The sequence below is a fragment of the Pseudomonas sp. TH43 genome, from assembly GCF_016650635.1.
Classification (GTDB): Bacteria; Pseudomonadota; Gammaproteobacteria; order Pseudomonadales; family Pseudomonadaceae; genus Aquipseudomonas.
This window is the reverse complement of the sequence record NZ_JAEKFI010000003.1, coordinates 1,312,566-1,370,236: the sequence shown is the minus strand read 5'-3', so window position 1 is coordinate 1,370,236 and position 57,671 is coordinate 1,312,566. Positions and strand designations below refer to the sequence as shown.

Below are 57,671 nucleotides of genomic sequence, written 5' to 3'. Positions count from 1 at the left end.
AGCTCGCGATCCTGTTCCTTGACCTTGTTCTTCAGGTCATCAATTTCCTTGCCACTGGAGTTTGAACTGGAACCGCTACTGCGTTTGAGGTCTTCGATCTGGCGCGTCTGCTCACTGATCGTGTCACGCATCTTTTTCAGCTCATCGATACTGATGTCGCTTCTGATCACCACCTCTTTGCCGTAATCGTTGTGAATCAGCGGAACCTTGTCGCCGTAGGACGGACTACTGGAGCTCAGCTCCACAGCCATCGCGCTGGCAGGAAGCACCAGAACCGTGATCAGAGCGGTGGCGGACACAACGGCGGAGATCTTCGAAAAGCTGCGCATCACTGGTTTTCCTTGTGAACAGCGGAGATGAGTGCCGAAGTGGCACATCGCTATGACTCGAAAAGCGTATTTATGTTCCGCAGGTCAACTTTTTGTGAGAGAGATGTAAAGAGCCGTGTAATTCGTCATGCAAACGTCCTATATTCGGAGCCTGCATGAGCATCGCCCAGCAGTTTTCACATGATCCCGAATGGTTCCGAAGGCCGGACAATCCGCGTCAGAGAGATCCTTGATGATCCAGATCCATCCTCCATTCTTATGATCAGCGAGAACGCCATGACTGTTAAAGAACTGACCCAAGAAGAAAGACACGCAGAAGCACTCAAAAAGTACCTCCTCGAGTCGACCCAGTTGGCTGACGAGATCAAGGACTTGCCCGCCGACGATCAGAAAGATCAGATCCAGTGGGCCTTCGAAGACGAAGCCGAAGCCCAAGGCTTGCAGCCGTGGGAACTGACACTCAAGTACACCACCAGCACTCCTGAAGAATTCGAGGCACAACGCCTCGTATTGCACAAAGAGGCGGCCGAAGTATTGGGCGTCGAATGGGACGAGTACTGCGAGATGAACAATCTGGTGGTCTGAAACAAAAACGCCAGCCTCAATCGGGCTGGCGTTTTTTATTGCGTGCAGTCTTCAGAGACTCAGTCGCATCGACAGATCCACCGCTTTGACATCCTTGGTCATCGCACCGATCGAGATGTAATCCACGCCAGTCTCGGCGATCGGCAACAGCGTGCTTTCGTTGATCCCGCCGCTGGCCTCCAGTTTCGCTTTGCCACCGTTCAGGCGCACGGCTTCGCGCATGTCATCCAAGCTCAACTCATCAAGCATGATGATGTCTGCGCCGGCCGCTAATGCTTCCTTCAGCTCATCCAGACTTTCGACTTCGATTTCCACCGGTTTGCCCGGGGCGATCTTGTGCGCGGCGGCAATAGCCTGCGCGATGCCACCGCTGGCAGCGATGTGGTTTTCCTTGATCAGGAACGCGTCGTACAGGCCGATGCGGTGGTTATGGCAGCCGCCGCAGGTTACGGCGTATTTCTGCGCCAGGCGCAGGCCCGGCAGAGTCTTGCGGGTGTCGAGCAACTTCACCTGAGTTTCGCTGACGAAATCGGCCAGGTATTGCGCGCGCGTTGCCACGCCCGAGAGCAATTGCAGGAAGTTCAGCGCACTGCGTTCACCCGTCAGCAGCGAACGTGCCGGGCCTTCCAGATGAAACAGCGGCTGATTGGGTTTTACCCGCTCGCCATCGACGACTTGCCAATGCACTGCCACCCGCGGATCGAGCTGACGAAATACCGCATCGACCCAAGCCGTGCCGCAAACAACGGCTGCGTCGCGAGTAATGATGGTGGCTTTGGCCAGGCGTTCGGCCGGGATCAGTTGCGCGGTGATGTCGCCGCTGCCGATGTCTTCGAGCAACGCACGGCGCACGTTGGCTTCGATTTCGGCGGTCAAATCGGCGAGACGTAGATTCGGCATAACGGGCTCCACAAACAAAGTGGTTCGATTATAGGGGCATGGCGCGAGCCAACCCAAGGCGAGAACTCGCGCGCTTGACTGCATCCGGTCGAATTTCTTTGAGCAAACCCCGTCCGGTGTTGGTCTGTGCAAGTGTGCGGATATAGGGGAAACCCTGACGGCTATAGCGCCGGGGACAACTTTTGCAAGATAATCCGCCTTGCATTTGACGTCATGGCTTTGACGATTTTGAAGATGCCGCTTTTAAAACTGTGGGAGCGCGCCTGCTCGCGAAGAGGGCATGTCAGCGGCATTTTTTTCTGACCCACCGCTTTCGCGAACAGGCTCGCTCCCACAGGGGGCTTGCGCAGAAAGTGACTGACGAATCACCGTTCCAGGAGGCTTGGATGCACAACGACGGGAAAGTAGTGCCTTTGCACAAGGCCGCTACCGATCAGGCGAATCACTCGCCGCTCGCCCGCCTGCCTGTGATTCTGCTTCAGGTGCGCGACAAGGCTGCGCAGCAACTGCGCCTCGGTTTGCAGGAGCTGTTCGATAACGCCGACGACACGCTGTTTGAAATGGCCGATCGCGCGCGCAACGACGTCGAGCAGAACATCTTTTTTGAAGCCATGCGCGACCTGCGCCTCAAGCGTAAAAACATCGAGCGCGGCTTTCTCGAGCAATTTTTCGAGGCCTTCGTCGGCCTCACTCAATACCACGCCACGCACAACACCTTGCCTCACACGCTGGTGTACGAAGAGTCGGCGCCGCGCACCGATGACATGGAGCGCAGCGTGGCGGTCGAGACCATGGTCGGTCGCGTACTCAAGCGTGACGGCTTCGCTCTCGATCAATTGACCACGCGGCTCAACGCCTTGCTGGGCAATACTCTCGACGATCAACACAATCCGCTCGGCCCGGCGATGCTGTGCGAGTACTTCTTGCAGGCCGGACGCAATCTGGGCGTGGAGATCAAGGTCAAGCTGATCCTGCTCAAACTGTTCGAGCGTTATGTGCTGGCCGACACCGAGCAGCTTTACGCCGAAGCCAATCAACTGCTGCTCGCCACTGGTGTGCTGCCAGGGTTGCAACCAGCGCCCGCGCGCCGCGCAATTGATCGCGTCGCGGCCAGCGTCTACAGCGAAGAAAGTCATAACCCCGCACCGGCTGACGAAGGCGTGCAGGAGGTCTTCGCCGCGTTGCAGGAGTTGCTGTTGCATGTGCGCGGTAGCGTCGCACCGGCGCTGGAGCCCAGCGGCACCAGCCAGCCGATTACCACCCGCGACCTGTTGCGCCTGCTCTCGCATTTGCAACAGTACGTGCCGGCGCTGGCGGCGCAGGACGACTTCGATCTGCGCAATCAGCTCGAACAACTGCTGACTCGGGTCAGCGTCAGAAGTGGCAAATCACGGATTGTCGGCGGCGCAGACGAAGACGTGATCAATCTGATTGCCATGGTCTTCGACTGCATCCTCGAAGACCGCAATGTGCCGGACTCGCTCAAAGCGTTGATCGCTCGCCTGCAGATTCCGATGCTAAAGGTCGCGGTGCTCGACAAGAGCTTCTTCAGCCGCAGCAGTCATCCGGCGCGGCGTCTGCTCAACGAAATTGCCGACGCCGCCATGGGCTGGGGTGATTGCGACGGTGAGGCGCGCGACAGTCTGTACTTGCGCATCGAACAAGTGGTGCAACGCCTGCTGAGCGACTTTGTCGATGACCCGGCGATTTTTTCCGAGCTGCTGGCTGACTTCCTTGCGTTCACCAGTGACGAGCGCCGTCGCAGCGAGCTGCTGGAACAGCGATTGCGCGATGCCGAAGAGGGGCGCGCTAAAACCGAAATGGCTCGGCGTCGGGTCGAGCAGGCGCTGAATCAAGCGGTTTTGGGCAAAGTCCTGCCGCCTTCGGTGGTGACCTTCGTACAGGACGCCTGGAGCAAAGTGCTGCTGCTGACGTGCCTCAAGCATGGCGATCAGTCCGCCGAGTGGCAGGCCGATGTGCAGACCATGGAGCAATTGATCTGGAGCGTGCAGCGCCACGACGACGCAGAATCCAGTCTGCGCTTGCTGGCACTGGTGCCAGGTTTGCTCAAGTCGTTGCGTGATGGCTTGACCAGTTCGGCGTTCGATCCGTTCGCGACCAGCGAATTTTTCAGTGAGCTTGAGGCTCTGCATGTGCGCGTGCTGGAGCGCTCCGCCGAGACGGATCAAGCCGCGACGATGATCGAGGTGTCGCAGCAGATTGTTTTGCCTGACGCCGACGACGGCACGCTGGAGCTAACCTCGGTGCGCTTGCCCCACGACGATGCCGGTTTGCGTCAGGTCGACCAGTTGCGTCTGGGCAGTTGGGTTGCGTTTGAGGAAGACGAACACAGCTTGCGCTGCAAGCTGGCCGCCATCATCGAGGCCACGGGCAAATACGTATTTGTCGATCGTACCGGGATGAAAGTCCGCGAGCGCAGTCGCACCGGGCTCGCCCTGGAATTCCGTCGCGGCGCAGTGCGTGCGTTGGACGACACCTTGCTGTTTGACCGGGCGCTGGAGTCGGTGCTGGGTAATCTGCGGCGACTCAATCGCGGCAAGTGATCGCGCGCCGGGGGCCGATCACGGCATACTGGGCGCCAACACAGTCGGCGTTGAAGGAATCGGTATGCAGTTGGATCCCGCTAGCGGGTGGTGTCAGGGGGTGCAGGTGTGCCCATCGCCCAACTTCAATGAACGCCCCGCGGGCGAAATTTCCCTGTTGGTGATCCATAACATCAGCTTGCCACCCGCGCAGTTCGCCACCGGCAAGGTGCAGGAGTTTTTCCAGAATCGTCTGGATGTCACTGAGCATCCCTACTTTGCAGGGATTGCCGACTTGCGCGTCTCCGCGCACTTTCTTATTGAACGTGACGGCAAGGTCACCCAGTTTGTCTCCTGTCTTGAACGGGCATGGCACGCGGGGGTGTCGATTTTCGACGGACGCGAAACCTGTAACGATTTCTCCGTGGGCATCGAGCTCGAAGGTACGGATGATCTGCCGTTCACTGATGCGCAGTATCAGGCGTTGACGGCGCTGACCCGCCAGTTGCAAAAAGTATTTCCGGCCATCACCGGCGCCCGCATTTGCGGGCACAGCGATATAGCACCCGGGCGTAAGACCGATCCTGGCCCGGCATTCGACTGGGCGCGTTACCGCGCTGCCCTGGCACAAGAGGAAGGACAATGAGTTTTCTGGTGTTACTGCTGGCGGTCTGGATCGAGAAATTCTCGGCCCTGCGCCATCGGCTTCAACGCGATGGCGGATGGATCCGCGAACTGCACAAACTCGAAAGCAACGAGCGTTTGGCCAAACAGCCATGGCTGGTGCTGACCATTCTGGTATTGCTGCCGGTGGCGTTGCTCGCCTTGTTGTTGCTGGTGCTGGAGCCTGTGGCTTACGGCCTGCTGGCCTTGCCGGTGCATTTGCTGGTGGTGATTTACAGCCTGGGGCGCGGCGATTTGCTCGGCGGTCTCGGGCCGTTCCGCGATGCCTGGCGTCGTGAGGATCTGCAAGCCGCGGCCCACGTGGCCAAGCGTGATCTGGACATCTGCGCCGACAGTGGCGAGCAATTGCTCGATCAGGTGCAGGGGCACTTGTTGTGGCAGGCCTATCAAAGCTTCTTCGCGGTGATCTTCTGGTATTTCCTGCTCGGCCCTGTGGCAGCGCTGGCCTATCGTTTGTTGGCACTGGCCGAAGAAAACGGCAAGAACCCGGCGCTGGTCGAGCGTGCTGCGCAACTGCGTCATGCCTTCGATTGGGTGCCGGTGCGTTTGCTGGCGGCCAGTCTGGCGCTGGTTGGCAACTTTGTTGCGGTGAGCCGGGTGATGCTGCACGAGTTGCTTAACTGGAACATCAGCGCTGCGCAACTGATCAACAAAGTCGGGCTGGCAGCGGGCGAGATTCCGCCGCCTGCGGTCGGCCCGGAAGGCATCAACACCCTCGATTGCCTGTGGGACCTGCTGCTGCGCGCGGCGGTGCTGTGGTATGCCGGGTTTGCCTTGTGGACGGTTCTGGTTCACTGATTTCAAAGAAGGATCAAAAGATCGCAGCCTGCGGCATTTCCTACAGAGGGATGTGTTTCGCAGGCTGTCGTTAACCTTAAGTTACAAAACCTCCCTTCGATTTGAGCTATACAGAGATGGCGCTCGATAGTGGCTATCTGCTGTCGCCTCGCGCCTGCCAATAAAAACAAGAAAAACCAAGGGAGACTTCCAGTGAAGAGCTTGCTCTATCCCGCCGTCTCGCTGATGAACCGTCTGAGCTTCGGCATGAAGTTCAGCCTGATCAGCGTGCTGTTCCTGGTGCCGATGCTGGTGACCAATTTCTATCTGGTGCGCGACTCTTATCGCGAGTTTCAGGGGACTCAGGTGGAGTTGCAAAGCCTCGACCTGCTGGGCAGCAGCCTGACCCTGCGCCGGGATCTGGAGACCCTGAACAATCTGGTGCAGATCAACGTCACCCTCGGTCAGTCCGGCAAGGCCGGTAACATCGAGTCGCAGATCACCACGCTCGAACAAAGTCTGCTTGCCCGGCTGCAAGGCCTGAAAGCGATGACTGATGATTCCGGGCAGATCAAGGTGTTTGAAGGCAAACGCGATGAAATGATCACCGCGTTCAAGGCTCAGCAAGCGGAAAGCTCCCTGCAAAGTAAAAGCGCTTTGATCGGTAAACTGCTCGGCAATGCGCAGATTTTCAGCCAGATCATCGCCAGTCAGGCCGGTCTGAGCCGCGATAACCAAAGCGATATCCGCCAACTCAGCGAACTGGTCATCAACCTCACCCCGACGGTCAGCCAAACCCTTGGTGAAGGCCGGGCCATGGGTTCGTATTCGTTGGGACAGGGGTTTCTCAACAGTTCGTCGAGCACGCGTTTTGATGAGCTGCTGGCGCAGATCGAAAAGCTTCAGGCCGAATACACCTTGAAACTGCAGGATGCCCTCGGCTCAAGCCAGGCTGCGCGCGAAACCCTGACGCTGCAAGCCGACAGCAGCAAGGCCTCGTTGAAACAGGCCAGCGAGTTGTTCGAACAGCAAGTCGTGATGGCCGAAACCCTCGATGCACCGTGGCAGGCGTTCTACGACCAGGTCACCGGGTTGATGGACAAGACCTACCAGCTCAACGAAGCGACGTTGAAGTTTCTCGACCGGCAATTGCAGCAGCGCCTAGCGCAAAACCGCACGCACATGGTCTTGCAGGCCGTGGCGTTGTCGGTGGTGTTTGTGCTGATTTTCTATCTCTACGGCGGTTTTTACGCCTCCACACGTACAACGCTGAAACGCCTTGGCGCGATGATGGACAAGGTTGCGGCCGGCGACATGACGGTCAACTTCGTGGCGCACAGCCGCGATGAGCTGGGCGAGTTGGGCGAAGTGTTCAACGGAACGGTGAAGAAAATTCATGACTTGATCGAGCGCGTCGGCCAAACCGTCGGCGAAGTCGAGCGGCAGGCCGGACAGGTGGAGAACGTCTCCGCGCAAAGCAATCAGGCCGTCGCCGGGCAGCGTACACAGATCGAGCAAGTGGCGACGGCAATGAACCAGATGTCGGCGACGTCTCTGGAAGTGGCGCGCAGTGCTGCTGCAGCGGTGAGCAGCGCCCACAGCGTGAATGACGAGACCATCAGTGGTCGTGGTCTGGTCGAGTCACAGCAGGGCAGCATTGCTGCGCTGGCCAGCGAGATCGATCAATCGGTGCTGGTGATCAACCAATTGGCCAGTGACAGCCAATCGATCAGCCGTGTGCTGGAAGTGATCAAGAGCATCGCCGAACAGACCAACCTGCTGGCGCTCAACGCCGCGATCGAAGCCGCACGCGCCGGGGAGCAGGGACGCGGTTTTGCGGTGGTCGCAGACGAGGTGCGCACGCTGGCCAAACGTACCCAGCAATCAACCGAAGAAATCGAAAAGATGATCGCCAAACTGCATGGCGGTGTCGGCGCGGCGGTGAAGGCCATGGGCGTCAGCCATCAAATGGCCAATGGCACGGTAGGACAGTCGGAAAAGGTTCAGCAGGCGTTGGAGAACATCCTCGGCGCGGTGGGCATGATCGTCGACCAGAACCAGCAGATCGCCGCGGCGGTTGAGCAGCAAACAGCGGTAGCCCATGACATCGACCAGAATATCGTCGAGATCAACCGCGCCGGCGAGCGCACGGCACACGGCGCACACCAGACCGAAGATGCCAGCCGCGCGCTGTCGGCGCAGGTCGTGGAACTCAAACAGCTGATCAGCGCCTTCCGCGTCTAACCACACCCCAGTAGGATCTGCGGCACGCTGCGATCTTTTGATGTTGTTTTTTAGATCAAAAGATCGCAGCGTGCCGCAGCTCTTACAGTTGCCAGTTGCCAGTTGCCAGTTGCCAGTTCGCAGGGACAAGGCTCGGGTTTATGTCTGAATTGCTTGTAGTACTTTTTGGCTGGCTTCTGTAGGTGAAATCCTGTTTTCCTCAGTCCGCTGGATTTTCGCCTTCAATCAACCAGAATCCCTGTCAGACCGTTTTGGAGGAGACCGCACATGTCTGTTGCAACCTTGGGAGTCCAGGGCCGCTGTGCCCATTGCCAGACCACTCTGGCCCTCAAACCCTGGCAGCTCAATGCTATCTCGATCAACGAGACGTTCAGTTGCGAGCGTTGTCAAAAAGCTCTGGAGCTACGCTGCCCGCAACAGATCAAGCGCTTCAAATCGCTCGATTCACTGGCGTTGTTGCGCTTCAGTGCCTCGGTGACAGTGTGTACCGCGCTGCTGGTGGCGTTGGTGATGGAGTGGGTGGGGCTGCTCAGCGTCACCGAACAACTGAATGCTTCACTGATCACGATCTTCGTGTACTTCGTGGTGGTGCGTTATGCGCGCCAACGTCAGCACCTGACTCTGCTTCTCGAAGCCGCCAAAGCCCACGCCGACTAAAATTTCCGACTGACCGTGACCTGATGATCATTGATGGCTAACTGTAGGAGCGGTAGGAGCTGTCGAGTGAAACGAGGCTGCGATCTTTTGATCTTGCTTCAAAAGCAGGATCAAAAGATCGCCGCGGGCCGCGGCTCCTGCAGGAGGATGCATTCGCTCGGTCGGTTACCAGCCAAATACTTCACAACTGTTGGCCGTGCTGGCGGCGGCAAGTTGTTGCGGGGAAAGACTCATCAGCTCGGCCAGCGCCGCGCAAATCGCCGGCAAGTGCGCCGGGCTGTTGCGTTGTCCGGGGAACATGACGGGCGCCATGTCTGGTGAATCGGTTTCCAGCACAATCGACTCCAGTGGCAACTCCGCCAGCACGCGATGCATGCGCAGGGCTTGCGGCCAGGTCGGTGCGCCGCCAAGCCCCAGTTTGAAACCGAGTTTGATGTATTCACGCGCTTCTTCGCGGCTGCCGGCGAAAGCGTGGATGATCCCTGCGCGTTTGAGCTTGAAGCGTTTAAGCGTGGCAATAACCGCTGCGTGGCTGCGTCGCACATGGATCAGCGCTGGCAATTCAAAGTCCGCTGCCAGTTGCAGTTGAGCCTCAAACAGTGCTTGTTGCCGCTCGCGGTCGAGTGTTTCGATAAAGTAATCCAGACCGATCTCGCCCACTGCACACAACTGCCGATGACCGTGCAGCCGAGTCAGCCAATCACCCAGTGTCGGCAAATCTTCGGGACGATGCTGATCGAGATACACCGGGTGCAGACCGAACGCCGCGTACAGATCGGGATCGCTCTGCACCAGATCCCACACCCGTTGCCAGTTGCCCTCATAGACCCCGAGCACCACCATCCGCCGCACTCCTAGAGCGCGGCTTTCGGCCAGCAACGCCGAGCGATCGGCGTCGAAGTCGGGGAAGTCGAGGTGGGTGTGGCTGTCGATCAGCTCCACGGCTCAGTCTCGGTGAATGCGCTGCTTGAAGGTACGCGCGATGGCCTGTACACCCGGTTTGTACTCCGACTGCTCAACGGCTGCGAGCGCCAGTTCCAGCGCCTTGTCGGCGATCAACTGGTGCTGCTGGGCCATGGCATTGACCGGCAGCGGCAGGAAGTCGAGCAGTTGCGTATCACCGAAGGTGCCAAGGCGCAGCGGTCGTGACTTGAGCGGGAAGTCATGCAGTGCATCAAACACACCCTGCAACAGCACGTAGGAAGTGGTGATCAGCGCGTCCGGCAAATGCCCCAGACGTTGCAGGAGTTCTTCCATAAGTTGCTGGCCGCATTCTCGGCTGAAGGATTCGGCGTGCTCGACCAGCACTTCGCCTTTGAAGTCGATCAGCGCTTGTTTGAAACCGGCGGCACGTTCCTGACTGATGCTCAACTCCGGGCGAGCACCCAGCAGCACGATTTGCTTGAGTTGTGCATCGAGCAGGCTCTGAGTCAGGTGCAGACTGGCCTCGCGGTCGTCGCTGATCACCGAGCAGAAATGCTCCGGTTCCATGACCCGGTCGATGGCGATGATCGGCAAGCCTTTGGCCTGCAACTGACGATAACTGTCGTCCCCGGCCGGCAGGCAACTGGCGACGATCAGGGCATCGCAGCGACGCGCGCGGAACAGTTGCAGCAATTGCCGTTCGCTTTCGGGTGCATCGTCGGAACTGGCGATCAGCAACTGATAGCCGCGCGCCCGCGCCCCTTGCTCCAGCAGTTTGGCGATCCGCGCGTAACTGGGGTTTTCCAGATCCGGCAGAATAAAACCCAACGTGCGGGTGTGGCGGCTGCGCAACCCGGCCGCTTGTGGGTTTGGCGTAAAGCCATGCAGGTCGACCACTGCGCGCACCCGCTCGACAGTGGCGGTGCTGATGCGTTGCTGTTCGGCCTTGCCGTTGATGACGTAGCTGGCGGTGGTCACGGACACTCCGGCCAACCGCGCGATATCACTGAGTTTCAACCCGGGATTTCCTTGTTTTTGCGAGCTTGCCGCAACATTTTCGCCAATCCTACCCGATTAGGGCAGGCGACTATTGTCGCAACGCATCCGACAAGTTGGACTTCAAGGATGGAACATTATCGAGTAACGTGCCGATCAATCTAGATTAAACGTTTCAGCAAGCGTATTTTCTACGTTTTAGACGCCTTTGGCCGGTTCTGCCGTGAAACCGCCAAAACTGCCGCTGAAAAGCGAAGCGTTAGAGCGCCTAAGCTGCAACCATTCAAAACAATACCTGGCGTCATCCGATGCCAAAAAGGAGATCGCATGCTCGAGCTCACTATAGAGCAGATATCCATGGGCCAATCGGCCGTGGATAAACCCGCCGCCCTGCAATTGCTGGCCAATCATCTGGTGGCCGATGGTCTGGTCGCCGACGGCTACCTTGCCGGATTGCAGGCCCGGGAAGCCCAGGGCTCGACCTTTCTCGGTCAAGGTATCGCCATTCCCCACGGCACCCCGGAAACCCGCGATCAGGTGTTCGCCACTGGCGTGCGCCTGATGCAGTTTCCCGAGGGCGTGGATTGGGGCGATGGCCAGATCGTTTATCTGGCCATCGGCATTGCCGCCAAATCCGACGAACACCTGCGTCTGCTGCAACTGCTGACCCGCGCCCTCGGCGAGACTGATCTGGGCCAGGCCCTGCGTCGCGCCAGTTCGCCCGAAGCGCTGCTGAAACTGCTGCAAGGTGCGCCGCAGGAACTGGCGCTGGACGCGCAGATGATCGGTCTCGGCGTGTCTGCCGACGATTTCGAAGAACTGGTCTGGCGTGGTGCGCGTCTGTTGCGTCAGGCCGATTGTGTGAGCAACGGCTTTTCTGCGGTGCTGCAACAAGTCGAGGCGCTGCCGTTGGGCGATGGCTTGTGGTGGCTGCACAGCGAGCAAACGGTGAAACGCCCCGGCCTGGCCTTCGTGACGCCGGACAAACCGATGCGCTACCTCGGTCAGCCGCTGAGCGGTCTGTTTTGCCTGGCCAGTCTCGGCGAAGCGCATCAGGCCTTGCTTGAGCGCTTGTGCGCGCTGCTCATTGAAGGTCGCGGCCACGAACTCGGTCGGGCCACCAGCAGCCGCAAAGTCCTCGAAGTGCTCGGCGGTGAACTGCCCGCTGACTGGCCGAGTGCACGCATTGCGCTGGCCAACGCCCACGGCTTGCACGCGCGCCCGGCGAAGATCCTCGCGCAATTGGCGAAGAGTTTTAATGGCGAAATCCGTGTGCGCATCGTCGATGGCCAGGACAGCGCCGTGTCGGTGAAGAGCCTGAGCAAACTGCTCAGCCTCGGCGCCCGTCGGGGTCAGGTGCTGGAGTTGATTGCCGAACCGAGCATCGCCGCCGATGCCTTGCCGGCACTGCTCGCCGCCATCGAAGAAGGCCTCGGTGAAGAAGTCGAGCCGCTGCCCGCCATCAGCCAACAGCGCGAAGTCATTGCCGACATCGCCGAAGTGCTGATCGCTCCGGCCTCCGGCAGCCTGCTGCAAGCGATCCCGGCAGCACCGGGCATCGCCATCGGCCCGGCGCACATTCAAGTGCAACAAAGCATCGATTACCCAATGCGTGGCGAGTCCGCCGCCATCGAGCGTGAGCGCCTCAAGCAAGCGCTGGCCGATGTGCGCAACGATATTCAAGGCCTGATCGAACGCAGCAAAGCCAAAGCGATCCGCGAGATCTTCATCACCCATCAGGAGATGCTCGACGACCCGGAACTCACCGACGAAGTCGACACGCGCCTCAAGCAGGGTGAAAGCGCCGAAGCGGCGTGGATGGCGGTGATCGAAGCGGCCGCCAAGCAGCAGGAATCGTTGCAGGATGCCTTGCTCGCCGAACGTGCGGCGGATCTGCGTGACATTGGCCGCCGCGTGCTGGCGCAACTGTGTGGCGTCGCAACCCCGAGCGAGCCTGAGCAACCGTACATTCTGGTGATGGACGAGGTCGGCCCGTCCGATGTGGCGCGGCTCGATCCGGCACGGGTGGCGGGGATACTGACCGCTCGCGGCGGTGCCACGGCGCACAGTGCAATCGTCGCCCGTGCTCTCGGCATTCCGGCACTGGTCGGTGCTGGCGCAGCGGTGTTGTTGCTGGCGCCGGGCACGGCGTTGCTGCTCGATGGCCAACGCGGTCGCCTGCACGTCGACGCCGATGCGGCGACCCTGCAACGCGCCGCCGAAGAACGCGACACCCGCGAGCAACGCCTGAAGATTGCCGCCGAACAACGCCACCAACCGGCACACACTACCGACGGTCACGCCGTCGAAGTGTTCGCCAACATCGGTGAAAGCGCCGGTGTGATCAGCGCGGTGGAGCAGGGCGCCGAAGGCATCGGTCTGCTGCGCACCGAGCTGATTTTCATGGCCCACCCGCAAGCGCCGGACGAAGCCACCCAGGAAGCTGAATACCGCCGCGTCCTCGACGGCCTCGCCGGTCGGCCGCTGGTGGTGCGCACGCTGGATGTTGGCGGCGACAAACCGCTGCCGTATTGGCCGATCGCCAAGGAAGAGAATCCGTTCCTCGGTGTGCGCGGTATTCGCCTGACCTTGCAGCGTCCGCAGATCATGGAAGCGCAATTGCGTGCCTTGCTGCGTTCGGCGGACAACCGTCCGCTGCGGATCATGTTCCCGATGGTCGGCAGCGTTGAAGAGTGGCGCCAGGCCCGTGACATGACCGAGCGTCTGCGTCTGGAAATCCCGGTCGCTGACCTGCAACTGGGGATCATGATCGAAGTGCCGTCCGCCGCATTGCTGGCGCCGGTGCTGGCCAGGGAAGTCGACTTCTTCAGCGTCGGCACCAACGACCTGACCCAATACACCTTGGCCATCGACCGTGGCCATCCAACGCTGTCGGCGCAGGCGGACGGCTTGCACCCGGCGGTACTGCAATTGATCGACATCACCGTGCGCGCGGCCCATGCCCATGGCAAATGGGTCGGCGTGTGCGGCGAACTGGCCGCAGATCCGTTGGCGGTGCCGGTGCTGGTCGGCCTCGGTGTCGATGAGCTGAGCGTGTCCGGCCGCAGCATTGCCGAAGTGAAAGCGCGCATCCGCGAACTCAGCCTGACCCAGGCGCAAACCCTTGCTCAACACGCCCTGGCCGTGGGCAGCGCCAACGAAGTGCGCGCATTAGTGGAGGCCCTGTAATGGCCAAGATTCTTACCCTGACCCTCAACCCGGCGCTGGATCTGACGGTGGAGTTGCCGGTACTGGCGGCCGGTCAGGTCAATCGCAGTGAAGAGATGCACACCCATGCCGCCGGCAAAGGTGTGAACGTCGCACAGGTGCTGGCCGATCTTGGTCATCAACTGACGGTCAGCGGCTTTCTCGGTGAAGACAATCTGCAAGCGTTCGAAACCCTGTTCGCCAAACGTGGTTTTGTCGACGCGTTTATTCGTGTGCCCGGTGAGACGCGCAGCAACATCAAGGTGGCTGAACAGAATGGTCGCATCACCGACATCAACGGCCCGGGGCCGGTGGTCGATGCCGCCGCGCAACAAGCGTTGCTCGAGCGTCTGGTGCAGATGGCGCCGGGGCATGATGCGGTGGTGGTCGCCGGCAGTTTGCCGCGCGGCGTCACTGCGCAATGGTTGCGTGAGTTGATCGAACGGCTCAACCAGCTCGGCCTGAAAGTCGCCCTCGACTCCAGCGGCGAAGCCCTGCGCGAGGCGCTGAAGGCTGGCCCGTGGCTGATCAAACCGAACACCGAAGAACTCGCTGATGCGCTGGGTTGCGAGGTGGTTTCCCACGCGGCCGAAGCCCAAGCAGCGGCGCGCTTGCATGCGCAAGGCATCGAGCACGTGGTGATTTCCCACGGCGCTGACGGCGTGAACTGGTTCAGCATCGGCTCGGCGCTGCATGCCACGCCGCCGAAAGTCAGTGTCGCCAGCACGGTTGGCGCTGGTGATTCGCTGTTGGCCGGCATGCTTCACGGTCTGCTCAGCGCCGACACGCCGGAGCAAACCCTGCGCACTGCCACGGCGATTGCAGCGATGGCGGTGACGCAGATCGGTTTTGGCATCAACGACGCCGCGCAACTGGCGCAGCTCGAACAGGGCGTGCGCGTGCGCCCCCTGACAGAACAATAAGAGGGTTTGTCATGAAGTTAGCCATTGTTACGGCGTGCCCGAACGGCATGGTCACCAGTGTGCTGTGCGCGCGGTTGCTCGATGCGGCGGCGCAACGTCAGGGCTGGAGCACCAGTGTTGAAGTGGTCGATGCGGCGCACCCGGAACGCGAGTTGTCGGCGGCAACGATCGAGGCGGCGGAGTGGGTTTTGTTGGTCGCGACAGGCGCGGTCGACATGACGCGTTTCGTCGGCAAACGCGTGTTCCAGATTGCTCCGGCACAGGCGCTGCAAGATGTTGACGCAGTGCTGCGTCGTGGGGCTGAAGAGGCTGAAGTCTACGTTGCCCGCGCGGCTGAACCGGTTGCTGATGCAGCGCGCGCGCCACGCATCGTCGCCATCACGGCGTGCCCGACCGGTGTTGCGCACACCTTCATGGCCGCCGAAGCCTTGCAGCAAACCGCCAAGCGTCTGGGCTATGAATTGCAAGTCGAAACCCAGGGCTCCGTGGGCGCGAAGACCCCGCTGAGCGCCGCGGCGATTGCCGAGGCTGACGTGGTGTTGCTGGCGGCGGATATCGAAGTTGCCACCGAGCGTTTCGCCGGCAAGAAAATCTACCGCTGCGGCACCGGCATCGCATTGAAGCAGTCTGAAGCCACGCTGAAAAAGGCCTTGGCCGAAGGTGTTGTGGAAAGCGCGGCGAGTGACGGAAAAGCACCGGCCAGGCAAGAGAAAACCGGTGTGTACAAACACCTGCTGACCGGCGTGTCGTTCATGCTGCCGATGGTCGTTGCGGGCGGTTTGATGATCGCGCTGTCGTTCGTGTTCGGCATCACCGCGTTCAAGGAAGAGGGCACGCTGGCGGCGGCGCTGATGCAGATCGGCGGCGAGACCGCGTTCAAACTGATGGTGCCGCTGCTAGCGGGTTACATCGCCTATTCGATTGCCGACCGGCCAGGCCTGGCGCCGGGGATGATCGGTGGATTGCTGGCGAGCACCTTGGGCGCCGGTTTCATCGGCGGCATCGTTGCCGGTTTTATCGCCGGTTATGCGGCGAAAGCGATCAGTCGTTATGTCGCTTTGCCGCAAAGTCTTGAAGCGCTGAAACCGATTCTGATCATCCCGTTGTTCGCCAGCCTGTTTACCGGATTGGTGATGATCTACGTGGTTGGCAAACCGGTCGCAGGCATGCTCGCGGCGCTCACGCATTTCCTCGACAGCATGGGCACCACCAACGCGATCCTGCTCGGTGTACTGCTCGGCGGCATGATGTGCGTCGACCTCGGCGGGCCAATCAATAAAGCGGCGTATGCGTTCTCGGTGGGGCTGCTGGCGTCGCAGAGTTATGCACCGATGGCCGCGACCATGGCCGCCGGTATGGTGCCGCCGATTGGCTTGGGCATCGCGACGTTTATTGCGCGGCGCAAGTTCGCCCAGACCGAGCGCGAAGCGGGTAAAGCGGCGCTGGTGCTGGGGCTGTGCTTTATCTCCGAAGGCGCGATTCCGTTTGCCGCAAAAGATCCGCTGCGAGTGATTCCAGCGAGCATCGCTGGCGGCGCACTGACCGGGGCGTTGTCGATGTACTTCGGCTGCAAACTGATGGCGCCGCACGGTGGCTTGTTTGTGCTGGCCATCCCCAATGCGATCAACCATGCGCTGCTGTATTTGCTGGCGATTGTCGCGGGAAGCCTGCTGACCGCCGTCGTCTATGCAACCGTCAAACGCCCGGAAGCCGTCGAGCTGGCACTGGAACCCACCAAAGCCTGACTGACACCACAATTCCCTTGTAGGAGCCGAGCTTGCTCGCGAAAGCGGTCTGCCGTTCAACGATGATGTTGACTGACATGGCCCCTTCGCGAGCAAGCTCAGCTCCTACATTGGTTTTGTTGTGCGCCTGAGCTATGCAGCCGTCAAATGCCCCGAGGCCCCCGAGCTGGCACTGACCCCCGCCAAGGCCTGACTGACAACAAAAACCCTTGTAGGAGCCGAGCTCGCTCGCGAAAGCGGTCTGCCATTCAACGATGATGTTGACTGACATGGCCCCTTCGCGAGCAAGCTCAGCTCCTACATTGGTTAGTGGTGTCATGGCGAGTTCATACAGGCGTGCTTAAGTTTTCCTTTTTTCAGGGAGAACACCATGAGCGATTTCAATGTGGGTCGTCGGCGTGTCGTACAAGGGATCGGCGCCGGGTTGTTGCTGCCAGGGTTGGCGCCGGCGGTGATTGCGTCGGTCAAGGATCGTCCGCAGCTCACCGACGGCGTGCAGTCCGGCGACCTGCAAGGCGATCGCGCGATGATCTGGAGTCGCAGCGACCGCGCCGCGCATATGGTGGTCGAGTGGGACACGCGCAGCCAGTTTCGCAATCCACGCCGGTTGGTCTCGGCGCTCGCCGATGCCCGCAGCGACTTCACCGCCCGTGTTGAACTGACCGGGCTGCCCGCCGATCAGGCAATCTTCTATCGGGTGTATTTCAAGGACGCCCGCACCGGCGTCGCCAGCGAGCCGTGGCTGGGGCACCTGCGCAGTGCTCCGACGGCACAGCGTAACATTCGTTTTGTCTGGAGCGGCGACACTGTCGGCCAAGGCTTCGGCATCAACCCGGACATCGGCGGCATGCGCATCTACGAGGCCATGCGTTTGCGTCTGCCGGACTTCTTTATCCACAGTGGCGACACCATCTACGCCGACGGCCCGGTGCCGGCGCAGCTCACCACTGAAGGCGGTCGCATCTGGCGCAACCTCACCAGCGAAGCCAAGAGCAAGGTCGCGCAGACCCTCGACGACTATCGCGGCAACTACCGCTACAACCTGATGGACGAAAACATCCGTCGTTTCAACGCCGAAGTACCGCAGATCTGGCAGTGGGATGACCATGAAGTGGTGAATAACTGGTCGCCGGGAAAGCAGCTCGACGAGCGTTATCAGGAGAAAGATATCCACAAACTGGTCGGTCGCGCGCGAAAAGCCTGGCTGGAATATTCGCCGATGCGCTTGCAGGCCGCCGACGCGGGCGGACGGATTTATCGCAAGCTCAGTTACGGGCCGATGCTCGATGTGTTCGTGCTCGATATGCGCAGTTATCGCGGCGCCAATGACGACAACCTCGGCGCGGCGAAACCCTTTCTGGGGCGTGAGCAACTGGACTGGCTCAAGCGCGGACTGAAGAAATCGAAAGCCCAGTGGAAGGTCATTGCCGCCGACATGCCGATCGGCCTTGGCGTGCCGGATGGCGAGGTCAGTCCGGGTGTGGCGCGTTGGGAAGCAGTGGCCAATGGTGACCCCGGTCCGGCGCAAGGACGGGAGCTGGAAGTCGCCGAACTGCTTGGTTACCTGCGTGCGCAGCAGGTGCGCAATTTCGTCTTCCTCACAGCGGATGTGCATTACTGCGCGGCGCATCACTATCACCCGGATCGCGCGGCGTTTCAGGATTTCGAACCGTTCTGGGAGTTTGTTGCGGGGCCTTTGAATGCCGGGAGTTTCGGGCCTAATCCGCTGGATAAAACCTTTGGCCCGGAGGTGGTGTTCGAGAAGGCACCGCCGACGCAAAACGCGTCGCCGTTTGCCGGGTTTCAGTTTTTTGGCGAAGTGAATATTGAAGGGCAGAGCGGGGAGATGAGTGTGGTGTTGCGGGATTTGAATGGCATAGCCGTTTTCGAACAAAAACTGCAGCCCGTTTGACCACCACACCCTTGTAGGAGCCGAGCTTGCTCGCGAAAGCGCTAGATCAGTCAACATCATCGTTGAATGTCAGACCGTCTTCGCGAGCAAGCTCAGCTCCTACAAAGGCACGCATTTTCAGTAGACGTCGCGGCGGTAGCGGCCCTGTTCGATCAGGCGCTCGACTTCGGCGGCACCGAGGATGTCGTTGAGCACTTGATCAACGCCCGAAGCCATCCCTTGCAGGCTGCCGCAGATGTAGATCACGGCACCGTCAGCCAACCATTTTTTCAATTCGTCAGCCGATTCGCGCAAGCGATCCTGCACATAAATCTTTTCTGCCTGATCGCGCGAAAACGCCAGATCCAGCCGCGCGAGATCACCGTTGATCAACCACTCTTCCAGCTCTGCGCGGCAGAGGAAATCGTGTTGACGATTGCGCTCGCCAAACAATAACCACTGGCGCTGCTGGCCGTCGGCAATCCGCGCCTTGAGCAAACTGCGCAGCCCGGCCAGCCCGGTGCCGTTGCCCAAAAGAATCATCGGCAGCGGCTCGTTCGGCAGGTGGAAACCACTGTTGCGGCGCACGCGTAAACTGATGCTGCCACCGACGGGCGCATGCTCGGTCAACCAGCCGGAACCGATGCCGAGCGTGCCGTCGGCATGCTGCTCCTGACGCACGATGAGCTCCAACACACCGTCGCCGGCAATCGAGGCAATTGAATATTCGCGCATGTTCAGCGGCACCATCGCATCGACCAGCGCCTGCGCATGCAGGCCGACCAGGTGCGCGCGGTGCTCAGGCAATTGACGCGAGGCCAGCGCGACTTCCAGCGGCTCGTCGAGGCTGTTGATTTTCACCGAGGTCTCGCCACGAATGCCGAGGCCGTCGAGGAAGTGCTCGATGACCCACGGGCAGTTGCGCGGCAGCACTTCGACCAGGTCACCGGCCAGCCAGCTGCTGGTATTCGGTGCGCTCAGGCCCAACAGATAAACCGGGGAACCACTACTGTCCGGGTTCATCAGTTCGCGGCGCGTCAGTGTCCAGTTGTCGTAGCTCGGCGCTTGCCAGGTATCGACCGGAGCCTGACCGGTGAGCAGGCCAAGTTGGGTTTGCCAGTGGCGCAGGGCGTAGGGATCGCCACTGTCGACTTCTACCGGCGCGAACAAGGTCTTGCCACCGTGATCGCTCAGCCATTGATGCAGGCGTTTGGCGAAGCCACAGAAGTGCTGATACTGACGATCGCCAAGACCGAGCACCGCGTAGTTCAGGTTGTCGAGTGCTGAAGCTTTGCTCAGCACCTTGCGCTCGAAACCACGCGCACTGTCCGGCGCTTCGCCGTCGCCAAACGTGCTGACCACGAATAGCGCGTTGTTTGATTCACGCAGATCCTGTTCGCTGACATTCGCCAGTGGCTGCACCTTTACCGGCAACCCGGCGGCCTGCAATTGGCCGGCGGTCTGCCACGCCAGTTGCTCGGCAAAACCGCTCTGGCTGGCAAAACCGATCAGCCACCCCGACGCATCGCCGGCCGGTTGGTCGAGACCTTTGCGGGCATCCTTGATCTGCTTTTTCTTGCGCCGACGATCCAGATACAACAGCCATCCGGTGATGAAGAACAGCGGCATGCACAGCGCCGCGACGGTGACGATGATCCGCCCGACGAGGCCGAAATAGCTGCCGACGTGCAACGCGTAAATGCTCGTCAGCAATTGCGCCTTGAAGCTTTTGTCGGCGTAGCGGTCGACGCGTTTGACGATGCCGGTGGCCGGATCGAGGGTGATCTGGTTCAGGGCGCGATCATGGGGTGAGCTGTCGAGCAGATAGAACACGGTCGCCGGTTGGCCGGCCACCGCCGGCATGCGGATGTTGTAGGCAGCAAGGCCCGGGCCGGCGGCGCTGTAGATGCTGCTCCACATCGCCGCGTAGTCGGCAGTTGGTGCCGGGCCTTCTGGCGCCGGGCCGCGGCCGCCGCGCACGCGCTCGTTTTGCGGGGCGTCGGAAAGCAGTTTGGTCAGGCCCTTGTTGTACCACTCGTACGACCACGACAACCCGGTCAGCGCCAGCAACAGGTAGACCAACAGGCACCAGGTGCCGGCCACCGAGTGCAGATCCCAGTTGAAGGCGCGACCCTTTTTCTTCCAGTCGAGGGTCAGCCACACACGCCAGCGGTTCCACTGACGCGGCCAGCGCAGGTACAGACCAGACAGACAGAAGAACAGCAGGATCAGCGTGCAGGCACCGGTGATGTTGCGCCCGGTATCGCCCATCGCGAGGAAGCGGTGCAGTTGCAGCATCAGGCCGAAGAAATCCTGGCCGACGGCATCGCCCATGAATTCGCCGGTGTACGGGTCGAAGTAACGCATCTCGCCGCGACGTTCGCCCTTGGGCGGGGTGAAGAACACTTTAGCGGCGTTACCGCTGTCGGTTTCGACCCAGAGCATCGAGACGGTCTTGCCCGAAGTGGCTTCGATGCGTTCCACCAGTTCGACAGGCGGCAGCACGCCGGCGACTTGTTTTTCCACCTGCAGCACGGAGGGGTTCAGCGCCCGCAGGATTTCATCCTGAAACGAATAGGTCGCACCGGTGATGCCCATCAGGGCCAGCACCAGGCCTGCAGTGATGCCAAAAAACCAGTGCAACTGGAACAGGGTTTTCTTCAACACGTCACTCGCCATCCGTTCGAAAATTGTCTTCACGGCGCGCATTATGCCGTGGGTTATCGAGAAGCGTTCTTTATTACGCAGAAAAGCCCCGCTCAATTGAATGAACGGGGCCGAGCCTTGCAGCGCATTCCCTGTAGGAGCGAGCCTGCTCGCGAAGGCGTCGTGTCAGTCAGCTTCTACTTAACTGACCCACCGCTTTCGCGAGCAGGCTCGCTCCCACAGGTTTCCACATCGGTCAGAAGTGGAAATTGGTGCTCAGCAGTGCCGTACGCCCCGCCGCCTGGTTGGCGAAGTGGGTCGAGAAGGCTTTGTCGTAGTAGGTTTCGTTAGTCAGGTTCTGCACGTTGAGTTGCAGGTCGACGTTCTTGGTCAGCTTGTAAGCTGCCATCGCGTCGTAACGTACATACGAATCGACCATGGTGGTGTTGGCCACGCTGCCGAAGACGTCATCAACGTAGAACGCACCGCCACCGATGGTCAGCTTCGGCGTGACCTGGTAAGTGGTCCACAGGCTGGCACTGTTTTTCGGTGTGTTCGGCAGTTCGTTACCGTCGGTGGCGCGGTTGAGCGGGCCGCCATCCACCTGCTCGCTGTCCATGTAGGCGTAACCGGCGAACACTTGCCACTTGTCAGTGATCTTGCCGCTGGCCGACAGTTCGACACCTTGCACGCGGGTCTTGCCGGCGTTTTCGTACGACGTGGTATCGACTTGCACACGAGCGTTTTCTTTCTCGGTGCGGAAGATGTCGGCCGTCAGCGACAGACGATCATTCAACAGATCCCACTTGGTACCGATTTCGTAGTTCTTGGTGGTTTCCGGCTCCATGTCGCTGCTCAGCAGATTGCCGCTGCGATCGGTGGCGCCGCCCAACGGGTTGCCGTCCATGCCTTCACCGAGGGTATTGCCCGGTGGCGTCGCCGAGGTGGCGTAGGAGGCATAGATGCTGCCGTTTTCTGCCGGCTTGTAGACGATGCCGAACTGACCGGTAACGAACTCGCTGGTGTCATCGCCCTTGGCCGTGGTCGCGCCGGCAGCGGTATACGACTTGTAGTCGGTGTCGAAATGGTCGTAACGCAGACCCATGTTCACCAGCCACTGCTCGTTCAACTCCAGGGTGTCGAACACATACAGCGCGTAGGTGTTGGCCTTGGTGTCGGTGCCGGCGTAGTTACGCGAGATCGCACCGTTCCACGGATCGTTCGGGTTCGGGTTCGACAGCGAGGTGCAGTTGTAGCCACTCGATGCGCCGATCATCGACGGGGTGCAGTTGGTGGTCGCGGCGCTGGTGCGTGGCGTGGTGTCGGTATTGACGTTGTACGAGGACTTCTGGCTTTCCTCACGGGTGTATTCAACGCCAGTGGAGAAGCTGTTCTTGAAGCCGGCGACGTAGAAGTTGCCGAACAGGTCGGTCTGGTTGGTGGTGGTCTCGGTGTTGCTCACCCGAGTATTCGCACGACGCCAGACGCTGCCATTGTTGACGTTGCCCTTGCTGTCGTCCGGCTGAGTGAGGATGTAATCCTGCATGCTGGTGCCGTGACGCAGGGTGTTCTTGATCGTCAGCGAGTCGCTCAGGTCATGCTCGATGGCGAAGGTCGCGGTGTCGGTGCGGCCCTTGCGGAAGTCGCGATCCAGACCGTAGAAGTTGCTGTGGTCGCCACCCGAGTACGGTTTGTCCGGGTTGGACTTGGTGCGCGCCGCCGAGCCACCGGTTGGAATGGTGTACGGGATGCCCGAGTCCGGGGTGTCGTTGCTTTCGAGATGGTAGTAATCGAGGTTGACGCGGGTGTCGGTACCCAGGCCAAAGGCCAGGGACGGGGCGATACCCCAACGGTCGTAATCGACCTTGTCGCGACCGGCAACGTTGCTCTCGTGGCTCATCAGGTTGAGACGGCCGGCGGCGGTGTCGCTGAACTGGTAGTTGCCGTCGAGGGTGTAGCGCTGGGTCTGGTCGGAGCCCCAGGTGAACCCACCGTCGAACGAGTTGCCCAGATGGGCTTTCTTGCTGACCAGGTTGATGCTGCCGCCGGCTGCGCCACGACCGCCGATGGCGGAGTTCGGGCCCTTGCTGACTTCAATGTTTTCCACGGCGAAGATCTCGCGACTCTGCGAACCGGTGTCGCGCACGCCGTCGAGGTAGGTGTCGCCCTGGGCATCGAAACCACGGATGAATGGACGGTCGCCCTGCGGGTTGCCGCCTTCACCGGCGCCGAAAGTGATGCCCGGCACGGTACGCAGCGCGTCCTGCATGTTCAGGGCGCCGGTGTCTTTCAGAACCTGTTGCGGAATTACCGTTACCGAGCGCGGCGTGTCGACCAGCGGTGCGGTGTACTTGGGCGAGGAGGCTTTCTCGACCTGGTAGGACGTCGGGTCCTGCGTTTCGCCGGTGATGGCGGTAGCGTCCAGGGCGATGGCATTACCAGAGGCTTTGCTGTCGGTTTTTTCGGCAGCGAACACCATGTGGCCTGCAGAGCTGGCGGTAATCGCTACGCCAATTGCAGAGGCGAGCAAACGTGGTGAACTGACTGGTAATTGTGCGTGTTGACGTGCCATTGAAATTCCCCTCCCCAAGGATTTGAGGGGGCGGAATATAGGGTAAACAGGTATTCGTATCAATTGCGAAACATTGCTAACTGCACTGAATTTACATTCTTTACATTTTAACCTTACGGTTTTTGCCAGTTCATTCGTCTCTCGGGTTTTACACGGCCAATAAGAATCAATACCATTGCCGCCTCCTTGCCATCAGGTGACATCGCCATGCTGCTGCACATCCCCGGACTGTTCGCCAAAGACGAGGTGCAGCGCATCCGCGAGGCGCTGGAACAGGCCGACTGGGCCGATGGCAAGATCACTGCCGGCTTCCAGTCGGCCAAGGCCAAGCACAATTTGCAGTTGCCCGAAGGCCATCCGCTGGCCAAGGAAATCGGTGCAGCGATGCTTGAGCGGTTGTGGAAAAATCCGCTGTTCATGTCCGCCGCGTTGCCGCACAAAGTATTCCCGCCGTTAGTGAACTGTTACACGGCCGGTGGCAGTTTCGACTTCCACATCGACAACGCCGTGCGCCAACCGAAAGGCAGTATCGAGCGCGTACGCACGGATATCTCGGCGACGCTGTTCTTCAGTGAGCCTGCGGATTACGACGGCGGCGAACTGGAGATCCAGGACACTTACGGCACACAACGGGTGAAGCTACCGGCCGGCGACATGGTCTTGTACCCCGGCACCAGCCTGCACAAGGTCAACGCGGTCACTCGCGGCGCACGCTATGCGTCGTTCTTCTGGACGCAAAGTCTGGTGCGCGAAGACAGCCAGCGTGCGTTGCTGTTCGAGATGGACGGGGCGATCCAGCAGCTCACTCAAGACATGCCTGATCACCCCTCGCTGATCCGCCTTACCGGCACTTATCACAATTTGCTGCGTCGCTGGGTCGAGGTCTGAGTGACAGACTTTCGCTTGCGCCGCGAGGAAGTCCTCGACGGCGCGCAATTCAACGCCATGCTCGCAGAGAGCCCGGCCCGTGCCGCGCAGGCGATTTTGCTGGCGGCGGGGGCCAATGCCCTCGAAGCGCAGGCGCTGCTCGGGCAGATCCTGCTGGATGGCCAAGGCATAGCGCAGGATCAGCCGTTGGCGCTTCGCTGGTTCGGCATCGCTGCCGGACGCGGCCATCTGATGGCGCGCAACATGCTCGGTCGATGCCATGAGCATGGTTGGGGCTGTGCGGCGGATGCTGCGGTTGCTGCGCGGCATTACCGAATCGCCGCCGAGGCGGGTCTGGACTGGGCGATGTACAACCTTGCCAATCTGTTGGCGACCGGGCGCGGTGTGACGGTTGATCAGCCGCAAGCATTGGCACTTTATCGTCAGGCTGCCGAGTTAGGCCACGCCAAGTCGATGAATCTGCTTGGCCGTTACCTGGAAGAGGGGCGCCATTGTTGCGCGGATCCTGACGCGGCTTTCGATTGGTATCGCCGGTCGGCGCAGGGTGGCGATTTCCGCGGTCAGTTCAGTTTTGCCAGCGTGCTGGCTGAACGCTCAAATATTCAGGAAGCGTTAGTTTGGTACCGCCAGGCGATGTCCGGAGGGCATGCGGTGTTTCTCGAAGTGGCTGCTCAGACATTGGCGAACGCTTCGCATACCGCCATTCAATCAATGGCGTTAGAGTATAAAAAACGCGCAGAACAACTGGCTGGTCAAGTGGATTAAGATGGCAATTCGCGAATTTTAATTCGTGTGTCAAGTTGTTGGTATTTTTTATAAATATATTGAAGGCCTGTGCTGCTTTTACACGTGCAGCTTTTATGTTTAAGTCAGCTCGGAAGTTTATAGCCATTGCGGCTTTTATTTCTGGTGTCTACTTAACTTAAAATATCGATTAAAGGAATGATCATGCCTTCTTCCAGTTTATGGGGCAGCGCCCTGAATAATGCCTCGCCTGAGCAAGTCATGCAAATGGCGATCACCGCGCCAAAGTTGCTGAGCGATGTATCCAATTCAGATGGCGATGATGTAGTACGTGACAGAGGGCTTCTCCTCACAAAAAAACAGATCATTGATTTGCGTAAGTATGAAGCCGCCGGTCTGGCACTTCCCTACACCCTCAAAGATGTTCAGGATTACCTGCGTTTTGGCGCAGGTCAGGACGGTGGGCCCGGTTTGAACCCTACCGACTTTCTGAACACGTTCACCCAGACCCGCAACCACGCGAGACGCTGGTCGCCGCTGCGTCAACGCATCATGATGACCGGGCAAGGGCTGAAGAGCTTTGCCAGCAGCATGATCAATTATGGCAGGTCGATTCAGGAAGTCTTGAACGACGATGATTCGGTCGCGTTCCTCAAGAAAAACAAAATTAAAACGCTTGCTCAGCTTAAAGCACTCGAAATGGAATTGGGCAACAAGTTTCCGGATATTGAAATTGATCCTGATACGGTCGCGACGCTGGACTATTATCTGCAGCGGATATTTGAAAAGATCAATCAAAACCTGAGTGATGTGCAGAGCATCAAGAATGATCTGGATACGTTTGCTTATGATCTGCGGGAGCATGTTCTACCTAACATAAAGCTAAGGGTCGGGTTGATTGACAGTAGTACGTTGGCGGTGGATATCAAAGTCTTGAAAAACGATATTGATAACCGTGCGAAAGAAATCGACATAAAGAATACTGAGTACAAGGCGGCTGTTCAGGAGGCGTTGAAGTCTGCCGCCGGGCTGAATATCGCAGGCTTGGCGATGGCTATTTACATGGGTGTAGAAGCCGAGAACATTCGGGTTGCACGCGATGAGTTGTACGCCGAACAGGATCGAGACATTCAGACTCTGTCGAGCAAGAACCAGACGCTGGGTTCCCTTGCTCGCGTCAAACACGACCTGCAAAACCTGATGATCGTGGCGATCGATGCCGACATTGCAACGCAGAACCTGCTGCACGTCTGGAAAAGTCTGTACCTGCACATCAGCAATTCCGTTTCGGCAATGAGTCGAATCAATGACGCGTTGAGTCTGCGGATCTTTGGTGTCGAGTTCGAAGAAGTCGTGCAGCCATGGAAAGCCATCGGCAGCGACTCGGACAAGCTGATTGAGGTCTTCAAAGAGGCTGATGAAGAGTACGAGCGTAATTATTCTTTCAGCGCGCGAACCACTCGTGTGGTCAGCTTTTTCAACGCCCCAGTGAATTATCCACTGGTAGACACTGCCGCTCTGAATTCGACTATTGAACAGATGCGTGAGGCCCGTACTCAGGCGGAAGTCTGGAAGGTCAAACTGAGTTACCTGCCAGATCTATTCGACCGCTTCAAGCGTATCGTGAGTGGTATGGGGCAATGCCAAAGCCAATTACAGGATTCGGCACAAGTGGGTATGAATGATCTGCAAAACACCTTGCGACGTCTCGCCCGCAACGAGAAGGACCGATTGAAAGAAACCGATCCTGAAGTCATCGGAGAAATCGACGATGAGCGCAAGGAAATTCTGACTGCGATTTCCTCTGCCATGTCCAGGCAGGCCTCCCTGTTGCGTGGCTCCTTGCGCAACATTGATGCAAAGTTTGATGTGCGTCTGACACAGGCTTACATCGCTGATTTCCAGCATGACGCGCTCCTGATCAATGCTGAAATTTCGCAACTGGAGGACAAGCTTGCAGAGCTTGCAGCAGGGCGAAAGGTCATCAATGACGGCATCAGTCTCCTGGAAAAAAGCGGCATCGAGAATCTGGGCAAAGACATTGAACTGACCATCGGCCAGATTACCGAACTCGGTCTGGCTCCGCCGGAAGTCAAGCTGGTCATGGCGGCCATTGACCAACTGAAGCGAACCCTTATCGGTATAAGTGAGTCTGTGCGCTTTCTGGACATGGTTCGCGAGAATGCCAAGCTGAAACAGAAGATCGATGTTGTTCAGGCTGATATCGAGCGTGAGCGCGCGGGGATCCGTGATTCGCAGGGCAAGGTCGCATACCTGAAGGCCATTCATGTGATGGAAGACCAGCGCGAGAAGTTTGCCGTCAGCTTCAGTGTCGCGGTGAATGCTTTTGAGCAGTTCCGCAATGCAATCAATGTCGACCTGTACGACGACAGTGATGCACTCAGTGCAGTACTGAAACAGCACGCGCCACTGTTTAGTGCGCTCCTTTATCCGCTGTCGATGCCGCAGCGCTGATTGTAGTTGTCCTGGTGCCCTGCCTTGCTGCTTGAGATCAGAGTGCCGCAGGGCTGCCGATGGATACAGGTCCATCGGCAACATCAATTCGATCAGACTAAGGAGAGACTGATGCTTGCCTATCTACTGGCAGAAAAGAACTTTGCTGCATTGAAGCAATATGTGACGTTCCTCAACGACCTGCGTCCTGCTTTGCAGGAAATCAGCGAATTTACTGCGATTTTCGAGCGGCAAAAACACCTCATTTTGCCGCCGCCGAATGTTCAAAGCTTGAAAGAGGCAGCCCAAACCAGCGCTGCTTGTTGGCGCGCGATAGCGATGGCAACACCGTTGCTTGGCAGCAATTGCACGCTGGTATTGCGTGACGTTTTTGGCTTTATCGAAGAGTTTCAGTCTGTTGTTTCAAATGTCGACAATCGCCGGAAGGCGATTGTCACTATCGATCCACAGCACTTTTCACTGGTCAGATCGCCCGCATGGGGTAATGCCCCCGCCGAAAACATAATCGATGTTCTACGCGAAATGCATCGCCGACTGGGTCATTACCGGTCGGCTGTGCTGGACTTCAATGTCCAGGTGACCCGACTGGCGGAGTCGATGCACAGTATCTTCGTGCGTTTCATAGAGTGTTTGACTACGCCAATTTGCACTTGCGATAAGCCGATCCCCAAGATCGAAGCGTATTACAGCTTGGGTAAAATCGGTTTGCCCGGTACGACTTACGAGCCGGGTCGACTGTATTCGCAGGAGGAGCGAATCGCGCAGTCGAAAGAGCATGTCGAGTTTCTCTTCAACCTGCGCCGACGCGCCGCCAGTGCGGCGAACAACCTCAGCGATTTTTGCTATCGGATGACATGCATGCTGGATGAGGCCAGGCAGGTGCTTCAATGCCATTACCCGGCGATGACCATGGCACGTGCAAAAGCTGTGCTGCCGATGTTCAAGGGCCCGCTGAGCGACGTTCAAAGTATGTCGGATCAACTGGTCAAAATGCGCAGGTTGTAAACCAAAAAAAAGCCCATGACAGGTCAAGGGCTTTCGTTGAGCTACAGGCTGATCACACGTAGAACGACTTCAGCGGTGGAAAGCCATTGAACTCTACTGCGCTGTAACTGGTGGTGTAAGCACCGGTCGACAACCAGTACAGGCGATCACCAATCGCCAGGTTCAGTGGCAAACCGTACTTGTAGTTCTCGTACATGATGTCGGCGCTGTCGCAGGTCGGACCGGCGATGACGACTTCTTCCATCTCGCCTTTCTTTTCGGTCCAGATCGGGAACTTGATCGCTTCGTCCATGGTTTCGATCAGGCCGGAAAACTTGCCCACATCCGTGTACACCCAGCGCTCGACGGCGGTGCGCGACTTACGCGCAACCAGCACCACTTCGCTGACCAGAATGCCGGCGTTGGCGATCAGCGAACGGCCCGGCTCGAGAATGATTTCCGGCAAGTCATCACCGAAGTCTTCTTTCAGGAAGCGGATGATTTCTTCGGCGTAGGTTTCCAGGCTGTTGGTGCGGGTGATGTAGTTGGCCGGGAAGCCACCGCCCATGTTGATCAGCTTCAGGTGGATGCCGTCTTCTTCTTTCAGGCGTTCGAAGATCACTTTGACCTTGGCGATCGCCGCGTCCCAGACACTGATGTCACGCTGTTGCGAGCCCACGTGGAACGAGATGCCGTAAGGCACCAGGCCGAGGTCGCGAGCGAGGATCAGCAGGTCCATGGCCATGTCGGTCTGGCAGCCGAATTTACGCGACAGTGGCCAGTCGGCCGTGGTCGAGCCTTCGGTGAGGATACGCACATAGACTTTCGAACCCGGTGCAGCCTTGGCGATGTTGCGCAGGTCGGCCTCGGAGTCGGTGGAGAACAGACGCACGCCTTTCTCATAGAAGTAGCGGATGTCCTTGGATTTCTTGATGGTGTTGCCGTAGCTGATACGGTCGGCGCTGACGCCGCGATCCATCACTTTGTCCAGCTCATAGATCGAGGCGATGTCGAAGCTCGAACCTTTCTCTTTGAGCAGGTCGATGATCTCGACGGCCGGGTTGGCCTTGACTGCGTAATAGACCTTGGCGAATTCGAAACCGGCGCGCAGGTCATCGTAGGCCTGGCTGATCATCGCGGTGTCGATCACCACGAACGGGGTTTCTTGCTTGTCGGCGAACGCCTTCATTTTGTCAAAAGTGGCGCGCGCGAAATAATCTTCGACGTTGATCGACATGCTGGGAGCTCCTATGGGCAAACGTGTAAAAACAATGGGTGCAAATGAACGTCCTCCGTATCCCCACTTTGGTTCGCCTACTTCCCAAGGCATGTCGCCGAAAGCAAAAAGGCCATGGGGCTCTGCCCTTGGCCTTGCTGTCTCGTCGTCAGTACTTGAGCCGGATGGATCGTTTCCAGCATGGACGTTCGGCGCGAACTTTAGGGGGTGAGGGGCCTGAGATCAACTAAAAATGTCGCGTTTTTGCACGCTTCTGACGTGCGTCGCTTTCAGCACTCTTTGTAGCCGACCGAGATGACGGGCAGATGTTCCCCAGGAATTTTAGAGTGTTAAAAATACCTGCACGTTCGCCGCTTTTGTCAGCGAAGTCGTGGGTAAGTGTGATGGCGACAACATCGGCGACGTTGGAGGCGTGAGGAGGGTGTGAGGGGGATTTTGGCTGTTACGCAGACTGTTTAAGGTCGACTATGCTGTTCTCAAGTGTTGAGATTCTTTTCCGCCTCATGAGTGAAGAAAAAATCACACGAATCCTGTGGGAGCGAGCCTGCTCGCGAAGGCATTTTCCCAGCCGACATCATCGCCGACTGACATTTTGCTTTCGCGAGCAGGCTTGCTCTCACAGGGTGTGTATTTTTTAGGCGACTACCGCTTCAGCCGGCGAGACGATGCTGGTTTTCATCCCGCGCGAACGACCCGAGCTCAGGTAAGCCGCAATCGACTCCTGCGTCACCTCGCCGAGGAACACCCGCTCGGCATCCATCACCGGCAACCAGGCGCGGTTGAACTCGTACATGCGCGACAACAGGATGCGCAAATGCTCGTCGTACGCCGCCGTCGCGTTGAATTCACGCAGGTACTGCGCACAAGTGCCAGTCTGGCGGTGCAGGTCGCGACGACGCACGTAACCCAGCGCCTTGTTCTCGGCACAGGTGACCACGACATAGCGGCGATCGTGCTCGTCCATCAATTCCAGCGCATCGGCCACCGGGGTTTCCGGGCTCACCGAAGGCGCGTTGTCGGCCGCGTCTTCGGCCTTCACCAGTAACAGGCGTTTCAACGTGCTGTCCTGACCGACGAAATTGCTCACGAAATCGTCCGCCGGATGCGCCAGCAGGGTGTCCGGGTGGTCGATCTGCAGCAGTTTGCCGGCGCGGAAGATCGCGATCTTGTCGCCGAGTTTGATCGCTTCGTCGATGTCGTGGCTGACCATGATTACGGTCTTGTTCAGCGCCCGTTGCATCTCGAAGAACTCGTTCTGGATCATCTCGCGGTTGATCGGGTCGACTGCGCCGAACGGCTCGTCCATCAGCAACAGCGGCGCATCCGCCGCCAGTGCGCGGATCACGCCGATCCGTTGCTGCTGGCCACCGGACAATTCACGCGGGTAACGATGCAGATACTGCTTGGGCTCAAGCTTGATCATGCTCATCAGTTCGCGGGCGCGGTCGTGGCATTTCTGTTTGTCCCAGCCGAGCAGCTTCGGCACGACGACGATGTTCTCTTCGATGGTCATGTTGGGGAACAGACCGATCTGCTGGATCACGTAGCCGATGTTGCGGCGCAGGGTTACTTCGTCGAGGTCGGTGGTGTCTTCGCCGTTGATCAGGATCTTGCCCGAGGTCGGTTTGATCAGGCGGTTGATCATCTTCAGCGTGGTGCTTTTGCCGCAACCCGATGGCCCGAGGAACACACAGATTTCGCCTTCATTGACGGTCAGGCTCACCGAGTCCACGGCTTTGACATCTTTGCCGTTGCTTTGGAAAGTTTTGCTGAGGTTTTGAAGTTCGATCATTTGAGGAGTCCTTTTGGAGTCAACGAGCGTTGCAGCCATTGGAGAATCAGGTCAGCGAAGATAGCCAGGAGACTGACCAGCAGCGCGCCGACGATAAGCATCGACATGTCACTGCGGCTGATTGAAGCGAGGATCAACACACCGAGGCCGCCAGCGCCGATGGTAGCGGCGATGGTCATCACGCCGATGTTCATCACTACGGCCGTGCGCACGCCGGCGAGGATGACTGGCACCGCAATTGGCAACTCAACCATGCGCAGGCGCTGGCCGAACGTCATGCCAATGCCACGTGCAGCTTCACGAATGCCCGGTTCAACGCCGGTCAGGGCGAGGTAGGTGTTGCGCATGATCGGCAGCAGCGAATAAAGAAACACGGCGGTAATCGCTGGCATCGGGCCGAGGCCCTGGCCGAACTTGGAATAGAACGGCAGCAGCAAACCGAACAGGGCAATCGACGGCACGGTCAGCAGCACCGTCGCGCTGGCCTGCAACGGGCCGGCAAGGCTCGGGAAACGCGTCATCAGAATGCCCAGCGGCACGCCAACGACAATCGCCAGCGTCACGGCGATACCAACGAGGGTGATGTGCTGCCAGGTCAGGTGCATCACCTGCTGCCAGTCGAGATGGGAAAAGGCGTTCAGGAATTCCATGACTTCTCCTCTCTTAATTCAACGGATGTTGGCGCAGGAAATCGGCGGCAACTTTCGATGGGCTTTCGTGATCGACGTCGACCCGCGCGTTGAGCTGACGCATGGTTTCGTCGTCGAAGAGTTCGGCCAACGGTTTGAGTTGCTCGGCGAGTTTCGGGTGGGCGTCGAGGTAGGCCTGACGTACCACCGGCGCGGCGGTGTAGTCGGGGAAGTAATGCTTGTCGTCTTCCAACAGCTTGAGGCCGAAGGCGTTCAAGCGACCGTCGGTGGTGTAGACCAGCCCGGCAAAGACCTGGCCGTTGCGCAGCGCGGTATAGACCAGGCCCGCGTCCATCTGGCGGATGTTCTTGCGGGTCAGGTTCATGTCGTAGAGCTTGACCATGCCGTCGAGGCCGTCGGAGCGGTTGGCGAATTCGGTGTCCAGCGCCACCAGATGATTGGTCTTGGCTTCGGCGCGCAGCACTTCGTTCAACTGACTGATGTTGTTGATCTGCGGATATTCCTCGGCGACTTTTTTAGGCAGGGCGAGGGCGTAGGTGTTGCTGAATTTCGACGGCGTCAGCCAGATCAGGCCTTTTTTCGCATCGAGTTCTTTCACCCGTGCGTAGGACTCTGCGCTGTCGAGTTTTTCAGTGACATGGTTGTAGGCCACCAGCGACACGCCGGTGTATTCCCAGAGCATGTCGAGTTGCCCGCTTTCGTGGGCGCTGCGAGCGAGGTTGCTGCCCAGACCACCCGTGACTTGGGTGTCGTAGCCTTTGCTGCGCAGGTATTGCGAGGTGATTTCGGCCAGCAGTGTCTGTTCCGTGAAGACTCGCGCACCGATGCGAATCACTGGTTTTTCTGCCGCTTGGGCAATGCCTGCGAACAGCAGGGCACTGCTCAGCATCAGGCCTAGAATCAAGCTGAATCGTTTCATAGGTATTCCTTCGCAAAAGCCTTAAGTCGGGCGCAAACCGCGTTCCAGCCAGAGACGGCTGGCGAGGGTGACCACGCCATCGAGCAGCAAGGCCAGCAGCGCGGTACACGCGGCGCCGAGCAGCAGTTGCGGCTGATTGTTCAGGGCGATGCCGGGGAAAATCAGGCTGCCGAGGCTGTTGGCGCCGATCAGGAACGCCAGCGGCGCGGTACCCACATTGATCGCCAGCGCGACACGCACACCACCGATGATGATCGGTACGGCGTTGGGCAGTTCGACTTGCCACAGCACCTGACGCGGGGTCATGCCGATGCCGACAGCGGCTTCTTTCAGCGAACCCTGGACGTTTTTCAGGCCTTCATAGGTGTTGCGCACAATCGGCAGCAACGAGGCGAGGAATAAAGCGAAGATCGCCGGACCGCTGCCGATGCCAAGAATCCCCAGGGCAATCGCGAGTACGGCCAACGGCGGCACGGTGTTACCGATATTGAAGATCTGCATGAAGCGTTCAGCGCGGCCGACCATGGTCGGGCGACTGAGAAAGATACCGGCGGGGATGCCCACGACCAGGGCGGCCAGCATTGAAGCGAGGACGAGAATCAGATGAGCTTGCAGGTAAAACAACAAATCGTCGCGGTAGTGTTCGATCGTGTTGATGCCGATCCAGTGGACCAGCAGGGCCAGGAGCGCGATTACAACCGCACCTCCCATCAGCCCTTTGCCATAGCGGATAGCCACAGGCGGACTCCTTTTTTATAGTCGGCGAGCGCAATCCCGTGTGGCATGCCAAACTTTGGCTGCCGGGAAAAACGTTCGCGAGAAGCAGCTCCCTCAGCACCGGCAAAAAGCGGTCTGAAAGCGAGCCATGAGCGCAGCCTCGTCAGGCTAACTTGCTGATTTTTCAGCCCCTGACGAAATGTCGTAACAGGGGATGGACGTCTCCGTGCTTTAAAAGGTTCCCATCTGAGGCAGCATTTGGCCACCCTTAATGTGCTCAACGGTTCGGTTATTGCACTGACTTGGGCTATAATCGCGGCCCTTTTTTGAATCACCGCCAGGCGATTTCCCATGACCAACCAGGCCGCCGAAGTCGCGAAACGCCGCACTTTCGCCATTATTTCCCACCCCGATGCCGGTAAAACCACGATCACCGAAAAGCTCCTGTTGATGGGCAAGGCGATTGCTGTGGCCGGTACGGTGAAATCCCGTAAATCCGATCGCCATGCGACATCCGACTGGATGGAGATGGAGAAACAACGGGGTATTTCCATTACCACGTCGGTCATGCAGTTCCCGTATCGCGAGCACATGATCAACCTGCTCGACACCCCGGGCCACGAAGACTTCTCCGAAGATACCTATCGCACCCTGACGGCGGTGGACTCGGCATTGATGGTTCTCGACGGCGGTAAAGGTGTCGAGCCACGGACCATCGCGCTGATGGACGTCTGCCGTCTGCGTGACACGCCGATTGTCAGCTTCATCAACAAACTCGACCGTGACATCCGCGACCCGATCGAACTGCTCGACGAGATCGAAGCTGTTCTGAAGATCAAGGCTGCGCCGATCACCTGGCCGATCGGTTGCTACCGCGACTTCAAAGGCGTGTATCACCTGGCCGATGACTACATCATTGTCTACACCGCCGGTCATGGTCACGAACGCACCGAAACCAAGATCATCGAGAAACTCGACTCCGACGAAGCTCGTGCGCATCTGGGTGACGAGTACGAGCGTTTCATCGAGCAGCTTGAACTGGTTCAAGGCGCCTGCCACGAGTTCAACCAGCAGGAGTTCCTCGACGGTCAGCTGACACCGGTATTCTTCGGTACGGCATTGGGCAACTTCGGTGTCGATCACGTGCTTGATGCTGTGGTTGATTGGGCACCGCGTCCGTTGGCCCGTGTGGCCAACGAGCGTACCGTCGAGCCGGTCGAAGAGAAGTTCTCGGGCTTCATCTTCAAGATCCAGGCGAACATGGACCCGAAACACCGCGACCGCATCGCCTTCATGCGTATCTGCTCCGGCAAGTACGAGAAAGGCATGAAGATGCGCCACGTGCGCACCGGCAAGGACGTGCGCATCGGCGACGCCCTGACGTTCTTCTCCTCGGAGCGCGAACAGCTGGAAGAAGCTTTTGCCGGTGACATTATCGGTTTGCACAACCACGGCACCATCCAGATCGGCGACACCTTCAGCGAAGGCGAAACCCTGGGCTTCACCGGCATTCCGCACTTCGCCCCGGAATTGTTCCGTCGTGTGCGTTTGCGTGATCCGCTGAAATCCAAGCAACTGCGTCAGGGCCTGCAACAGCTGGCTGAAGAAGGCGCCACTCAGGTGTTCTTCCCGGAGCGCAGCAACGACATCATTCTTGGTGCCGTTGGTGTGCTGCAGTTCGATGTGGTCGCCAGCCGTTTGAAAGAGGAATACAAGGTTGAGTGCTCGTATGAGCCGATCACTGTGTATTCCGCGCGCTGGATCGAATGCAGCGACAAGAAGAAGCTTGAGGAGTTTTCCAACAAGGCTGTGGAGAACCTGGCTGTCGACGGTGGTGGTCATCTGACCTATCTCGCGCCGACGCGGGTTAATCTGGCGTTGATGGAAGAGCGTTGGCCGGATGTGAAATTCCGTGCGACGCGTGAGCATCACTAAGCTTTGAGCTGGTTTATCTGCAGCCCCCTAGGTGTAGGCCTTGGGGGCTTTTTTGTTGGTTTGGTTTTGTGTGTATATCCGTTTTTCGGTGATGGCGGCTTAGGGTTTCGCCCTTACGGCGACTCACTTTTTTTACAAACGCCTAAAAAAAGTAAGCAAAAAAACGCTTGCTCCTACGTTCGGCCCGCTCGCTGGGGCTCGGGGTTCCTTCGCTGCGGGATCGATCCGGGGGGCATCGCCTACGGTTTGCTGCGCTGCACCTCCTCTCGATGTGTTTGGCTGCGCCAAACGGTCGCTGCGCTCCCACCCCCGGATCAATCCCTCCACTCAGCCTGCCGACGTCGCCCGTGAATCAAGATCAAGAGCTGCTGCCGAGCTAACGCTCATCCTGTTGAGTGGTGAGGAGCAGGGGCGATGGGTGTTTTGCTGCTGGTTTTTTGTGGGAGCGAGACTGCTCGCGATGCCTGTGGGAGCCTGGCTTGCCAGCGATGGCGTCCCGCCAGCCGCCCCATTCCCTTCAGGCTGCACCCAATTCCTGTGGGAGCCTGGCTTGCCAGCGAAGGCGTCCCGCCAGCCGCCCCATTCCCTTCAGGCTGCACCCAATCCAATTGTAGGAGCGAGCCTGCTCGCGAAAGCGGCCTGCCAGCCGACCCATTTCTTACAGGTTGCACCCAATCCCTGTGGGAGCCTGGCTTGCCAGCGATAGCGTCCCGCCAGCCGCCCCATTCCCTTCAGGCTGCACCCAATCCAATTGTGGGAGCGAGCCTGCTCGCGAAGGCGTCCCGCCAGCCGCCCCATTCCCTTCAGGCTGCACCCAATTCCTGTGGGAGCCTGGCTTGCCAGCGATGGCGCCCCACCAGCCGCCCATTCCCTTCAGGCTGCACCAATCCCTGTGGGAGCCTGGCTTGCCAGCGATGGCGTCCCGCCAGCCACCTCATTCCTTACAGGCTGCACACGATCCAATTGTAGGAGCGAGCCTGCTCGCGAAGGCGCCCGCCCAGCCCGTGAACCCTCGCTGTCGCGTGTCGCTTAGCTGATACGGTTATGACCTTTATTCGAAACAGGTCTGTCCGCCAACGGCATTTCTGCGTGTTCATTAGCGTCCTATCTGGTGAACCCGGCTGATCGGAACTAGATTTCACTCAGCGCCGGATCGGCATTGCTGTTTCACCTGCACAGGATGGAATCGGTCATGAAAAACAGGTTGCTACGCGTTTTACTGCTGTTGAAAGTGATGGTCATGCTGTCCCTCGGCACCGCGACGGCTTGGGCCGCGTGCGAGGATCATGGTTCGCAGGCGTTCAGTGGGCAGGCCGGGCATAGCGGGTTGATGCTGGCGAAGTCCGAATCCGAGCCTGGCGATCAGGATCAGGGCGGTAGCAAGGACGATGACGACTCGACCACGGACGAGCCGGACACCGATGATCCGGATGATGGCGACAGCCAGACGTAGATTGCAGGCAAAAGAAAACCCCTTCTGCCTCGACTGATGCGCAATCGAGGTGGAAGGGGTTTGGTTAACACTTTAAACCCGGGTAAAACACGATCCCCTGTAGGAGCTGCGGCACGCTGCGATCTTTTGATCCTGATTCTAAAAATCAAAAGATCGCTGCGTGCCGCAGCTCCTACAGGTTTTGTGTTTGTCCGCAGATCTTTTTACGCAGCGCCGTCGAGGAATTGCTCGGCGTAGTGGCAAGCCACCTGCCGATTGTCGAGCGCACGCAGGGCGGGCTCTTCAGTGCTGCAACGCTCGGTCGCATACGGGCAGCGCTTGTGGAACGCGCAGCCTGAAGGCGGGTTCAACGGGTTGGGCAGTTCGCCGACGATCTTGATTTTCGGCTTGTTCGGATCCGGGTGAATGGTTGGGGTCGCCGACAGCAGCGCCTGGGTGTACGGGTGCAGTGGGCGCTCGTAGATGGCGTTTTTCGGGCCCAGTTCCACCGGACGACCGAGGTACATCACCATCACGTCATCGGCCACGTGTTGCACCACCGCCAGGTTGTGCGAGATGAACACGTACGCGGTGTTGAACTCCTGCTGCAGATCCATGAACAGGTTGAGCACCTGCGCCTGAATCGACACGTCCAATGCCGAGGTCGGTTCATCCGCCACCAGCACTTTCGGTTGCAGCATCATCGCCCGAGCCAGAGCGATACGCTGACGCTGACCGCCGGAGAACATGTGCGGATAGCGCTGGTAATGCTCTGGGCGCAAGCCGACCTGCTTCATCATCGCCTGGACTTTCTCGCGACGTTCGGCAGCACTCAGGTTGGTGTTGATCAGCAGCGGTTCGCCGAGCTGGTCACCGACTTTCTGCCGTGGGTTCAACGATGCGTACGGGCTCTGAAAGACCATCTGCACGTCTTTGCGCAGTTGCTTGCGCTGGGCCTTGTCGGCGCCGGCGACTTCTTGCCCGGCGATTTTCAACGAGCCCGAGGACGGATCTTCGATCAGCGTCAAGGCGCGGGCGAGGGTGGATTTGCCGCAGCCCGATTCGCCGACCACCGCGAGGGTCTTGCCGGCTTCCAGTTCGAACGACACGCCGTTGAGGGCGCGCACGGTCGCGTGGCCCTTGAACAGGCCACGGGAGACTTCGTAGTGACGGGTCAGGTCGCGGGCGGTAAGTACGACGGCCATTACGCCACCTCCTGGTTCAACGGGTAGAAGCAGCGGGCGAGGCTGTGGCTTTTCGGGTCTAGGCCGGGGCGTTGCGCGCGGCAGCTGTCCTGCACGTACGGGCAGCGCGGCGACAGCAGGCAACCCTGCGGACGGTCATAGCGGCCCGGGACGATGCCCGGCAGCGTCGACAGACGTGAGGCGCCGAGGCTGTGCTCGGGAATCGCCTTGAGCAGCGCTTCGCTGTACGGATGCGCGGGGATGTCGAACAGTTGCGGCACCTGACCGACTTCAACGGCTTGACCGGCGTACATCACGCACACGCGCTGGGCAGTTTCAGCGACGACCGCGAGGTCGTGGGTGATCAGCACCAGGCCCATGTTCTGTTCTTTCTGCAACGCCAGCAACAGATCCATGATCTGTGCCTGAATCGTTACGTCGAGCGCCGTGGTCGGTTCGTCAGCGATCAGCAGTTTCGGCTCACCGGCAATCGCCATGGCGATTGCGACGCGCTGGCTCATACCGCCGGACAGTTGGTGCGGGTAGGCGTCCATGCGGCTGGCTGCGCCGGGGATTTCAACTTTTTCCAGCAGTTCGATCGCACGTTTGCGCGCTTGCTTGCTGGACATTTTCAGGTGCAGACGCAGCACTTCTTCGATCTGAAAACCGACGGTGTAGCTCGGATTGAGCGCCGTCATCGGATCCTGGAAGACCATCGCCAAGTCTTTACCGACGATCTGCCGACGCTGGCGATTGCTCAGCTTGAGCATGTTTTTACCGTCGAAGTTGAGGGCGTCGGCAGTGACGATCCCCGGGTGCTCGATCAGTCCCATCAGCGCCATCATGGTCACGGACTTACCCGAACCGGACTCGCCAACGATGGCCAGTACTTCGCCTTTGTCGACTTTCAGGTCGAGACCATCGACCACCGGCACGGCGGTTTTGTCGCCGAAGCGAACATTGAGATTCTTGATTTCTAGCAGTGACATGGGAATCTCCTCAGGCGGCGTTCTTGAGTTTCGGGTCCAGCGCATCGCGCAGGCCGTCGCCCATCAAGTTGATTGCCAGCACGCTGAGCAAAATGGTCAAACCGGGCAGGCTGACGACCCACCAGGCGCGTTCGATATAGTCGCGGGCCGAGGCCAGCATGGTGCCCCACTCAGGGGTTGGCGGTTGAACGCCAAGGCCGAGGAAGCCCAGAGCCGCAGCATCGAGAATTGCCGAAGAGAAGCTCAGGGTTGCCTGAACGATCAGTGGCGCCATGCAGTTCGGCAGCACGGTGATGAACATCAGGCGTGGCAGACCGGCACCGGCCAGACGCGCGGCGGTGACGTAGTCGCGGTTCAGTTCACCCATGACGGCTGCACGGGTCAGACGCACGTAGGACGGCAAGGACACCACAGCAATCGCGATCACGGTGTTGATCAGGCCAGGGCCGAGGATGGCGACAATCGCCACAGCCAGCAGCAGGGATGGCAGGGCCAGCATGATGTCCATCAGACGCATGATCGATGGGCCGAGGATTTTCGGGAAGAAACCGGCGAACAGACCCAGCAGGATCCCCGGAATCAGCGACATCACCACCGACGACAAACCGATCAGCAGCGACAGGCGCGAACCCTGGATCAGGCGCGACAGCAGGTCGCGACCCAGTTCATCGGTGCCGAGCAAGAATTGCATCTGCCCGCCTTCAAGCCACGCCGGCGGCGTCAGCAGGAAGTCGCGGTATTGCTCGCTCGGGTTGTGCGGCGCGACCCAAGGGGCGAACAGCGCGCAGAAAATCACCAGCAGCATGAACAGCAGGCCGGCAACCGCGCCCTTGTTCTTCGAGAAGGCTTGCCAGAATTCTTTGTACGGTGACGGGTACAGCAGGCTTTGATCCGCGCTGGAAGCAGCGGTGGCTACTGAGGATGTTGGAGTGCTCATGGTATTGACCTCAGCGCTGATGACGGATGCGTGGGTTGGCAAAGCCGTAGAGGATGTCCACTACGAAGTTGACCAGAATCACCAGGCAGGCGATTAACAGGATGCCGTTTTGTACGACCGGATAGTCGCGGGCGCCGATGGCTTCGATCAGCCATTTACCGATGCCGGGCCACGAGAAGATGGTTTCGGTCAGTACCGCACCGGCGAGCAGCGTGCCGACTTGCAGGCCGACCACGGTCAGTACCGGGATCAGCGCGTTACGCAGACCGTGGACGAACACCACGCGCGACGGCGACAGGCCTTTGGCCTTGGCGGTGCGGATGTAGTCTTCGCGCAGTACTTCGAGCATCGACGAACGGGTCATCCGCGCGATAACTGCCAGCGGAATGGTACCGAGCACGATAGCCGGCAATATCAGGTGATGCAGGGCATCGAAGAACGCCCCGACGTCATCGGCCAGCAGCGTATCGATGAGCATGAAACCGGTGCGCGGCTCGATGTCGTAGAGCAGGTCGATGCGCCCGGAAACCGGTGTCCAGCCGAGGCTCACCGAGAAGAACATGATCAGGATCAGGCCCCACCAGAAGATCGGCATCGAATACCCCGCCAGGGAGATGCCCATCACCCCATGGTCGAACAGGGATCCTCGCTTGAGTGCCGCGATCACCCCGGCCAGAAGCCCGAGAATGCCGGCGAACAGCAGGGCGGCCATGGACAGTTCCAGGGTCGCCGGGAAGAGGGAGGTGAACTCGGTCCATACGCTCTCGCGAGTACGCAGGGATTCGCCGAGATCGCCGTGGGCCAGTTTGCCGATGTAGTCCAGATACTGGGCATACAGCGGCTTGTTCAGACCTAGGCGTTCCATTGCCTGAGCGTGCATTTCGGGGTCGACCCGACGTTCGCCCATCATCACTTCCACGGGGTCGCCAGGGATCATGCGAATCAACGCGAAAGTCAGCAAGGTGATGCCGAAAAACGTGGGGATCAACAACCCCAGTCGGCGGGCAATAAAACTAAACATCTTGTGTGGTACCTCATCAGCCGGTTAGGCGTGCCCGGTTTCCCTGAGGTCAGGGAAACCGGGAGTTTCTTATCTACTTCACCTGAGTGGTGGCGAAGTTATTAGTGGTGAGAGGGCTGATGTGGTAGCCCTCTACGTTGTTGCGCATTGCGGTAAACATCCTGGTATGGGCCATGCTGATCCATGGCTGATCCTGATTAAACAGCACTTGTGCCTGTTCGTAGAGCCTGGCGCGTTCCGCCGGATCTACTTTAGCCCGTGCTTCATCCAGCAGTGTCTGGAATTTCTCGTTGCACCAGCGTGCATAGTTCTCGCCATTCTTGGCCGCTTCACAACTGAGCATAGGCGTCAGGAAGTTATCCGGGTCGCCGTTGTCGCCCGCCCATCCGGCCGACACCATGTCGTGCTCGCCGGCCTTGGCGCGTTTGAGCATCTCGCCCCATTCCATGACGCGGATGTCGATCTTGATCCCGACTTTCGCCAGGTCAGCCTGCATCATTTGTGCGCCGAGCATCGGGTTCGGGTTGGTCGGGCCGCCGCCGTTACGGGTAAACAGAGTAAACACAGTGCCTTCAGGTACCCCGGCTTCCTTGAGCAGCTTGCGGGCGGCGTCGAGGTCGCGTGGCGGGTTCTTCAGGTCGTGGTTGTAGCCCAGCAGCGTGGGTGGGTACGGGTTGACCGCGACCGTCGCGTTGCCTTTGCCAAACAGCGCGTTGACGTAGGCTTCCTTGTCGAAAGCGATGTCGATGGCTTTGCGCACTCGCACGTCGCTCATGTACTTGTGCTGGGTGTTCATGGCGATGTACGAGACGGTCATTGCGTCGAGTTCTTCGACTTTCAGGTTGCTGTCTTTCTTGATGCTCGGGATGTCATCCGGTTTCGGATACAGGGCGATCTGGCACTCATTGGCCTTGAGCTTCTGCAGGCGCACGTTGTTGTCGGTGGCGATCGCCAGAATCAGCGCATCGGCCGGCGGCTTGCCACGGAAGTATTCCGGGTTGGCCTTGAAGCGTACCTGGGCATCTTTTGCATAACGCTGGAAGATGAACGGGCCGGTGCCGATCGGCTTGTTATTGAGGTCGCCGGTCTTGTTGGCCTTGAGCAACTGGTCGGCGTATTCAGCGGAGTAGATCGCGGTGAATGGCATGGCCACGTCAGCCAGGAACGGTGCTTCGCGACGGGTCAGGGTGAATTTGACGGTGTTGTCGTCAACCTTTTCCACGTTCTTCAGCAGTTCTTTGAAGCCCATGCTTTCAAAGTACGGGAAGCCCACGCTCGACAGTTTGTGCCACGGGTGATTCGGGTCCAGCTGACGCTGGAAGCTCCAGAGCACGTCGTCGGCGTTCATGTCGCGGGTCGGCTTGAAGTAGTCGGTGGTGTGAAACTTGACGCCTTTGCGCAGGTGGAACGTGTACGTCAGGCCGTCATCGCTGATTTCCCAGGAATCGGCCAGCGCCGGAACCACTTCAGTGGTGCCGGGCTTGAAGTCGACCAGGCGGTTGAAAATGGTTTCGGCCACCGCATCGGCAGTGACTGCAGTTGTGTACTGGACCATGTCGAAGCCTTCCGGACTGGCTTCGGTGCAGACCACCAAGGGTTTGGCCGAGACGCCGATGGCGGCGCTCAACAACGCGGCAGCGACGGCCGCACGTAGGGGAAGCATTTTCATCGATAACCCTCTGCAATCGGTTGAAGACAAAAAACCGAACGGCCGACTCTTCATGAGTCAGCCTTCGGTTGGCGTTTTTTACAGGATGTTGAACGGGATGGTGGTCACGAGACGGAACTCGTTGATGTTGCCGTCAGCCTGGTGCTCGCTGGCGCGGTGCGTGGTGTAAGTTGCACGAATCGCGGTGGCCTTGAGTGGGCCGCTCTGCACTGCGTAAGCCGCGCCGATGCCGTATTCATAGTGGCTTTCGCCGTCCATCAGGCTCAGGTCGCCGCGCTTGGCACCTGGATCGGTGTAAGCCGTGCCGGTGTAGTGAGTACCGTCGATACCCCAGCCACGTGCCTGGTAGATGTTGAACTTCAGGCCCGGTACGCCGTATTCGGCCATGTTGATGCCGTAGGCGATCTGGAAGGATTTTTCGTTCGGGCCGTTGAAGTCCGACAGCAGGGAGTTGGCCAGGTAGATGCCGTTGGTTTCGTGCAGGTAGTCGAAGTATTCGTTACCGTTCACTTGCTGGTACGAGAAGGTCAGGCTGTGGGCCTGGTGAGTCAGGCCGAAGGACAACGAGTAGGTATCGTTGTCGATGTCGCCCATCAGCTTTTTGCCTTCGTCCATGGTCTTGTAGTAGTTCAGACCGGTGGTCAGGCTCAGTACCTGGCTGTCGCCCAGTTCGTGGGTGGCGCCGAAGTAGTACTGGTTCCAGAAGTCTTCGACGTTGGCTACATAGAGGCTGGTTTTCAGACTCTTGAGCGGCTGGTAGTTCACACCGCCGGTGTAGACCTTGTCGGTTTCAACGCCAGTGGCCGAGTATTCGGAACGGAATTTCGACAGGCTCTGCTCGGTACGTGGCGAGACGCGGTCGAAGCCGGCCAGGTCGAAAGACAGGTTGTTCAGTTCTTCGCTGTGCAGGCTGATACCTTCGAAGCTCGAAGGCAGCGGACGGTTGCCGATGACGTCAACGATCGGCGTGCTGAAGTTCTGGCGACCGGCAGTCAGAGTGGTGTTCGAGACGCGGAACTTGACGTTGGCCAGACCCAGCTTGCTCCACTGGTCTACTGCGTCACCATCGGAGTGAGCCAGCGTACGGTTGGAACCGCCGGCAATGTCCTTGCGGTCACGGTCCAGAACGATGGCGTTGTAAGCCGCCACTTCAGTGCTAACGCCAACGGTGCCTTGGGTGAAGCCCGAGGTGTAGTTGACGATAGTGCCTTGAACCCAGTTGATTCGACGCGGGGTGGCGGTTTTGACCACTGGCGAGGTGTTCTTGTCGCTGTTTTTCACGTAGCTGAAAGTGTCATCACGACGTTTCAGTTCGTTGGCGTACCAGTTACGCGTGGTGCCGCCCAGGCTTTGTCCATCGATAAAACCTTTGGCCTCGCTTTGGGCGCTACTACCGGCCAATGTGGTTGGGACAAACTCCTGACTCACATTTTCAGCATAAGCCGTGGCGGTGATGCTGCTGATGGCCAGGGCCAGTATCGCGGTGCTGCTCAGTTTCATGGGTGAAGCTCCTTTACTTTCTTTTTATGCCGGCCTTTTTAGGTTGGCCGGTTATTGGTTTAGAACTCATTCACACATCGCAAACGTTTGCCAAAGGCCGGATTGGCGAATTTCGGCAAAGCGCTTGCGTGAGGGGCTAGACGGCGCCCCTCAGCGTTGCGGCTAATCGGTTGGGTTAATCGATACTGACACCCGAGAACACGTTGCGGCCGAAGGGGCTCACCTTGAACCCTTCAACCCGTGTGCTTAACGGCTGGTTGACCGTCGAGTGGGCCACAGGCGTGATCGGCACTTGCTGTTTAAGCAATTGCTGGGCCTGTTTGTAAAGCACGGTGCGTTGGTCGCGGTCGGTGACGACCTTGGCCTCTTTGATCAGCTTGTCGTAAGCCGGGTCGCACCACATGGAGTAGTTGTTGCCGCCAATGGCGTCGCAGCTGTACAGCGTACCCAGCCAGTTGTCCGGGTCACCGTTGTCACCGGTCCAGCCGATCAGGCTGATGTCGTGCTCACCATTCTTGGTGCGCTTGATGTACTCGCCCCATTCGTAGCTGACGATCTTCACTTTCAGACCAATCTTCGCCCAGTCAGCCTGGAGCATTTCGGCCATCAGTTTGGCGTTGGGGTTGTAGGGGCGCTGCACCGGCATCGCCCACAGGGTGATCTCGGTGCCTTCTTTGACGCCGGCAGCCTTGAGCAGCTCTTTGGCTTTTTCCGGGTTGTAGGCGGCGTCTTTGATCGTGTCGTCGTAGGACCACTGCGTCGGTGGCATGGCGTTGACGGCCAGTTGACCGGCGCCTTGATAAACAGCGTTGAGAATCCCCTGTTTATTCACCGCCATGTCCAGCGCCTGACGCACTTCGAGCTGGTCCAACGGTTTGTGCCGGACGTTGTAGGCGATGTAACCGAGGTTGAAACCCGGCTTGGAGATCAGTTGCAGTTTCGGGTCGGCCTTCAGCGCTTCAACATCGGCAGGGCGGGGATGCAGAGTGATCTGGCACTCGCCGGCCTTGAGTTTCTGCACGCGCACCGAAGCATCGGTGTTGATGGCGAAGATCAGGTTGTCGAGTTTGACCCGGCTCGGATCCCAGTACTGCTTGTTGCCGCTGAAGCGGATGTTCGAGTCTTTCTGATAACTCTTGAACACGAACGGGCCAGTGCCGATCGGCTTCTGATTGATGTCGCTTGGCTTGCCTTCGGCGAGCAGTTTGTCGGCGTATTCGGCGGACAGGATCGAGGCGAAGCTCATGGCGATGTTCTGGATGAACGCGGCGTCGACGCTGTTGAGCGTGAACTCCACGGTCAGCGGCCCGGTCTTTTCGACCTTGGCGATGTTCTTGTTCAGGCTCATCCCGTTGAAGTACGGAAACTCCGTTGGATAGGCCTTACGGAATGGCTGCTGTGGATCGAGCATGCGATTAAACGTGAACAACACGTCGTCCGCGTTGAAGTCACGGGTCGGCTTGAAGTACGGCGTTGTATGAAATTTCACACCTTCGCGCAGGTGAAAGGTGTACTTGAGACCATCCTCGGAAATGTCCCACTTGGTCGCCAGGCCCGGTACGACATTGGTCGCGCCTTTTTCGAACTCGACCAGACGGTTGTAGATCGGTTCGGCCGCATCGTTATCGGTGGCTGCGGTGTACTGCGCGGTATCAAAACCTGCCGGGCTGCCTTCTGAGCAGAACACCAGACTTTTGCTGGCGGCGAAACTGGTGGACGAGACGGCCAACAGACCGGCGCCCAGCAATGCGGAAAAAACCAAGGTATGGCGCATGACGCTCCCTCTTTTTTTAGTGTTATGCAATGCACCGCGTCTCGTCCTGAAACGTTGTGGTCGCATTGCGTTCAATCCAATACGTACAGCAAACCGTTGGCCCACGCAGACACTGGTCAGAACCCGACGGTAGAGGCCGTGGGCCTGGCAGTAAATACGTAAAAGCCTGAAAACCTCGTAGGAAAGGGCGACACATCCCCCACCATTGCAGTCGTCCGCAATGGAATTGGATGTAGGCAAATTCCTAACTTTCCGGCAGATAAAGCAACGGCGACGTCAAAAACGTCGCCGTTGCGTTAACTCAATTGCTGACGCTGACGCCGTAGAAGGAGTTCAAGCCGAATGGGCTGATCTTGAAGTCCTGCACGTTGGCGCGCATGGGTTGATACACCGTCGAGTGAGCGATAGGTGTCATTGGGACTGCATCTTTGAGGACGTGTTGCGCCTCTTTGTACAGTTCGGTGCGCTTACCTTGGTCGGTTGTGCGCTTGGCTTCTTTGACGAGGCCGTCGAACTTCTTGTCGCACCACTTGGAGAAGTTGTTGCCGCTGAGCGAGTCGCAGCCGAACAGCACGTTCAGCCAGTTGTCCGGATCACCATTGTCACCGCTCCAGCCAATGATCATGGCCTGGTTCTCGCCACCTTTGGAGCGCTTGATGTATTCGCCCCACTCGTAGCTGGTGATCTTCACTTTCAAGCCGATCTTGGCCCAGTCGGACTGGAGCATTTCAGCCATCAGCTTGGCGTTCGGGTTGTACGGACGCTGTACCGGCATCGCCCACAGAACGATCTCGGTACCTTCCTTGACGCCGGCTTCCTTGAGCAGCTGTTTGGCTTTCTCAGGGTCGTACTTGGCATCTTTGATAGTGGTGTCGTAAGACCACTGGGTCGGCGGCATGGCGTTAACGGCCAGTTGGCCTGCGCCCTGGTAAACCGAGTCGATGATCTGTGGCTTGTTCACGGCCATGTCCAGCGCCTGACGGACGCGCAGGTCAGCCAGCGGATTCGGCTCGTTGCTGCCCTTGACCTTGTCCATCACGTTGTAGGCGATGTAACCCAGGTTGAAGCCAGCCTGGTCAGGCATCTTCAGGGTTTTGTCTTCTTTGAGCGCTTTCAGGTCGGCTGGACGCGGGAACAGGGTGACTTGGCACTCGTTCTTTTTCAGCTTTTGAATACGCACCGACGGGTCGGTGGTGATGGCGAAGATCAGGTTGTCGATCTTCACGTCTTCAGGCTTCCAGTAGTCCTTGTTGCCGGTGTAGCGGATGTTCGAGTCTTTCTGGTAGCTCTTGAATACGAACGGGCCGGTGCCGATCGGCTTCTGGTTGATGTCGGCAGGCTTGCCTTCCTTCAGCAGCTGGGCTGCGTACTCGGCGGACTGAACCGAAGCGAAGCTCATGGCCATGTTCTGGATGAACGCGGCATCCACTTCTTTCAAAGTGAACTTGACGGTGTGGTCATCGACTTTATCGATCTTGGTGATGTTGGTGTCCATCCCCATGTCGGTGAAGTACGGGAATTCGGTCGGGTACGCCTTACGGAACGGGTCATCCTTGTTAATCATGCGATTGAAGGTGAACAGCACGTCGTCGGCGTTGAACTCACGAGTCGGCTTGAAATACGGGGTGGTGTGGAACTTGACGCCTTCGCGCAGGTGGAAGGTGTAAGTCAGGCCATCTTCGGAAATGTCCCACTTGGTCGCCAGACCAGGAACCACGGCGGTGCCGCCACGTTCGAACTGGGTCAGACGGTTGAACATGGTTTCAGCTGAGGCGTCGAAGTCGGTTCCGGTGGTGTACTGGCCCGGATCAAAACCGGCCGGGCTGCCTTCGGAGCAGAACACCAGGTTAGTCGCAGCGGATGCGAAAGGTGCGGAGGCTAACAAGCCTGCGCCGACTAAAAACGGAATGACCGCGTGTTTAAGCATGTTGGCCTCATGATTTGTTGTCATTTTTTGATTTGAGGTACGACCTCGTGAGTCGTGCCTGCGGATACTTATGCAGGGGCCATACCCATTGCAAGATGCAGAGCGACTGCCAGCCTCAAACCGTGGCACGAACGTACCTTAATGTCGCATCTGTATAACTTCTGACGCATTTGACCGTTTGCGAGTGGTTTTTACGGTGCAAACGAAGCCCCAAAACGGTGCGACGGTCACGTTGTGCGCGCCGCCTTGGGGCTTGGTGTTACTTATTTATACCCACGCCATAGAACGGAGTAAGCCCGAAAGGACTGATACGGAAATCAGTGACCTCCTTGCGCAGCGGCTGGAACACTGTGGAGTTGGCAATGGGGGTGATGGGCACCTGTTGTTTAAGTATCAGTTGCGCCTGTTGATACAGTTTTACCCGTTGCGTTTTATCGGTAGAGACCTTGGCCTGTTGCACCAGTTTGTCGTAGGCCGGGTCGCACCATTTGGCGTAGTTGCTGCCTTTCACTGCGGCGCAGCTGTAGAGCACACCGAGCCAGTTGTCGGGGTCACCGTTGTCACCTGTCCAGCCATAGATCATCGCGTCGTGTTCACCATTTTTGGCGCGTTTGATGTACTCGCCCCATTCATAGCTGACGATGTTGGCCTTGATGCCGATTTTTTCCCAATCCTGCTGAATCATCTGCGCCGACATCCGCGCATTGGGGTTGGATGCGCGTTGCACCGTCATCGCCCAAAGGTTGATGGTAGTACCCGGTGCAACCCCTGCTTCTTTAAGTAGCACCTTGGCTTTCACCGGGTCGTAAGGAGCGTCCTTGATGTTCGGGTCATAAGACCACTGCGCGGGCGGCAAGGCGTTTTGCGCCAGTTGGCCGGCACTTTGGTAGACGGCTTTGATAATCGCCGGTTTGTCGATGGCCATGTCCAGCGCCTGACGCACCTTGAGTTGGTCGAGTGGCGGGTGAGTGGTGTTGTAGGCGAGGAACCCGAGGTTGAAACCGGCCTGTTTGAGTACGCGCAGGTTCGGGTCTTTTTCCATGACTTCGATGTCGGCCGGGCGTGGGTAGCCGCTGACCTGGCATTCGCCGGCCTTGAGTTTTTGCAGGCGCACGGCGGCGTCGGGGGTGATCGAGAAAATCAGGTTGTCGATTTTGACGTCTTCGGGTTTCCAGTAGGCCTTGTTGGCGGCGTAGCGGATCTGCGAGTCCTTCTGGTAGCGCTTGAACACGAACGGGCCGGTGCCGATCGGCTTCTGGTTGAGGTCTGCGGCTTTGCCTTCCTTCAACAGTTGCGCGGCGTATTCGGCCGACTGCACGGAGGCGAAGCTCATGGCGAGGTTTTGCACGAAGGCCGCGTCGACGTTGTTGAGGTTGAAGCGCACGGTTTGCTCGTCGAGTTTTTCCACCGACTTGATCGTGGTATTCAGGCCCATGTCGGTGAGGTAGGGGGATTCGGCGGGGTAGGCCTTGCGGAAGGCGTTGTCTGGGTCGAGCAGGCGCTGGAAGGTGAAGAGCACGTCGTCGGCGTTGAAGTCTCGGGTCGGGGTGAAATATTCCGTGGTGTGGAATTTCACGCCTTGGCGCAGGTGGAAGGTGTATTGCAGGCCGTCGCTGGAGACGTCCCATTTTGTCGCCAGGCCGGGTTCGATGTCGGTGCCGCCGCGCTGGAATTGGGTGAGGCGGTTGAAGACGGTTTCGGCGGAGGCGTCGAAGTCGGTGCCGCTGGTGTATTGGCTGGGGTCGAAGCCTGCGGGGCTGGCTTCGGAGCAGTAGACCAGGGTGGTGGCTGCGTGGGCGACGGGTGTGGTTGCGGCCAGGGCCAGGGAGATCAGGAGCGGTTTGAGGGTGGATCTTGGCATGGAGTCCCCGGGGATATTGGAGGTGGTGGTTTTTTGAGGGTAGCGGGGATTTGGGGGTGTCCGGAAATATCGTTTTTCCTGTGGGAGTGTCTATCTCGGTATATGTGGGGGTTTTTGTTGGGGGCATATCCGTTGCTGCGGTAACGGCTGCTTAGGGTTTCGCCTGACGGCGACTCACTTTTTTGACAAACGCCTCAAAAAAGTAAGCAAAAAAAGGCTTGCTCCTACGTGCGGCCCGCTCGCTGGGGCTCGGGGTTCCTTCGCTCCGGGATCCATCCGGGGGCATCGCCTACGGTTTGCTGCGCTGCACCTCCTCTCGATGTGTTCGACTTCGTCGAACGGTCGCTGCGCTCCCACCCCCGGATGAATCCCTCCACTCAGCCTTCCGATGTCGCCCGTGAATCAAGATCAAGAGCTGCTGCCGAGCTAACGCTCATCCTGTTGAGTGGGGCGGCTGCGCCGCGTGGTGGGTGTACTTGTCTCCCCGGTAGGCGCTGCCGAGGGCTGCGATCTTTTGATCTTGATTTCGATCCTGTAGGAGCAGAGCTTGCTCGCGAAGGCGGCCTGACAGCCGACCTGACTTTGCCAGATGAACTCAACCCCTGTGGGAGCTGGCTTGCCAGCGATGGCGGCCTGACAGCCGACCTGTCTCTGCCAGATGAACTCAACCCTTGTGGGAGCTGGCTTGCCAGCGATGGCGGCCTGACAGCCGACCTGTCTCTGCCAGATGAACTCAACCCCTGTGGGAGCTGGCTTGCCAGCGATGGCGGCCTGACAGCCGACCAATCTCTGGCAGATGTACTCGGTCCAAACTGTGGGAGATTCTATGTTGGCCAGCAACCCTAAAATCTCAGGCTAATCGGTATTCGCCCTGATTTTTCATCAGGGCGAATGCCACTCGACAGAGCTTGCGAGCAAGGGCCACTAACGCCTGTGTTTTCGAGAAGCCTCTGGCCAGGTAAGACTCGTAAAATGGTTTCCACTTCGTTGAGCGACTCGCCGCCATCGCGGCGTTGTACGTCAACCGACGGATCTCCGGGTCTCCTTTTTTGGTCAGGAATCTCGGGCCATTCTTTTTACCCGAATCGTCCACTGTCAGATCCATACCCAAAAACGCGATAAAGGCATCGCTATTGGCAAAGTCACCGCGCATATAGGTCGTTGCCAACCCAGTCGCCGTCAGTTCTCCCACGCCTTCAATCGCTTTGCAGCGGTCAATATTGTCTTCAATACCCGCCTCTTTGCTGACCTTGCGCAGCAGTTTCTGAATGACCTGATCGGATCGTTCGAATGCTTTTTGCTGAGCGGCACGCTCTTTTTTCAGCAAGGGTTCATCGGCCCAGCTCAACATAAGCCCCGTATGGTTCTGAATTAACGTCGCGCGTCTGTGCAGCAAGCTTTTCAGTACGGTATAGGCCTTGGGTGGCGGGTTCCAAAGCCGCAATTTACATTGCTCATTCGTCAAATAACGCGCGAGCACGCGGGCATCGCAGGGATCATTTTTGGCCCGTTGACCGACCCCGCGACGATAATGGCTAACTCGATAAGCATCTACGACATAGACCTGATGCCCCATCGCATGAGCCAGATCAACAGTCTCCAAGTGGTAGATGTTGGTGGCTTCAACAGCGATAGCGCTTTGCGCAGGCAAAGTTTTGAGCCAACGTTTGAGGGCGGCTCGATCATTTTTGACCGACTCAATTGTTTCCAGGTCAGCACGATAGACAACGACTTCGGCCTTGGCGATATCGATACCAACAACCGTCTGCGAAGTAAGGATTGTCATGACGAATCCTCGGAGCTAGGGTTTAAGAGCTTGTTGGGGTCTACCGTTGCGCTGGCTTGTCTCTATCGTCGGTTTACCGATGAATTCCTTATCGGCGCTTTGGGTAGAAAGGGCGGGACGAGAAGTCTCCCACGGTCTGTACTGGTCAGAGTCAGAATCGAGTCTGTAGTCCCGCCCACCCCTTCAAGTCTAAACATACAAGCGAGCCTGCTCGCGAAGAGGCCCGCTCGGTCACCCGATTACTTTGGGCTGTTTAAATGTGTATCGAATTACCGGAACCTTCCCACAAGGTTTTCAGGTTGTCCGTCGGACGTGGGCTCTCTAGGCTTGGGATGTCGCTGAATGTTCAGCGATCGGGTGTGAGAACCCGGTAAAAATTAGTTATTCGGTCTACGTATCCGCATAATCGCCGCCAGCGTACTCGCTGCCTGCAAATGCGTTATGGCGGCTGTGTGCGGGCAGACTTCGGTCTGGCCGGTTTCCTATTTTTCCGGTTTCTCACCCCGCACATAGCTGCCACCCACTTCGCCGCGTGAGAAACGGCAGGTGCTGGCATCCATTTGCAAAATAGGGTTTTCCAATGACTAAGCCTGTACCCGATCCCCCCGAAGAAAAACCAACCCCTCTCGACGAAGCCCTACGCGACGAAGACCTCGCCCGAAACCGCGAAGCCATGAAGCGCGCCCTCGATTTCTATCTCTGCCCCCAACCCACGAAGTCGCGCCAACCGAGCACGATGTTCATGGTCTGTCCCAACGTCGACACCGAAAGCCTGCTCGCTCACGCCTGTGAATCACTGGCCTCCGCCAGTGCTGCGGCCAGTAACTTCGCCAATGAGCTGAGCGGTCTGCAGCGCAACACAGTGCTGGGGATTCAGCAGATCATCATGCTGGCTGAACTGGCGGTGAATCGGGCGTTGGATCGGGTTGATCCGCAGACGTGAGACCGCGTTATCGTTCATCGCTGGCAAGCCAGCTCCCACAGGTTTTTGTGCTGATTTTGGAATCGACGCATGACCTTGTGGGAGCTGGCTCGCCAGCGATGACGGCCGAGCAAACAACATAAATTCCAGGCACAAAAAAACCGGCGATCATTCACTGATCGCCGGTTTTTCATTCAGCTCACGTCAATTCACTGCATCAGCACTTCAATCGAGCCATCAGCCGTCATGCTGACCTGGCTGGTGCCGGCCTCAACTTCTGGCGTCACTGGCGCTGAATCCATGCCGGCGGCTTTCATCATCATCGGTGCGCGCAGGTACGGTTGTGGGTAGCCGTTGCTGTTGAGGTTCAGGTTGACGATTTTGTAGCCCTTGCCGCCGAGTGCATCGGTGGCCAGTTGGGCGCGGGCCTTGAAGGCGCTGACGGCTTCTTTGAGCAGCGCGTCTTCGCTGGCTTTGCGGGTCGGGTCGGCGATGGCGAAGTCCATGCCGCCCATTTTCAGGTCACCCAGCAGTTCGCCGGTGAGTTTGGAGAGGGCGGCGAAGTCGGAGCTTTCCAGGCGCAGTTCGGCGCGTTCACGCCAGCCGGTGATTTTCTGGCCCTTGGTGTCGTAGATCGGGTAGCTGTTGCGGCTGCCCTGGCGCAGGGTGATGTCTTTGACTTGCTTGGCCTGGGCCAGTGCCTTGTTCATGGTGGTGCTGACGTCGGCGGCGAGTTTGGCCGGGTCGGTGTTTTGCTCTTCGGTGTAGAGCGTCACGATCATCTGGTCGCGGGCGACTTCCTGGCTGACTTCGGCGCGCAGGGAAATCTGGTTGTAGTGCAGCTCATCGGCGGCCAGGGCCGGAAGGCTGGCGACGCTGCCGACGGTCAGGGCGAGAAGGGCGGCGCTGCGGCGAAATGTGTGCATGAAGGCTCCTTGATGAGGGCGCAGGTGATGGTTCGGGGGCCTGCGTGAAACCATCAGACTCTAGCTTCTATGCTCCGGTTCGCCCAGTTACAACTTCTATACAGATACCCCGGCTCACCGCTGATCCCAAGTCGAGAAAGTTTTTGTGGCGAGGGGATTTAGCGAAACGTCGCACCGCCCCGTTCGGCTGCGCAGCAGTCGCAATCAGGCTGACGCGGTATGTCTGGTTAAATGAGGTCGCATGATTTGGGGCGGCTCCGCCACCCAGCGGGGATGAATCCCCTCGCCACAATTGGACTCAACTCGTTGAGGAGGCGGGTTCGGCGTAGACGATTTTTCTGGCCACGCCATGTGGTCGTTTGCCGCACTTTCGCCTCTCGAGGCCGTGGCTTGGTTATACTCCGTGCGATCCGCCTGGAGCGCTCATCAGGAGAGCTCATGCTCGCCCCCGTACAACTGACTTCCGCCACTCGCCAGAACCTCTGGCGGCTGACTTTCATTCGCACTTTGGTGCTCGCCGCGCAAGCCGGTTCCGTGGGCCTGGCCTACTGGCTGCAACTGTTGCCGTTGCCGTGGGTGCAACTGGCGATGACCCTCGGCTGCTCGATTCTGCTGTGTGTGTTCACTGCCGTGCGGCTGCGCACGTCGTGGCCGGTGACCGAACTCGAATACGCGCTGCAACTGGCCTGCGATCTGGTTATCCACAGCGCGCTGCTGTATTTCTCCGGCGGGTCGACCAACCCGTTCGTTTCGTATTATCTGGTGCCGCTGACCATTGCCGCCGTGACGCTGCCGTGGCGCTATTCGGTAATCCTGTCGGGCATCGCGCTGGCGCTGTATACGGTGATGCTCACGCGTTTCTATCCACTGGAGACCCTGCCGGTCGCCCGCGAGAATCTGCAGATCTACGGCATGTGGCTGAGCTTTGCGCTGGCCGCTGCGGTGATCACGTTCTTCGCTGCACGCATGGCCGAAGAGCTGCGTCGTCAGGAAGAATTACGCGCGATCCGTCGTGAAGAAGGCCTGCGCGATCAGCAGTTGCTCGCCGTCGCTACCCAGGCCGCTGGCGCCGCCCATGAACTCGGCACGCCGCTGGCGACCATGAGTGTATTGCTCAAGGAGATGCAGCAGGATCATCCCGACCCGATGTTGCAGGACGATCTGAAGGTGCTGCAGGATCAGGTCAAATTGTGCAAAGAGACCTTGCAGCAACTGGTCCGCGCCGCCGAGGCCAATCGTCGTCTGGCGGTCGAAATGCAGGACGTCACCCAATGGCTCGATGAAGCACTGAACCGCTGGCACCTGATGCGCCCGGAAGCCAGTTATCGCTTTCATCGCCTGGGCCAAGGCACGGTGCCGCGCATGGCGCCGCCGCCGGACCTGACTCAGGCGCTGCTGAATCTGCTGAACAATGCCGCCGACGCCTGCCCGGAAAACCTCAAGGTGACGCTGGACTGGGACGCCGAAAACGTGACCATCAGCATTCGTGACCACGGCGCCGGTGTACCGCTGGCCATCGCCGAGCAGATCGGCAAACCGTTTTTTACCACCAAGGGCAAAGGTTTCGGCCTGGGCCTGTTTTTGAGCAAGGCCAGCGTGACACGCGCCGGCGGCTCAGTGAAACTCTATAGTCATGAGGAAGGCGGCACGCTCACCGAGCTGCGCCTGCCCCACGGCGCCCGAGGAGACCAACATGAGTGACGAAATCCAAGTCGAAGGCGAAGAACTGCCGCATTTGCTGCTGGTCGACGACGACGCAACCTTTACCCGCGTCATGGCTCGTGCCATGGCCCGCCGTGGTTTTCGCGTCAGCACCGCCGGTTCCGCCGAGGAAGGCCTGACCATCGCCCAGGCTGATCTGCCGGACTACGCCGCGCTCGACCTGAAAATGGACGGCGACTCCGGCCTGGTGCTGCTGCCCAAGCTGCTGGAACTGGACCCGGAAATGCGCGTGGTGATCCTCACCGGTTATTCGAGCATTGCCACGGCGGTCGAAGCGATCAAGCGCGGTGCCTGCAACTACCTGTGCAAACCGGCCGACGCCGACGACGTATTGGCCGCGCTGCTTTCCGAGCACGCCGACCTCGACAGTCTGGTGCCGGAAAACCCGATGTCGGTCGACCGCTTGCAGTGGGAACACATCCAGCGCGTGCTCACCGAGCACGAAGGCAACATCTCCGCCACTGCCCGCGCCCTGGGCATGCATCGTCGCACTCTGCAGCGCAAACTGCAGAAGCGCCCGGTTCGTCGCTGAACCTGCGCTGAACGACTATCGCCAGCCCTCGCGATAAAACGCACCGATCTACTATGATCGGTGCGTGTCTGTTCTTTTCTATATCGAGCCTTATCCATGAATCAGAACGCTGAATATTCCGCGGTCAACGATGCTGTGCGCGGGCAGTTTTTTCGTAAGGTGTGGGCGATCATCACGCCTTATTGGCGCAGTGAAGAGAAGGGCAAGGCCTGGACGTTGCTGATTGCCGTAATCGCGCTCTCGCTGCTCAGCGTGGGCATCTCGGTGTGGTTCAACACTTGGTACAAGGATTTCTATAACGCTCTGCAGAAGAAGGATGAAGCGGCGTTCTGGCGCTTGATTCTGTATTTCTGCGGCATTGCGGCGGTGGCGATTGTCGGGGCGGTGTATCGGCTCTACCTGACCCAGATGCTGACGATTCGCTGGCGGGCCTGGCTCACCGAAAAGCATTTTTCCCGTTGGCTTGCCGACAAGAATTACTACCAGCTGGAGCAGGGCGGTTACACCGACAACCCGGATCAGCGGATTTCCGAAGACCTCAACAACTTCACCTCCAACACCCTTGAACTGGGCATTGGACTGCTTCGCAATATCGTCAGTCTGGTGTCGTTCTCGATCATTCTCTGGGGCGTGTCGGGGAGCATTGAAGTCTATGGCATCACCATTCCCGGCTACATGTTCTGGTGCGTGCTGGTTTACGCCGTGGTAGGCAGTTGGCTGACGCATTTGATCGGTCGTCGTTTGATCGGTCTGAACAACCAACAACAACGCTTCGAAGCCGACCTGCGTTTTTCCATGGTGCGGATTCGCGAGAATGCCGAAAGCATCGCGTTGTACAACGGTGAACCGAACGAAAATCGTCGCTTGAGCGCCCGTTTCGGCAATGTCTGGCACAACTTCTGGGACATCATGAAAGTGTCCAAACGCCTGACGTTCTTCACCGCCGGTTATAGCCAGGCCGCTATCATCTTCCCGTTCATTGTGGCCTCGCCGCGTTACCTCGCCGGCAAAATCGAGCTGGGTGAACTGATGCAGATCAGTTCGGCATTCGGCAATGTTCAAGAGAGCTTCAGCTGGTTTATCAGTGCGTATCAGAGCCTCGCTTCCTGGCGCGCCACTTGTGATCGTCTGCTGAGTTTCCGCCAGGCGATGACCGATAATGAAGAGCGCCCACCGGCCATCGATGTGCAAAATCAGGGCAGCGAATTGCAGGTACAAGACCTCGGGCTGGATCTGGCTGACGGTCGTCATCTGCTGACCAGTGCCGACATGACCGTTGAGCCCGGTGAGCGGTTGATGCTCAGCGGCCGCTCCGGCAGCGGCAAGTCGACGTTGCTACGGGCGATGGGACATTTGTGGCCGGCGGGGCATGGCAGTATTCGGCTGCCGACGGCGCGTTATCTGTTCCTGCCGCAAAAGCCGTATTTGCCGATCGGCACGCTGCGCGAGGCGCTGAGTTATCCACAGCCGGGTGACACCTATGCGCCGGAGCGTTACGAACAGGTTCTGCAAACCTGTCGTCTGC

At 58.8% G+C, this 57,671-nt stretch carries 42 protein-coding genes (2 of these 42 cut by a window edge); 20 read left to right on the top strand and 22 right to left on the bottom strand.

The genetic code is table 11. The features are described 5' to 3' along the window. Positions 1 to 329: the 5' portion of a hypothetical protein gene (locus JFT81_RS15825; RefSeq protein ID WP_201228017.1), read on the bottom strand. 166 nt of this gene lie to the left of the window's left edge; the window shows 329 of its 495 coding nt (coding positions 1-329); its start codon is at positions 327 to 329; its stop codon lies off the left edge, out of view. Positions 330 to 605: 276 nt separating this feature from the next. On the opposite strand from JFT81_RS15825, the gene JFT81_RS15820 reads away from it, so the two are divergent. Continuing rightward, entirely contained in the window at positions 606 to 914 is a 309-nt protein-coding gene (locus tag JFT81_RS15820; protein WP_201228016.1) for a DUF6388 family protein, read from the top strand. A gap of 51 nt (positions 915 to 965) precedes the next feature. Here the strand turns inward: JFT81_RS15820 and nadC are convergent, their stop codons facing one another. Continuing rightward, positions 966 to 1,814: a carboxylating nicotinate-nucleotide diphosphorylase gene (gene nadC, locus JFT81_RS15815; RefSeq protein ID WP_201228015.1), complete on the bottom strand. Its 849-nt coding sequence runs from the start codon at positions 1,812 to 1,814 to the stop codon at positions 966 to 968. A gap of 386 nt (positions 1,815 to 2,200) precedes the next feature. Between nadC and JFT81_RS15810 the strand changes: the two genes are divergently transcribed. From JFT81_RS15810 to JFT81_RS15790, 5 genes are all read left to right on the top strand, one after another. After that, on the top strand, positions 2,201 to 4,378 hold the full coding sequence (locus JFT81_RS15810; protein ID WP_201228014.1) for a DUF1631 domain-containing protein: 2,178 nt from the start codon (positions 2,201 to 2,203) through the stop codon (positions 4,376 to 4,378). Between the two features lie 64 nt (positions 4,379 to 4,442). Further along, on the top strand, positions 4,443 to 5,003 hold the full coding sequence (gene ampD / locus JFT81_RS15805; protein ID WP_201228013.1) for a 1,6-anhydro-N-acetylmuramyl-L-alanine amidase AmpD: 561 nt from the start codon (positions 4,443 to 4,445) through the stop codon (positions 5,001 to 5,003). Next, positions 5,000 to 5,839 (top strand): regulatory signaling modulator protein AmpE, encoded by an 840-nt coding sequence (gene ampE, locus JFT81_RS15800; RefSeq protein WP_201228012.1) that lies wholly within the window; start codon positions 5,000 to 5,002, stop codon positions 5,837 to 5,839. The genes ampD and ampE overlap by 4 nt, the downstream gene beginning before the upstream one ends. Positions 5,840 to 6,031: 192 nt before the next feature. Further along, positions 6,032 to 8,062 carry a methyl-accepting chemotaxis protein gene (locus tag JFT81_RS15795; protein ID WP_201228011.1) on the top strand — a complete coding sequence of 677 codons (2,031 nt, stop codon included), beginning with the start codon at positions 6,032 to 6,034 and terminating at the stop codon, positions 8,060 to 8,062. 267 nt (positions 8,063 to 8,329) lie between these two features. Continuing rightward, entirely contained in the window at positions 8,330 to 8,719 is a 390-nt protein-coding gene (locus tag JFT81_RS15790; protein WP_201228010.1) for a hypothetical protein, read from the top strand. A 165-nt stretch (positions 8,720 to 8,884) separates the two neighbouring features. On the opposite strand, the gene JFT81_RS15785 is transcribed toward JFT81_RS15790, so the two are convergent. Further along, positions 8,885 to 9,661, bottom strand: coding sequence for a TatD family hydrolase (locus tag JFT81_RS15785; RefSeq protein ID WP_201228009.1), 777 nt, complete (start codon positions 9,659 to 9,661; stop codon positions 8,885 to 8,887). A gap of 3 nt (positions 9,662 to 9,664) precedes the next feature. Then, positions 9,665 to 10,660: a catabolite repressor/activator gene (gene cra / locus JFT81_RS15780; protein ID WP_201228008.1), complete on the bottom strand. Its 996-nt coding sequence runs from the start codon at positions 10,658 to 10,660 to the stop codon at positions 9,665 to 9,667. Positions 10,661 to 10,966: 306 nt separating this feature from the next. On the opposite strand from cra, the gene ptsP reads away from it, so the two are divergent. The 4 genes from ptsP to JFT81_RS15760 all read left to right on the top strand — a co-directional run bounded on the left by ptsP (position 10,967) and on the right by JFT81_RS15760 (position 18,426). Next, the gene (gene ptsP, locus JFT81_RS15775) at positions 10,967 to 13,828 is read left to right on the top strand and encodes a phosphoenolpyruvate--protein phosphotransferase (protein ID WP_201228007.1); all 2,862 of its coding nucleotides are present in this window, start codon (positions 10,967 to 10,969) and stop codon (positions 13,826 to 13,828) included. Continuing rightward, the gene (gene pfkB / locus JFT81_RS15770) at positions 13,828 to 14,769 is read left to right on the top strand and encodes a 1-phosphofructokinase (RefSeq protein WP_201228006.1); all 942 of its coding nucleotides are present in this window, start codon (positions 13,828 to 13,830) and stop codon (positions 14,767 to 14,769) included. Before ptsP ends, pfkB begins: the two co-directional genes overlap by 1 nt. 11 nt (positions 14,770 to 14,780) lie before the next feature. Then, complete coding sequence (locus JFT81_RS15765; protein WP_201228005.1) at positions 14,781 to 16,514, top strand: PTS fructose-like transporter subunit IIB; 1,734 nt, start codon at positions 14,781 to 14,783, stop codon at positions 16,512 to 16,514. Between the two features lie 370 nt (positions 16,515 to 16,884). After that, entirely contained in the window at positions 16,885 to 18,426 is a 1,542-nt protein-coding gene (locus JFT81_RS15760) for an alkaline phosphatase D family protein (protein WP_201228004.1), read from the top strand. Between the two features lie 117 nt (positions 18,427 to 18,543). On the opposite strand, the gene JFT81_RS15755 is transcribed toward JFT81_RS15760, so the two are convergent. Beyond that, complete coding sequence (locus tag JFT81_RS15755) at positions 18,544 to 21,072, bottom strand: sulfite reductase flavoprotein subunit alpha (RefSeq protein ID WP_201228110.1); 2,529 nt, start codon at positions 21,070 to 21,072, stop codon at positions 18,544 to 18,546. Between the two features lie 235 nt (positions 21,073 to 21,307). Beyond that, positions 21,308 to 23,623 (bottom strand): TonB-dependent siderophore receptor, encoded by a 2,316-nt coding sequence (locus tag JFT81_RS15750; protein WP_201228003.1) that lies wholly within the window; start codon positions 23,621 to 23,623, stop codon positions 21,308 to 21,310. Between the two features lie 207 nt (positions 23,624 to 23,830). Between JFT81_RS15750 and JFT81_RS15745 the strand changes: the two genes are divergently transcribed. From JFT81_RS15745 to JFT81_RS15730, 4 genes are all read left to right on the top strand, one after another. Next, positions 23,831 to 24,511 (top strand): Fe2+-dependent dioxygenase, encoded by a 681-nt coding sequence (locus JFT81_RS15745; protein WP_201228002.1) that lies wholly within the window; start codon positions 23,831 to 23,833, stop codon positions 24,509 to 24,511. A 57-nt stretch (positions 24,512 to 24,568) separates the two neighbouring features. Next, entirely contained in the window at positions 24,569 to 25,276 is a 708-nt protein-coding gene (locus JFT81_RS15740; protein WP_201228109.1) for a tetratricopeptide repeat protein, read from the top strand. A gap of 183 nt (positions 25,277 to 25,459) precedes the next feature. After that, positions 25,460 to 27,730 (top strand): alpha-xenorhabdolysin family binary toxin subunit A, encoded by a 2,271-nt coding sequence (locus JFT81_RS15735; protein ID WP_201228001.1) that lies wholly within the window; start codon positions 25,460 to 25,462, stop codon positions 27,728 to 27,730. Positions 27,731 to 27,841: 111 nt separating this feature from the next. Then, the gene (locus tag JFT81_RS15730; protein ID WP_201228000.1) at positions 27,842 to 28,735 is read left to right on the top strand and encodes a hypothetical protein; all 894 of its coding nucleotides are present in this window, start codon (positions 27,842 to 27,844) and stop codon (positions 28,733 to 28,735) included. Positions 28,736 to 28,787: 52 nt separating this feature from the next. Here the strand turns inward: JFT81_RS15730 and JFT81_RS15725 are convergent, their stop codons facing one another. The 5 genes from JFT81_RS15725 to JFT81_RS15705 all read right to left on the bottom strand — a co-directional run bounded on the left by JFT81_RS15725 (position 28,788) and on the right by JFT81_RS15705 (position 34,023). After that, positions 28,788 to 29,951, bottom strand: a complete 1,164-nt coding sequence (locus JFT81_RS15725) for a type III PLP-dependent enzyme (protein WP_010213203.1) — start codon at positions 29,949 to 29,951, stop codon at positions 28,788 to 28,790. Positions 29,952 to 30,585: 634 nt separating this feature from the next. After that, on the bottom strand, positions 30,586 to 31,743 hold the full coding sequence (locus JFT81_RS15720; protein ID WP_166220496.1) for an ABC transporter ATP-binding protein: 1,158 nt from the start codon (positions 31,741 to 31,743) through the stop codon (positions 30,586 to 30,588). Then, the gene (locus JFT81_RS15715) at positions 31,740 to 32,393 is read right to left on the bottom strand and encodes an ABC transporter permease (protein ID WP_201147488.1); all 654 of its coding nucleotides are present in this window, start codon (positions 32,391 to 32,393) and stop codon (positions 31,740 to 31,742) included. The genes JFT81_RS15720 and JFT81_RS15715 overlap by 4 nt, the downstream gene beginning before the upstream one ends. Before the next feature lie 13 nt (positions 32,394 to 32,406). Then, positions 32,407 to 33,312, bottom strand: coding sequence for a glycine betaine ABC transporter substrate-binding protein (locus tag JFT81_RS15710; protein ID WP_201227999.1), 906 nt, complete (start codon positions 33,310 to 33,312; stop codon positions 32,407 to 32,409). Between the two features lie 21 nt (positions 33,313 to 33,333). Continuing rightward, complete coding sequence (locus tag JFT81_RS15705; RefSeq protein WP_201228108.1) at positions 33,334 to 34,023, bottom strand: ABC transporter permease; 690 nt, start codon at positions 34,021 to 34,023, stop codon at positions 33,334 to 33,336. Positions 34,024 to 34,380: 357 nt separating this feature from the next. Here JFT81_RS15705 and JFT81_RS15700 point away from each other — a divergent pair, with 357 nt between their 5' ends. Both JFT81_RS15700 and JFT81_RS15695 read left to right on the top strand, forming a co-directional pair. Next, positions 34,381 to 35,964 (top strand): peptide chain release factor 3, encoded by a 1,584-nt coding sequence (locus JFT81_RS15700; protein ID WP_007915312.1) that lies wholly within the window; start codon positions 34,381 to 34,383, stop codon positions 35,962 to 35,964. Positions 35,965 to 37,156: 1,192 nt separating this feature from the next. Next, positions 37,157 to 37,417: a hypothetical protein gene (locus tag JFT81_RS15695; RefSeq protein ID WP_201200518.1), complete on the top strand. Its 261-nt coding sequence runs from the start codon at positions 37,157 to 37,159 to the stop codon at positions 37,415 to 37,417. Between the two features lie 203 nt (positions 37,418 to 37,620). On the opposite strand, the gene JFT81_RS15690 is transcribed toward JFT81_RS15695, so the two are convergent. The 10 genes from JFT81_RS15690 to JFT81_RS15645 all read right to left on the bottom strand — a co-directional run bounded on the left by JFT81_RS15690 (position 37,621) and on the right by JFT81_RS15645 (position 52,044). Next, the gene (locus JFT81_RS15690; protein WP_201227998.1) at positions 37,621 to 38,601 is read right to left on the bottom strand and encodes a peptide ABC transporter ATP-binding protein; all 981 of its coding nucleotides are present in this window, start codon (positions 38,599 to 38,601) and stop codon (positions 37,621 to 37,623) included. Beyond that, on the bottom strand, positions 38,601 to 39,569 hold the full coding sequence (locus JFT81_RS15685; RefSeq protein WP_201227997.1) for an ABC transporter ATP-binding protein: 969 nt from the start codon (positions 39,567 to 39,569) through the stop codon (positions 38,601 to 38,603). Before JFT81_RS15685 ends, JFT81_RS15690 begins: the two co-directional genes overlap by 1 nt. A 10-nt stretch (positions 39,570 to 39,579) precedes the next feature. Then, positions 39,580 to 40,506: an ABC transporter permease subunit gene (locus JFT81_RS15680; protein ID WP_201227996.1), complete on the bottom strand. Its 927-nt coding sequence runs from the start codon at positions 40,504 to 40,506 to the stop codon at positions 39,580 to 39,582. Between the two features lie 10 nt (positions 40,507 to 40,516). Next, on the bottom strand, positions 40,517 to 41,527 hold the full coding sequence (locus JFT81_RS15675) for an ABC transporter permease subunit (RefSeq protein ID WP_008085273.1): 1,011 nt from the start codon (positions 41,525 to 41,527) through the stop codon (positions 40,517 to 40,519). 73 nt (positions 41,528 to 41,600) lie between these two features. Continuing rightward, positions 41,601 to 43,196, bottom strand: a complete 1,596-nt coding sequence (locus tag JFT81_RS15670; RefSeq protein WP_201227995.1) for an ABC transporter substrate-binding protein — start codon at positions 43,194 to 43,196, stop codon at positions 41,601 to 41,603. A gap of 78 nt (positions 43,197 to 43,274) precedes the next feature. Continuing rightward, a complete protein-coding gene (locus JFT81_RS15665; RefSeq protein ID WP_201227994.1) occupies positions 43,275 to 44,696 on the bottom strand; it encodes an OprD family porin in 1,422 nt (473 codons plus the stop codon). A gap of 175 nt (positions 44,697 to 44,871) precedes the next feature. Beyond that, on the bottom strand, positions 44,872 to 46,470 hold the full coding sequence (locus JFT81_RS15660; protein WP_201227993.1) for an ABC transporter substrate-binding protein: 1,599 nt from the start codon (positions 46,468 to 46,470) through the stop codon (positions 44,872 to 44,874). Positions 46,471 to 46,771: 301 nt separating this feature from the next. Beyond that, the gene (locus JFT81_RS15655) at positions 46,772 to 48,397 is read right to left on the bottom strand and encodes an ABC transporter substrate-binding protein (protein ID WP_201227992.1); all 1,626 of its coding nucleotides are present in this window, start codon (positions 48,395 to 48,397) and stop codon (positions 46,772 to 46,774) included. A 259-nt stretch (positions 48,398 to 48,656) separates the two neighbouring features. Further along, the gene (locus JFT81_RS15650) at positions 48,657 to 50,258 is read right to left on the bottom strand and encodes an ABC transporter substrate-binding protein (RefSeq protein ID WP_201227991.1); all 1,602 of its coding nucleotides are present in this window, start codon (positions 50,256 to 50,258) and stop codon (positions 48,657 to 48,659) included. A gap of 850 nt (positions 50,259 to 51,108) precedes the next feature. Beyond that, on the bottom strand, positions 51,109 to 52,044 hold the full coding sequence (locus JFT81_RS15645) for a transposase (RefSeq protein WP_201202023.1): 936 nt from the start codon (positions 52,042 to 52,044) through the stop codon (positions 51,109 to 51,111). A gap of 580 nt (positions 52,045 to 52,624) precedes the next feature. Here JFT81_RS15645 and JFT81_RS15640 point away from each other — a divergent pair. After that, entirely contained in the window at positions 52,625 to 52,987 is a 363-nt protein-coding gene (locus JFT81_RS15640) for a DUF6124 family protein (protein ID WP_201227990.1), read from the top strand. 188 nt (positions 52,988 to 53,175) lie between these two features. Here JFT81_RS15640 and JFT81_RS15635 read toward each other — a convergent pair whose 3' ends face one another. Further along, positions 53,176 to 53,892: an SIMPL domain-containing protein gene (locus JFT81_RS15635; RefSeq protein WP_201227989.1), complete on the bottom strand. Its 717-nt coding sequence runs from the start codon at positions 53,890 to 53,892 to the stop codon at positions 53,176 to 53,178. A gap of 438 nt (positions 53,893 to 54,330) precedes the next feature. Here JFT81_RS15635 and JFT81_RS15630 point away from each other — a divergent pair, with 438 nt between their 5' ends. The 3 genes from JFT81_RS15630 to JFT81_RS15620 form a co-directional block, all read left to right on the top strand. Next, positions 54,331 to 55,593, top strand: coding sequence for an ATP-binding protein (locus JFT81_RS15630; RefSeq protein WP_201227988.1), 1,263 nt, complete (start codon positions 54,331 to 54,333; stop codon positions 55,591 to 55,593). Beyond that, positions 55,586 to 56,146, top strand: a complete 561-nt coding sequence (locus JFT81_RS15625; RefSeq protein ID WP_003221630.1) for a response regulator transcription factor — start codon at positions 55,586 to 55,588, stop codon at positions 56,144 to 56,146. Before JFT81_RS15630 ends, JFT81_RS15625 begins: the two co-directional genes overlap by 8 nt. A 96-nt stretch (positions 56,147 to 56,242) precedes the next feature. Beyond that, positions 56,243 to 57,671 carry the 5' portion of an ABC transporter ATP-binding protein/permease gene (locus JFT81_RS15620; RefSeq protein WP_201227987.1) on the top strand. Its footprint extends 299 nt past the window's final position, so only the first 1,429 of its 1,728 coding nucleotides appear in the window; it begins with the start codon at positions 56,243 to 56,245; its stop codon lies off the right edge, out of view.

Bases quoted from the DNA above. Each gene is read 5' to 3' on its own strand.
- JFT81_RS15700 (WP_007915312.1), top strand. From the start codon at position 34,381: ATGACCAACCAGGCCGCCGAAGTCGCGAAACGCCGCACTTTCGCCATT.
- JFT81_RS15760 (WP_201228004.1), top strand. From the start codon at position 16,885: ATGAGCGATTTCAATGTGGGTCGTCGGCGTGTCGTACAAGGGATCGGC.
- JFT81_RS15685 (WP_201227997.1), bottom strand. From the start codon at position 39,569: ATGTCACTGCTAGAAATCAAGAATCTCAATGTTCGCTTCGGCGACAAA.
- JFT81_RS15635 (WP_201227989.1), bottom strand. From the start codon at position 53,892: ATGCACACATTTCGCCGCAGCGCCGCCCTTCTCGCCCTGACCGTCGGC.
- ampE (WP_201228012.1), top strand. From the start codon at position 5,000: ATGAGTTTTCTGGTGTTACTGCTGGCGGTCTGGATCGAGAAATTCTCG.
- ampD (WP_201228013.1), top strand. From the start codon at position 4,443: ATGCAGTTGGATCCCGCTAGCGGGTGGTGTCAGGGGGTGCAGGTGTGC.
- ptsP (WP_201228007.1), top strand. From the start codon at position 10,967: ATGCTCGAGCTCACTATAGAGCAGATATCCATGGGCCAATCGGCCGTG.
- JFT81_RS15690 (WP_201227998.1), bottom strand. From the start codon at position 38,601: ATGGCCGTCGTACTTACCGCCCGCGACCTGACCCGTCACTACGAAGTC.
- JFT81_RS15630 (WP_201227988.1), top strand. From the start codon at position 54,331: ATGCTCGCCCCCGTACAACTGACTTCCGCCACTCGCCAGAACCTCTGG.
- nadC (WP_201228015.1), bottom strand. From the start codon at position 1,814: ATGCCGAATCTACGTCTCGCCGATTTGACCGCCGAAATCGAAGCCAAC.
- JFT81_RS15625 (WP_003221630.1), top strand. From the start codon at position 55,586: ATGAGTGACGAAATCCAAGTCGAAGGCGAAGAACTGCCGCATTTGCTG.
- JFT81_RS15735 (WP_201228001.1), top strand. From the start codon at position 25,460: ATGCCTTCTTCCAGTTTATGGGGCAGCGCCCTGAATAATGCCTCGCCT.
- JFT81_RS15705 (WP_201228108.1), bottom strand. From the start codon at position 34,023: ATGGGAGGTGCGGTTGTAATCGCGCTCCTGGCCCTGCTGGTCCACTGG.
- JFT81_RS15650 (WP_201227991.1), bottom strand. From the start codon at position 50,258: ATGCCAAGATCCACCCTCAAACCGCTCCTGATCTCCCTGGCCCTGGCC.
- JFT81_RS15765 (WP_201228005.1), top strand. From the start codon at position 14,781: ATGAAGTTAGCCATTGTTACGGCGTGCCCGAACGGCATGGTCACCAGT.
- JFT81_RS15640 (WP_201227990.1), top strand. From the start codon at position 52,625: ATGACTAAGCCTGTACCCGATCCCCCCGAAGAAAAACCAACCCCTCTC.
- pfkB (WP_201228006.1), top strand. From the start codon at position 13,828: ATGGCCAAGATTCTTACCCTGACCCTCAACCCGGCGCTGGATCTGACG.
- JFT81_RS15740 (WP_201228109.1), top strand. From the start codon at position 24,569: ATGCTCGCAGAGAGCCCGGCCCGTGCCGCGCAGGCGATTTTGCTGGCG.
- JFT81_RS15715 (WP_201147488.1), bottom strand. From the start codon at position 32,393: ATGGAATTCCTGAACGCCTTTTCCCATCTCGACTGGCAGCAGGTGATG.
- JFT81_RS15680 (WP_201227996.1), bottom strand. From the start codon at position 40,506: ATGAGCACTCCAACATCCTCAGTAGCCACCGCTGCTTCCAGCGCGGAT.
- JFT81_RS15810 (WP_201228014.1), top strand. From the start codon at position 2,201: ATGCACAACGACGGGAAAGTAGTGCCTTTGCACAAGGCCGCTACCGAT.
- JFT81_RS15750 (WP_201228003.1), bottom strand. From the start codon at position 23,623: ATGGCACGTCAACACGCACAATTACCAGTCAGTTCACCACGTTTGCTC.
- JFT81_RS15710 (WP_201227999.1), bottom strand. From the start codon at position 33,312: ATGAAACGATTCAGCTTGATTCTAGGCCTGATGCTGAGCAGTGCCCTG.
- JFT81_RS15655 (WP_201227992.1), bottom strand. From the start codon at position 48,397: ATGCTTAAACACGCGGTCATTCCGTTTTTAGTCGGCGCAGGCTTGTTA.
- JFT81_RS15730 (WP_201228000.1), top strand. From the start codon at position 27,842: ATGCTTGCCTATCTACTGGCAGAAAAGAACTTTGCTGCATTGAAGCAA.
- JFT81_RS15695 (WP_201200518.1), top strand. From the start codon at position 37,157: ATGAAAAACAGGTTGCTACGCGTTTTACTGCTGTTGAAAGTGATGGTC.
- JFT81_RS15660 (WP_201227993.1), bottom strand. From the start codon at position 46,470: ATGCGCCATACCTTGGTTTTTTCCGCATTGCTGGGCGCCGGTCTGTTG.
- JFT81_RS15670 (WP_201227995.1), bottom strand. From the start codon at position 43,196: ATGAAAATGCTTCCCCTACGTGCGGCCGTCGCTGCCGCGTTGTTGAGC.
- JFT81_RS15675 (WP_008085273.1), bottom strand. From the start codon at position 41,527: ATGTTTAGTTTTATTGCCCGCCGACTGGGGTTGTTGATCCCCACGTTT.
- JFT81_RS15790 (WP_201228010.1), top strand. From the start codon at position 8,330: ATGTCTGTTGCAACCTTGGGAGTCCAGGGCCGCTGTGCCCATTGCCAG.
- JFT81_RS15645 (WP_201202023.1), bottom strand. From the start codon at position 52,044: ATGACAATCCTTACTTCGCAGACGGTTGTTGGTATCGATATCGCCAAG.
- JFT81_RS15725 (WP_010213203.1), bottom strand. From the start codon at position 29,951: ATGTCGATCAACGTCGAAGATTATTTCGCGCGCGCCACTTTTGACAAA.
- JFT81_RS15720 (WP_166220496.1), bottom strand. From the start codon at position 31,743: ATGATCGAACTTCAAAACCTCAGCAAAACTTTCCAAAGCAACGGCAAA.
- JFT81_RS15745 (WP_201228002.1), top strand. From the start codon at position 23,831: ATGCTGCTGCACATCCCCGGACTGTTCGCCAAAGACGAGGTGCAGCGC.
- JFT81_RS15665 (WP_201227994.1), bottom strand. From the start codon at position 44,696: ATGAAACTGAGCAGCACCGCGATACTGGCCCTGGCCATCAGCAGCATC.
- JFT81_RS15820 (WP_201228016.1), top strand. From the start codon at position 606: ATGACTGTTAAAGAACTGACCCAAGAAGAAAGACACGCAGAAGCACTC.